The organism is Micromonospora fiedleri, from assembly GCF_016774385.1.
Classification (GTDB): Bacteria; Actinomycetota; Actinomycetes; order Mycobacteriales; family Micromonosporaceae; genus Micromonospora; species Micromonospora gifhornensis.
Genome location: NZ_JAETXL010000009.1, coordinates 169,930 through 227,600, shown reverse-complemented (window position 1 = coordinate 227,600; position 57,671 = coordinate 169,930). Strand labels below are relative to the sequence as shown.

Below are 57,671 nucleotides of genomic sequence, written 5' to 3'. Positions count from 1 at the left end.
AGGGCAAGCCCTGCCCGATGGACTGGACTGAGGTCCCGGACGACGGCGAGGTCCACTGCTGGCTGAGGCGCGAGAGGGCAGCGGGCCCGCTTCCTTACGTACCGATCAGGAACATCGCACTTCCGGGCTTCAAGCTGGAAGCGCAGACGCAGACAATCGGCGCGGACACCGTCGTCGACGTGGTCACGTTCAACGATGGGAACCAGAACGCCGCCTCGACGTCCAGTTCGGACGTTCTTCACGTCCTGCCAGGAGAATCTCCGCCGAACCAGGCGGGACCGGGATGGACGCAGGTCGAGTTCAACGTGTTCGGCTTCGGAAACGGATCCACAGCCGTCTTCAACAAGGAGGCCGACTTCAACCTTCGCACGACGATAGTCGACGGCAGTCCGAAGGCACCCGTATGCAAACAAGTCGGCTTCAGCAAGGAGAGGAACAACCTCAACTTCGCCAAACCGAGTGCGACCCCCACATCGCCGGCGCCAGCCCTCATCATCAACCAGGCAGCCAAGAACCGAGAGCTGGCGGGCTGCAGGGCCGCCGTCGCCGTCGGCGACACTCACCAGTACACCTTCGACGGTACGTACTACGACTTTCAGGCTACGGGTGACTTCGTCGAGGCACGGGCCGGTACCACGTTCGAGGTGCAGACACGCAAGAAGTCTGGCGCCCCGACCCGGCCCAACGCATCGGTGAACCAGTCAGTCGGCGTGCGGATGGGCAACACCAGGCTGGCGGTGTGCGCCGGGACCCGTCTGGTCGTGAACGGAGTCGACACCAACCTGCCCTCCGGCGAATCACTGCTGCTTTCCACCGGAGTGGCGATCGACCGGGTGGGCGACGTCTACACGTTCAGGGACCCGTCCGGCAACCTCGTCCGCAGCACCGCCATCGCCGGCACCGTCCCGTACGTGAACCTGGGCATCAGCCTGGACTCCGAGACCCCGGCGGTGCGCGGCCTGCTGGGCAACCACAACGGTGACCCCCACTTCCTCGAAGCCAGCAACGGCGACCCCCTGCGCGTGCCGCTCTCCTTCGCCGACCTGTACGGGGTCTTCGGCAACAGCTGGCGGGTCAGCCACACCACATCACTGTTGCGCTTCTGCGACGCCGTCGACGTGGGCAACCCGGCAGAGCCGTTCTACTCCCACAACCTCCCCGCGAATGTTCTTCAGCCGGCGAAGGAGTACTGCGCCACGCTACGTCTCGAGCCGATGTGGAATGTCTCATGCGAGTTGGATGTCGCCGTACTTGGCCGGCAGGCTGCTGATGTCTTCGTCGGACTTCCCAAGGCCGCGGTGGACGGCAACCCCACGCCACCATCCCCGTCCCCCTCGCCTACCGGAGGCAACAGTGCCTGCCGGATCGCCTACACAGCCAACTCCAACGCGGCGTCCGCTGGCTTCACCGGCAACGTGACCATCACGAACACCGGCAACACGCCCGTGTACGGGTGGACGCTGACTTTCTCGTTCACGAACGGGCAGCGGATCACCAGCAGTTGGAACGCCAGCGTGACGCAGTCCAACGCGTTGGTGACGGCACGGAACCTCAGCCACAACGGCACGCTCGCACCCGGCGCCTCCACGTCGTTCGGCTTCCTGGGCAACAGCGGCATCTCCAACCCGCCACCGGTGGGGTGGACGCTGAACGGCTCCCCCTGCACCACCTGACCCACGGGGGTCGGTCATTCTCGACCACTCCCGTAACGCGAGATCCCCGGGTTGGGAGCCACCGGGCGGGCTTTCCGGGGATCTCGCTCAGGTGTGGATGCCGGCGTTGTCGAGGGCGGTGAGGCAGGCGCGGATCTGGTCGACCTCGGGCGTACCGAGGTCCGTGAAGATGGCGAGGGCGTGGTGGTAGTGAGCACGGACCTCGTCGGGATGGCCGAGGGCGCGGTGGGCATTGGCCAGCCCAGTGTGGGCGCGGGCTTGCTGGTCGCGGGCACCGATCTCGGCGGCGATCCGCTGCGCGGCGGTGTGATGGCGATGAGCGTCGGCGGGGTGGCCTGCGGCGAGCGCGGCCTCGCCGATGCCGTTGAGCGCGTATGCCTCGCCGTGCCGGTCGCCGGTCGCCCGCAGGATCGTCAGGGCCTGTTGGTGGTACTCGGCGGCCTTGGCGGGCTCGCCACGAGCAGCGTGGAGGGTGCCCAGCCCGTCCAGCGTCCAGGCTTCGCCGTTGCGATGGCCGGCATGACGAAACAGGACAAGCGCCTGGGCCAGGCTCTCGGCCGCCGCCTCATGCCGGCCCAACCGCGTGTCGACCTCCGCGAGGTTGACCAACGACACCGCCTCGCCGGCCCGGTCTCCGGTCTCTCGGAACAGGGCGAGCGCCTGCCGCAGGTGCGTGGCGGCCTCGCCGTACTGACCCGCCTTCTGTTCGATGTCGCCGAGGTTTGTCAGCGTGCGGGCCTGACCGACCTTGTTGCCGGCTCGCCGGTGCAGGATCTCGCCCTGCGCGAAGTGGGCGGCGGCCTCGCGGTAGCGGCCGAGCCGCTGTTCGGCGATGCCGAGGTTGGTCCGGGTCCGGGCCTGCCCGGGAGCGTCGCCGGTCTGTTCAAACAGGCGCAGAGCCTCGGTGAAGTGTTCGGCTGCGGCCTGATGCTGGCCGCCCCAGAGGTGGGCGACGCCAAGGTCGGCGAGGGCGTGGGCCTGTTCGGTGACGTCGCCGATGCGGCTGGCGGCACGGCGGGCATGACTGTGGACGGTGATGGCGTCGCTGTTGTGGCCACCGGCGAAGTACTGGACCAGGACGCGGGAGAGCCGGATGGCGTGGGCGGGCCAGCCGTGGGTGGCGGCGTGGGCCACGACGGTGACCAGGGCTGGCCGTTCGGTGTCGAGCCAGATGCGGGCGGTGTCCGGGTCGGTCAGCTCGGGGACGCAGGTACCGGACGGGGCGACGTGGGGTCGAAGATGCGCCTGGGCGGGGTGCAGAGCGTCCATCGCGGAGGCGGCCGTGGCGAGATAGTAGTCGAACAGGCGGGTCAGGGCGGCGCGACGGTCGCGTGGGCGGACCTCGTCGTGGGCTCGGGTGGTGGCGTACGTGCGGACGAGGTCGTGGAAGGTGTACCGGCCCGCGTTGGACTGGTGCAGCAGGTGGTCGCGGCACAGGCGGTCCAGATGGGCACGGGTGACCTCGATGTCGGCGCCGGTCAGGGCAGCCGCGGCGTAGGCGTCGCTGTCCTGCCCGGGGTGCAGCGCCAGCAACCGGAGCAGCTGGCGCTGGTCGGCGGGCAGGCGGTGGTAGGACAGGTCGAGGGCGAGCTCGACACCGGTTTCGAGGCGTCGCTGGTCGTGGCGTTCGTCGAGCCGGTCGGCGTGATCGGTGAGGGTCCAGTCGGGTGTGGCCCGCATGTGTCCGGCTGTCAGGTCCAGCGCCAGCGGCAGGTAGCCGCAGCGCCGTGCGATACGGGCGGCAGCGGTGCGATCGTCGCCCACCGGGACCTGGCCAGCGGCGTGGGCCAGGTATCGAACGGCCTCGTCCGCTGCGAACACGTCGATCACCAACTGCGTGGCCGAGGTCAGGTCGGACAGGCTTCGCCGGCTGGTGATCACGGTGAGACAGCCGGGCACCTCGGCGAGCAGCGGGCGGAGTTGGTCGAGGTCGGCGGCGTTGTCCAGCACGATCAGGGTGCGGGTACCGGCGAGCCGGTCACGGTAGGCCGCGGTGCGGGCCTCGAGAGCGTGGGGGATGCGCTGCGGCGGTACACCGAGCAGCCGCAGGAAGCCGTCCAGGACGGCGGCCGGGTCCGCTGGAGGTCGAGCGGGGTCGGGGTGAAATCCGCGCAGGTTGACGAAAAGCGCCCGGTCAAATTGACGTTCCCGGATGAGAATATGCCCGGCGTGAATGGCGAGCTGGGTCTTGCCGACGCCGGCCATCCCCTCTATCGCCGAGATCGCCACCGCGCCGTTGCGGCCGAGAGCGCGGCGGAGCTGATCGAGTTCGGCGGTACGACCGGTGAACCCGGCCAGGTCGGGTGGAAGCCTGTCCTGGACCTGCACCACCACGGCGGCCAGGGCCTCCCCGCCGACCACCCGCAGCGCCTGGCGCCACTGGTGCACGTACCCCTCGTCCGGGTGCAGTGCCTGCACGACTGCGGTCACGAGGTCGGTGTTCAGCCGTCGTCGACCGGGTTTGAAGCAGTCCACGACCGTGGGTCGCTTGGTCAACTCGCCGGTCGGGCGACCGGCGGCCCGCCACGCGTTGTTGACCTGGCCGGTGATCCATTCATAGGACGGGTTTCCCGCCCAGACCTTCAACGACCGCAGCCCTGCGACCAGCTCATCCAGCGTGCGGGCCCGACCCGGGTCGGGCATTGCGGCGGACGCATCCTCCGCTCGGGTAGCGGTCATCGACAGTCCCACATATATATTGACGCTCTAGAATGTTTAGCGCATTGTAGCCGCGCCGGCGCGGAGGGCGCGCCCCTACGAAAGGCGGACCCCGCTGCTGGTCACCTCCGCCCGGGGATCTTGGCCGGTTCGCCGGGCCGTGACCGGCGGATGTTCCCGACGAGCCGAAGCTCGTCCAGGACGTCGCGGATGCAATCGGCCTGTGTGTGTCGGTTGGCCCGTGCTGTGGTTCAGGGCTGGGACGGCACGGTGAGCTTTGCGATGTCTGGGGCATAGACGGTCATCCAGTGCGGATGCAGCCGGTAGTAGACCACGTCGTTGTCCCAGTCGAAGGGGTCGTCGCCGTAGAAGTCCTTCAAGTACGCGAGCACGTCCGGCCAGTCCCTGGCCTGTTCGCCGTTGCGGGGGTTGAGGATCTCCACCTTGCCGTGCGTGAAGACGCCGAGGTCCTCACCGCGCATATGTGCGGCGCTGACGGCGGGCCGCGCCGCGAGGTGGCGCGCCTTGGCGGCGTCGGGCGCCGTGCCGAAGTACCACTTGCCTCGCAGGAAGTGCCCGTCGACACCGCTGATCCGCGGCTCACCCTTCGCCGTCACGGTGGACAGAGCGAGGGTGCACATGCCGGTGAGGACCTGGGTGAGCTGCTCCGCGTTCAGTGTGCGCGCGGTGTTGATGATCGAGCGAAGGTGAGACGTGGAGCGGGCGAGGGAGGCGTCAAGCAGGGCTTGGAGCTCTTCGAGATCTTGTGGGGTTTCGCGCATGGAGGCCTTGTCTCTCCGTATCTGTCTGCGCCGTGGTCCGCGCCTCTCACCGGCGCCGACCGATGAACCCATGCTCCACCCAAAACCTGACACCTTGCGTCATATTTCTTCAACTCGCTTGCGGACGCCAGCGGCAGCCGGCCTGACAGACCGGCGGCGCGACGTGACGGCTCCCGACCGGCCTGGATGGTTTACTCGGGCAGTCGGTCCCGACTCGGGTCAGCCTGCCCGCTACCGTCTGCGTATCGCGGCGGCCACGCTTCCAGACCCGCCGCGAACAGCCCAGTCCTGAACAGCACGAGGAGACACCGATGACCGACGCCACCAGCGACGCCGATCCCACCGCTGACGCCGAAACGGAAACCGAGGAGCAGCCACAGCCCTTCGAGAACCGGGCGGCACGCCGGTCCAAGGGCAAGGCCACCACCAACCACACCGGGGGTACCCCGAGCCGCGTCCACGGCCGCTCCGGCACGGTGCAGAGTCCTCGCCAGTACGGCAACCGTCGAAGCGGCTGACTTCGGACCTCCTGGTAACGGCCGCGTCCAGTAGCTGTGGCCGCTACCAGCGTCTAGCCGCAGCCGCAGGTTCGTTTGCAGGACGGTGAAGGCGAGCCACCTTTGTCGGCCTCCAAACAAGCCGTGACCCGTCGGGTAGCGCGCGACTCCCGGCAGATCCGGACGACCACGCCGCGGCGGATCCGTTAGCCTGACTGCGGTGGTCCGCCACCGACTGCGCTTCCACGTGACAGACCACGTGAATCATCGCGGAGAGACCTGAGCAGCTCAGGACATGTCCGGGTGGGGTGCGGCGCACTGTTGCGCCGACTTCATACCGCCGGTGCCCGACATCGGCAGACGAAAGGACATGACATGTCGTCGAAGGACGAAAAGAACCTGACGCAGGTTATCAACAGGATCTCGAAGATGGACGAGCCGACCCGTTCGACGATGCAGCGGGTGCACGACATCATCATGGCCGCGGCCCCAACCCTGAAACCGCGCATCTGGTACGGCATGCCCGCCTACGCGAAGTCGGCGAGCACACCCGCGCTCGTCACGCTGCGCATGGACGAACGATTGAACCTCGCGATCACCGAGAAGGCCACCTTCCGCGCGGCAGGCGGCGCGGAAGGTGGGCTGATGCCGGCCGCGTGGTACTTCGAGACGGTGGATGCCGTCACTGAGAGGCGAATCGCCGAGATCGTCCGCTCCGTGGTCAACTGATCGTCTGCACCCCTGTCCCGGGATGAGGGTGGACCGCACCTCGGCACGACCGGGCGTCGGCGTGACCCTTCAGTCGGTGGCGGCGTCACAGCCAGCGGCTGGGGTCGACGACGCATGTCCTGGCCGAGCGAGCGTCTCCGTCAGGCCCGGCAGACGATCTCGCCGTGCAGGACGGCGAACCAGGCATCCGCTGCTTCGGCCCACTCCCGCCAGCCGTCCGAGATGTTGCGTAGGTCCTGCGCCGTGGCGACGCCTGCGGCCAGCACCTGTCGGGCCAGGTCCGAATTCAGGATCCGCTCGGCCCACATCCCGCCCCACCATTGCCGGTCCTCCGGCGTGGCGAAGCACCAGGTGCTCGCCCATGCCGGCACCGATGCCGCCGAGGCCAACTCGGTGAGATGCACCGTCGGCCGCAGCGGCAAGGACCCTCATGACGCCACCGTCCGGTGGATCTGTCCGTCGGGCTCGTGGTTGTCACGGGACGCTGGGGTGGGTGCCGCGACGGGCCACCGCCGGTGGGGAGGTACCCCGTCGGCCTCCGCCAGCAGACGGCGTCCGGCCTGCTCCGGCCGTACGTTCGGGCTGTCACCCGGGTGGGCCTGCGGACGTCGGCCGGCGGCGGCGATCACCCGCTCGTCGACGTGGATGCCGAGCCCCGGCGAGTCGCCGAGGACGAAGGCGCCGTCCTCGACGTGCAGGTCGACGGTGAGGCCGACCGGTGGACGCAGATCCTGCAGCTCGCTGGTCAGGTGGTTCGGCACCGAGGTCGCCGCGTGCAGCAGCCCGACCGGGCTGTTGCCGATCGGGCTGATCGGCAGGTCGTGCGCGTGGGCCAGGGCCGAGGCCCGCAGGAAGTGCGTGACACCCCAGACGGCGGCCGTCTGGACGATGTCGACCGCGCCGGCGGCGATCAACGGGCGGTACTGTTCGAGCCCGGTGAGGTTCTCGCCGGTGGCGACCGAGGCGCGGATGCCCCGGCCGACCGTGGCGAGACCTTCGGCGTCCCAGCGTCGGACGGGTTCCTCGATCCAGATCAGGTCCAGCACGCGTTCGATCTCGCTGACGTGTCGGACCGCCTGTTTGCGGGTCCACGCCTCGTTGACGTCGAGCATGAGACCCGGCCTGCCGCCCCGACCGGCCTCGGTCAGCACGTCCCTGATCAGGCACAGCCGGCGCCGGTCACGCTCGATGTCCAAGCCGCCCTTGAGTTTGGCGGCCCGTAGGCCGTACTGGGCGTACTCCTGGTATGTCACGACCAGTTCGTCGTCGGTGAGGCCGATGTCCAGACCGGAGGCGTAGGCCGGGACCCGGCGGTCACGGCCGCCGAGCAGCCGCCACAGCGGCTCACCGGCGGCCTGCGCCTTGATGTCCCACAGGGCGGTGTCGAGCGCGCCGATGGTGCCGAAGACCGGGCCCGCGTGCCCGGCCTTGAAGGTGTGCCGCAGCATCCGGTCGTAGAGCGTGGTGACGGCGCGGGGATCCTCGCCGTCGATCGCCGCGAAGATCCGTTCGATCTCCACGGACGGGCCGATGCCCACTCCGCGGATGCCCTCGTCGGTGTCGACGACGACGATCGGCACCGGGACGACCCCGTCGGCGAAAACGCCGTTGGCGTCGCCGACGGGGCGCCCCCATTCCTGCACGGTGGTGAGCGTCCGATATCCGGTGATCCGCATGTCAACCCTTCGTGGAGCCGGCGGCGACGCCGTCGGCGATCTGGCGCTGGAGGAAGAGGTAGACCACCAGGACGGGGATGGCGGCGATCAGCACACCGGACGCGAAGGTGGGGATGTCGTCGGAGTACTGCCCCCGCAGCGAGGTCACCCCCACCATGAGCGTGCGGTGTTCGGCCGACGGCATCATCACCAGCGACATGAGTACGTCGTTCCAGCAGAACAGCGCGTTGAGGATGCCGACGGACAGCAGCGCCGGTGTGCCCAGGGGCAGCATGATCCGGCGGTACACGCCGTAGATGCTGTTGCCGTCGATCCGGGCCGCGTCGATGATCTCCGGTGGCACGCCCCGGTAGTAGCTCGTCATCAGAAAGACTGTGAAGGGCAGGAACTGCGCCACGTAGACGAGAACCAGCCCCGGGTACGTGTCGATGAGGGCGGTGTCGGCCATGATCCGGGCCAGCGGCACCATGATCACCTGGAACGGCACGAACAGGCCCGCGAGGCAGCCCAGGAACAGCGCCGACGAGCCGCGGAAGCGCAGTTGGCTCAGGGCGAAGCCGGCCATCGAGCCGAGCAGCAGCAGCAGGATCACCGACGAGGTCACCACGACCAGCGAGTTGACGAAGTAGCGGCCCATCCCGACGCTGGTCCACGCGGTAATGATGTTGTCCCAGCGCAGGGCGTCGGTGAGGGCGAACCGGTCGAGGATGTAGTCGCGTCGGGTCTTCATCGCCACGTTGGCGGTGAACAGCAGGGGGTAGATCGTCGCCAGGGCGAGCAACGACATCGGAAGGGCGATCAGCCATCGCCCGCGTCGCAGGTGGGACATCAACTCTCCTTCCCCGCCCGCCTGAGCAGCTGGATCTGCAACAGCCCGACGACGAGCATGATCACGAAGAGCACGGTCGAGGCTGCCGAGGCGAGGGCGGGGCGGTTCATCTGGCCCTGCTGGATCCAGATGTAGTACTCCGGCAGGTAGGTCGAGCCCTCGGGGCCACCGCTGGTCATCACGTAGAGCAGGCCGAACATCGAGGTCAGCATCCCGATCATCGTGGTCACGAAGACGAACTGGATGGTTCGGGACAGCCCGGGAATGATCACGTGCCGGATCACCTGTGGCAGCGACGCCCCGTCCACCCGGGCCGCGTCCAGCAGGGCGCTGTCCAGCGTCGCGAAGCCGGCCAGGAAGACCACCAGGGACATGCCGAACGTGGCCCAGACGTGCACCCCGACCACCACGAACATGGCGATGTCCGGATTGCCGAGCCAGTCGATCGGTGGAACGCCGACCGCGCCCAGGACGGCGTTGAACGGGCCGTCGAAGGCAAGCAGCAGGTTGAAGATCGCACCCACGATGACCGGGGAGAGCACCGCGGGGAAGAAGTAGACGCTGCGGTAGACGCGGTGGCCGGGCACCCGGAGGTAGATGAAGGTGGCCAGCAGCCCGGGGATCGCCACCGCCACCGGCAGCAGCAGCACCAGCCACCCGACGTTGCCCAGCGCGGTACGGAACAGCGGGTCCGTCAGCAGCTCGCGGTAGTTGTCGATGCCCACCGCCGTCCCGTTGCGTGCGCCGTCGCCGGTGAAGGAGAAGTTGACTCCGAGCAGCAACGGATAGAGCCGCAGCAGCACGATGATCAGTACTGCCGGTGCGACCAGGATGTAGGGGGCGAGGCGCTCGGCCCGCAGGCCGCCGCCGCTGCCGGCGCGGCGTGCAGGGCGGCGGCGGGCGGAGGTGTCACCCGCGGGACCGTCGGTCCGACCGGACAGAGCCGGACGGACCGACGGCTGCGTGTTTCCGATCGGCACGCGCTCAGCCCGCCTGGTCGGAAGCGGCCAACTGCTTCACCACCTCGTCGACGGTGATCGAGCCGCTGAGCAGCTGCTGGGAGAGCCGCCCCATCAGGTCGATCGTCTTGGAGGAGAGCGCCACGTGCAGGGCCGGCTTGCCGCCCTTGAGCTCGGAGACGATGCCGGCGACGGCCGCACCGCCCTGGGAGACATCGATGGTGGTGTCGGCGGCGACCGCGCCGGCGTCGGCGTAGAACGCCTTCAGCGCGTCCGTCGAGGTCAGGGAGCGCACCAGGTCGGCGGCGACCTTGGGGTCCTTCGTCCACTTGGCGACCGCGTACCCGATGCCGCCGTCGTAGGCCAGGCTGGGCGTGGTGCCTTCGGTGACCACCGGCGCGCTCATCACACCGAGGTTCTCGGGGGTGAGGAACTCGTTGAAGTCCTTCCAGTGCCCCACGTCGGACATCAGACCGATGATGTGGGCCGCCTTGCCGGACTGAAAGATGGCGAAGGAGTCGTTGAACATGGCGGTCGAGTTGGCCCCGTCGTTGTTGAGGCCCGCCTCGCCGGCCTCCTTCCAGAGCGCGAAGACCCGCTTGACGTTCGGCGAGTTCCAGTCACGCTTGCCGGCGATCCAGTCGTCGTACTCCCCGGCGGTGAGGATGCCCGAGCCCAGGGCGGAGAGCCAGAACTGGATGCCCACGCCTTCCTTGTTGCCCAGGGCGAAGCACTTGGCGCCGGCCCGGGTGATGGCGGTGCAGTCGGCGAGGAACTTGCTCCAGGTGGTGGCGGGCGTCGCCGGGTCGAGCCCGGCCTTGGCGTAGAGCGCCTTGTTGTAGTAGATGGGGTGGCCCTGCAACGTCACCGGGCCGGCATAGGTCTTGCCATCGGAGGTGAAGGCGTCCCAGCCGGCGAGTCGCTGCTTGTCCTCGCCGACGTACTCGTCCAGCGGCACCAGGGCGTCCACCCGGTCGCGGATCTGGCCGCCGCCGTTGAAGAGCATGACGTCCGGGCCCTTGCCGGCCTGGATCGCGGCGCCGAGCAGGGTGTAGTACTGGTCGAACGGCTGCGCGACGAACTCGACCGTCACGTCGGGGTGCTTCTTGGCGAAGTCGGCCTTCGCCTTGTCGAGGTACTGTGCGGCGGAAGCCTCGCCCGACTTCCAGTCCCACACCACCAGCTTGTCTGCGGAGCCGCCGGAGGAGTTGCCCGATCCGGTGGCACTTCCGCAGCCCGCCATCGTCACCAGTCCGACAACAAGGGCGGCTGACCATAACGCGCGCTGTTTCATCGTTGTTCACCTCTGAACGGGGTTGGCTGACGGCCCGGCCGCCACGCCGACAATCGATCGATGGAACGTAACTCGTATGACGTCTGATGGTCAACAGGCGGGACGTACACTGATCTCTTGGACGTCGTGCCACGGCAAGCAAATCGGAGGGGACATGACGCCACCGGAGACGACCCTCGAAGGCCTCGTGACCCCGGCCTGGGTCCGGCGACCCACAAACCTCGCCAGAGCGGTCACCGCCGAACTGGTGCAGCGAATCGTCCGTGGGGTGCACCCCTCCGGCACGGCCCTGCCACCGGAACCGGTCCTCTGCGAGACCTTCTCGGTGAGCCGCACCGTGGTACGGGAAGCGGTCAAGGTGCTCCAGGAGAAGGGCCTGGTGCAGGTCCGCCAGGGCGCCGGCACGATGGTCACCCCGCAGTCGATGTGGGACATGCTCGACGAACTGGTCCTCGCGGCCACCATCGCCGAGGACGACAGCCTCGCCATCCTCGACGACCTCGTGGTCACCCGGCGGCTGCTGGAATCGGACATGGCCCACGTCGCCGCCCGGCTGGCCGACCAGGAGACCCTCGACCGGCTCCGCGCCCTGGTGGACCGGATGGACGAGCTCGTCGACGACCAGGTCGCCTACCACGACCACGACCGGGCCTTCCACGATGTGGTGATGCAGGCGTCCGGCAACCGCATCGCCCGTGGCGTCGTACGGTCGCTGGAGAGCCAGGTCGTCAACACCGCGCGCTACATGGGCCGGACCCAGCGTTCGCTGTGCGTGGCGTCCAACCGCGGGCATCGCCGCATCTACGAACGGATCGCCGCCCGGGATCCGGAGGGTGCCGCCGAGGCGATGTTCACCCACATCACCGAGGCGTGGCTGGTCCGCCGCAAGGGCTCCGGCAAGGTGCCCCGGCTGCAACGGTGATCAACCGCCGGGCCGCCGCCACCCGTCGTCGAACGGGTGACGGCGGCCGACCGGCGCAGGTCAGGAGAACTGGGCGAAGAACCGCCAGATCTCACCCTTGGTCCAGGTGGTGACGCCGCTCTCGGCGTACGTGCCGTCCACCGGCCCGGGCATGTGCCCGTTGTCGAAGGCGGCCCACTGCACCGGGTAGCCGGCCCGGCAACCGGAGTACGCGGTGGTGATGTGGGTACGGCTGCCCGCCCCCGGCTCCGGCGGGTTCTGCGCGGTGCATCCGTTGTTGCGGACGAACGTGTCGCGCAGCGACCGCCCCTGGCCGATGCTCAGCACGTTGTCCGAGATGCCGTGCAACCCGAAGTACGCGATCGGCTGCGAACCACCGGAACAGCCGCTGATCTGCGCACCGGCGATCACCGCGACGGCCCGGAACACGTCGGCCCGGGCACAGGCGAGGGCGTAGCTCATGCCGCCACCCCAGCTGAAGCCGAGCGCGAAGCGCTGCCGCGGGTTGACGCAGAGGGCGCTCTCGATGTGCCTGATCATGTCGTCGACGAAGACGACGTCCTCACCGCCGGCGTTGCCCCAGCCGTTGCCGAGCCCCTGCGGGGCGACCAGGATGGCCGAGTTGTTCGACTGTTCCTGCTGACCGTAGTAGGACCAGGCGGCGCCGCTGGTCCCGCCCGAGGAGACGTCCTGCATGGTGCCGCCCCGCCAGTGGAAGCCGAAGATCAACCGGTAGGGGTTGTTCTGGTTGTAGTTGGCGGGCACCCGCAGGATGAACGACCGGCTCTTGCCGCCGCTGGAGATCGTGTGCGTGCCGCTGTTCAGGGCGGGCGCCTTTCCGCAGCCCGTGCCACCCGTGGGCGGTGGCGGGGTGGTGCCCCCGCCGTCGACGCGGACGAGCTGCCACTGCTGGTTGGCGCCGTTCCAGTCGGCGTACTGCACGATGTTGCCGCCGTCGGCGGTGGACGCGCCCTGCACCTCCACGACCTTGTTGCTGTGCCGGCTGATCAGCCGGACGTGACCGCCGTCGGAGTCGGCCAACCGGAACTGCTGGTTGGTCCCGTTGTGATCGGTCCACTGCACGATCGCCGCGCCGTCGGCGGTCGAGAAGTTGTAGACGTCGAGGACCTTGCCGGAATGCCGGGACTTGAGTCGGTAGAAGCCGCCTCCGGAGTCCACGAACTGCCACTGCTGGTTGGCGCCGTTGTTGCGGGTCCACTGGCTGATCCGCGCGCCGTCGGCGGTCGACGAGGCGTACAGGTCCAGCGCCTTGCCGCTGTTGCGGTTCACCAGGACGTACCAGGCGTTGGTGTCAGGCGTGGCTGCGGCGGCCGGGGCGGCGTGCACCGCGACGAGGGCGCCGGCGGTCAGGACGGCGGCAGCGACCGCCGCCAGTCCCGACCGCCATCTGCGGCGTGGTGGAGAGGCGGGACGGGCCTCACCGATGACGTTCATGGCCGACTCCTTCGATCGGGGTCTCACCCGGGGCGTGCGCCCGAGCGTGCCCGGCCGGGCCGGCATGGTGGTGGCGCCGGCCAGGCAACCCAGCCATCGAAAGCTAACTATGAAAACGTCATACGTCAAACGACAGAGGTCTGTCCGGCGGAGTGGGCGTGCCGGGCCGCCCGCTCGGCCAGCCACAGCCAGCGTCGCTGCACCTCGCCGCTGGTGGCGGCGACCATCGCCAGGGCGTCGCCACGCACCTTGCCCAGCGCGTCGGCGTCGGCCGTCGGGGCGTCCAGCAGGGCCGCGCCGTCGCGGAACGCCTCCGCCTCGGCCGAACCGCCGAACCGGGGGGCCACCTCGTCGCGCCAGAAATCGGCCCAGGCCAGCTCCGGGTTCCAGGAGAACCGGGCGTACGCCAGGTAGCTGACCTCGTTGGTCGGGTGGTACGCGGACGCCTCGGCGAAGATGGTCAGCCCGCGCATGCCGGCGGCGGCGGTCCGGGTCGCCATGTCGGTGTACATCTCCGGCACCCAGGAGTGACGCTGCCGGTTCCACTGCGACCCGGCGTGGGTGCGAAGCACGTTCGTGGTGTGCGGCAGCGCCGCCACGTGCTCGGCGGTCAGCCGGTCCCGGTTGTCGTACCAGAAGCCCCGGTTGACGCAGTACTGGTAGGCCACGTCGTCGGGCAGGTCGGCCAGGGGGCGCTGCGCCTCCAGGTCGAAGATGTTGTCCCAGTACACCTCGACCAGGTGCCGCAGCGGCACCCCGGCCGGGCCGGTACGCCGGGCCGTGTCCAGCAGGGTCGGGTACACCGACCGCATCGCCTCGTACGACCAGGAGGTGCGCTCGCCACCGGTGTGCGCGGTGCACCGCGCGCAGGCGCAACTGCCGTAGTCACCGGTCTCGAAGTTGATCCCACCGACCGGCAGGGTGTCCAGCAGCCAGTCGATGGCGTCACGGTTCCAGGCCAGGTTCTCCGGCTGCGACGGGCAGGCGGCCATCATGTACTCGCTGGCCGGGAAGTGCAGGTCGCCGAACTCGTCGATGTCGAAGCCGACCTTCTTCGGCAGCTCGGCCGCCAGGTCGGGGCGCTGACGCAGCCAGGTGGCGAGGTTGTACCGGTGCCGGCCGTCGAAGTAGACGCCGCCGTAGGCGTTGATGCCCACCCCGGCGATGATCCGTACGCCCCGGGCGTTGGCGTACTCGCACAGTTCGCGGGCCGCCTCGACGCCGCCGTGGGCGTCGCGCAGCAGCCCGTACACCACGATCCCGCCGATGCGTTCGGCGCTGCAGAAGTCCACCAGCCGCCGGTAGTCGGCCCCGAAGGCGTCGGCGCCCTTGGCGTACGGGTTCAGCGCGCCGATCTCCTGCAGGCCCAGTTGACGCAGGTCCCAGTTGGTGGAGTGGTCCCAGGTCCACAAGGTACGCAGCGGCAGCCCGGGGGCGCTGTCGTAGGTCCCGACGGGCAGCCCGGCCGGGGTGGCCCGGGCCAGCAGGTCCCGCACGCCGTAGATCAGGCCGGCGAACGGGTCACCGACGATCCGGACCTCCCCGCTGGCCGGCACCTCGACCCGGAAGCCGCCCTCCGGCAACGCCGGGTCGGGCGTGAGCCGTACCGGCTGGGTGCCCTGCCCCAGCGCCTCGACCAGCAGCGTGGCCGCGAACGGCGCGTGTTCGGCGCCGAGCACCTGGACGCCGGAGAACGGACGGTACGACATCATGACCTCCCGAGGGACTCAAGGGGTGGCGGCGAGGTAGTCGACGACGTCAATGGCCGTCCACACCCCGTTGCGCCAGTAGGGATCGTGTTCGACGAGGGCGCGGGCCGCCGCCGCGTCGGCCGCCCGCAGCACGAGCACGGAGGCGCGCAGGTCGGCGTGGGCTCCGGCGATCAGGGCGGTGCCGTCGGCCAGCAGGTGCCGCACGTACGCCAGGTGGGCCGCCCGGTGCGGCTCGCGGCGCACGGCGGCGTCGGCGGTGAAGGTGGCGGTGACCAGCCAGGTCTGTTCGAATTTCACGCGTCCGCCCCGATCGCCCCGACCAGGCGTTGCAGGGCCACCCGGTAGACGGTCTGCGGCCGGCCCGCGCCGGTGCTGACGTGCACCCCGACCTCCTCGGCGAACCCGGCGGCGCGCAGCGCCTTGAGCAGCCGGCGCGCCGATCGGGCCTCCACCCCGTACGCGTCGGCCAGTCCTCGGGCGGTGACCTGGTTCGGGTCCATCTGGTGCAGCGCCTCCAGCAGCCGCCGGGTGGACAGCGGGCCGAGGCGCAGCTGCTCGGAGACGCGCAGCACGCCAGGGGCGGTCTCGCGCAGTCGTTGCTTGACCGCGCTGCCCCGGGTGGAGTAGATCTCGCCGTCCGGGAAGACCACGTGCGTGTCGCCGCTGCCCCGGCCGAGGGCGAGCGCCTGGCGGGCGTTGGCCTCGGCGGCGGCGATGGTGGTGCCGGCGCCGAAGCCGACGGTGTGTTCCCCGTCCACTCCGCGCAGGGTGAGCAGGGAGGCGTGACCGGCCCGGTGGCGGGCGATGGCGCTCTCCACGGTGCCCCGGGTGGTGGTGATGACCAGGGTGCGGTCGTCGATGGTGTTGAGCCGCCCGCGCATCCGCTCGGCGTGCTCCAGCAGCGCCTCGCGCAGCCGCAGCCGCTGCCGTTCCGCCTGGTACGGGTCCTGCGGCCGGGTGGCCGACTCGGACACCTCGATCATCATCACCGCGATCTGGGTGGCCCGGGACTGGCGTACCTCGGCGGCCAGCCAGGCCCGGCGCAGCGCGTCGCGCACCGACGCGCGGGTGTGCTCGACACGCCACACCGGCACCCCGCGTTCGCGCAGCTCCCGGTGCACCGCGCCGAGGCAGGTCAGGCACGCCTCGACCGCCCCGGATTCGTACCGCTCGCGGTGGTAGGCGGTGACCTCGGCCAGGGAGGACAGCAGCAGACCCGACGAGTCGGCGATGGGCAGGATGTCGGTGGGCGGGGCCAGGTCGATGTCGTGGTACGTCTCCCGGACGGTGTCCGCCTCGATGGTGTCCACACTGACCCGGGGCAGCTGACCGGCACCGGCCAGCAGCATCCGGGACAGGGTGCGGTACAGGTCGATCCCGGCGTGCCGGATGTAGTCGATCTCGGCGCGCAGCCCACCGGCCGCGGCGGCGAAGGAGTACGGAATACGCCCGGTGAACAGCAGCACCTGACACAGGTCGTCCAGCTCGCGAGCCAGCTCGGGAGCCTGCTCCGGGTCGGTGTACGTGCGGACGCTCACCTCCTCCGCGCGGCCGTCCCCGGCTGCCACCTCCTGCACGAGCCGGATCGAGTCCTCCGGGCCGATGATCCCGATCACGCTGCCGCCTCCACGTCGTCGCCCTGTCTGCCGGTCGGGCTGCTCAGCCGGTGTAGACGGTGCCGGCGACGCCGGCGCTGGCCGTCGAGGCCAACAGCACCAGCACCGACGCCACGTCCTCGGGGCGGCCCAGGGCCGCCTCGATCCGGGCCACCTGGGCACCGTTGACGCCGTTGGCCCGCGCCTCGTCCAGCGACCGCCGCATCAGCGGGGTGTCGATGTCGCCGGGGCAGAGGGTGTGCACCCGGATCCCCTGTGGACCGAGGTGGCGGGCCAGCGTCAGGGCCAGGCCGTGCAGTCCTCCCTTACTCGCGCCGTAGGGTACCGACCCGGATCCGTTGAGCACGCCGGCCTTGGAGCCGACCAGCACGAGCACCCCGTCACCGCCGGCGAGGTGCCGCACGGCGTGCTTGGCGACGAGGAACGGCCCGGTGAGGTTGACCGCGATGACCTGCTGCCACAGGTCCAGTGGCAGGTCGGCCAGCTCCGTGCCCTGACCTCGCATGACGCCCGCGACGTGCAGCACCGCGTCGATTCCGCCCAGCTCGGCGGCGACCGCGTCGAGTGCCGCGGACACCTGCGCCTCGGCGGTCACGTCGACCGGATGGGCGCAGGCGGTCGCCCCGGCGGCCCGGGCCTGCTCGGCGGCGTGGGCCGCGCCGGCGGCGTCGGCGTCGAGCACGGCGACGGCCGCGCCGGCCGCGGCAGCGGCCCGCACGGTGGCCAGCCCGATGCCGGAGGCACCGCCGACGACGACCACCCGACGGCCGGTGAGCAGGCCGGCCGCCGGGGCGACGCCGGTCACCGGCGGACCGTCCGCCGGACCGCCTCGACCACGTGCGCCGCCTCGGGCACGACGGCCTTCTGCAACGCCGGTGCGGCCGGCATCGGCACGTCCGGCGCGGCCACCCGGGCGACCGGGGCGCGCAGGTCGGTGAAGCACTCCGACGCGGCCCGTGCGGCGATCTCCGCGCCGAACCCGCCGGTCAGATTCGCCTCGTGGGCGACGACCAGCCGGCCGGTACGGGAGATCGAGGCACCGACGGTCTCGAAGTCCAGCGGGTTGAGCCAGCGCAGGTCGATCACCTCGGTCTCGATGCCCTCGGCGGCGAGTTCGTCGGCGGCGGCCAGTGCCGCCGGGACCATCCGGGACCAGGCCACCACGGTGGCGTCCCGGCCGTCGCGGACCACCCGGGCCCCGCCGATCGGCTCGACCGGCGCGTCGGTGCGGACCGGACCGCGGGTCGGGTAGAGCATCCGGGCCTCCGCGACCACCACCGGGTCGTCGCTGACCACGGCGGTCCGCAACATCTGGTACGCGTCGTCCGGGGTGGACGGCAGCGCCACCCGCAGACCCGGGGTGTGCGCGAGGTACGCCTCGATCGACTGAGAGTGCTGGGCGCACGCCCCCGGCGAGTACCCCTGCTGCATCCGGATCACCAACGGCGCCTTCCACCGGCCGGCGCTGGAGTAGCGGATGTTGGCGATCTGGTTGACGATCTGGTCCATCGCCACGAAGGTGAAGTCGGCGTACATGATCTCGGCGATCGGCCGCAGGCCGGTCATGGCCGCGCCGAGCGCCATGCCGAGGAAGCCGGTCTCCGAGATCGGGGTGTCGAAGATCCGCTCGGAGCCGAACCGCTTGTGCAGCCCCTTGGTGGCGCCGAACGGTCCACCGGGCAGGGCGACGTCCTCACCGAAGTAGACGGTGTCGGACCGGCTGTCCAACGCCCAGGTGAGCGCGGCGTTGACGGCCTGGATGTACCGCAACGACTCAGACATAGACGTACTCCTTGACGGTCGCCGGGTCCGGGTACGGCACGGCGCGGGCGGCGGCGATGGCGGCGTCGACCTCGGCGGCCACCTCGGCGTCGATGACGTCGAGACGGGCGGCCAGGTCGGCGTCGGCGGCGGCACGGATGCGGGCCAGCGGCTCGCGTTCCCGGGCGGCGGCGACCTCGCCGGCCGGCCGGTAGTGCTGCACGTCGCCGCTGTAGTGGCCGACGAGACGTTCGGTCATCGCCTCCACGATGGACGGGCCGGAGCCCTCCCGGGCGCGGGTGACCGCCTCGCCGACGGCCTCGGCGACCGCGTCGGTGTCGTTGCCGTCGACGACCCGGCCGGGGATCCCGTACCCGGCGGCCCGCTCGGCGAGTTGACGGACGCGGACCATGTCCTCGATGCGGGACATCTCCGAGTAGACGTTGTTCTCCACCACCAGGACCAGCGGCAGGTCCAGCACGGCGGCCATGTTGAGCGCCTCGTGCACGTTGCCCTGGTTCATCGCGCCGTCGCCGATGCTGACCAGCGAGACCGCGCCGCTGCCGGTGCGCTGCGCGGTGAGCGCGGCGCCGGTGGCGATCGGCACTCCGGCGCCGACGATCGAGTTCTCCCCCACGAACCAGCGGCCCGGGTCGGACAGGTACGGCGACGCGGCCCGACCGCCGTTGACGGCCGAGTCGCGGCCCATCATCTCGGCGAACAGCCCGGCCATGTCCACACCGCGGGCCAACGCCCAGCCGTGCCCCCGGTAGGTCGCCGTCACGTAGTCACCGTCGCGCAGTGTGCGCGCGGCACCGACCGGGATGGCTTCCTGCCCGTTGCACAGGTGGATCGAACCCGGAATCTCACCGGCGTCCTTGAGGGCGGTCAGCCGCTCCTCGAACCGGCGGATCCGGGCCATCGCCCGGTAGTCGTCCGGCAGACCCATCACACCCCCTGAAGATTTAGAGCCCTATTCCGGCTCGTTCGGATTGGAGCCTAGACCAGGGGCATCATGCTATGGAAGAGTGCAGGAGCAAGTTTGTGGCCGTTATAGGTCTCTAATTTGGGGGCAGCATGGAGATCACCGCCGTCGAGTCGGTGGTGCGGGGCGACGCGCACTTTGTCGCGGTACACACGTCGTCCGGGCTGGTCGGCGTCGGACAGTCCGCCTGCTGGGGCTATCCGGGTGCCGTGCACGCGGTCGTGGAGACGTTCCGCCCGTACCTGCTCGGCGCCGACCCGAACCGGATCGAGCACCACTGGCACCACCTCTACCGGATGGGTCCGTTCCGGGGATCGGTGCTCACCGCCGCGGTCTCCGCGATCGACCTGGCGCTGTGGGACCTGCTCGGCAAGCGCCTGGAGGTGCCGGTCTGGCAGCTGCTCGGCGGCCGGGTACGCGACCGGATCCGGCTGCACCTGCTGCTGCCCGGCACCGGCGCGCAGGCCCTCGCCGAGCAGGCTGCCGCGGCGGTCGCCGACGGGTTCACCGCGGTGAAGTTCGATCCACTGCCGGCCAACTACGGTGACCTGTCGCTGGCCCGGCTGGTCGCCGAGACGGAGGCGACCACCGCCGCCGTCCGGGACACCGTCGGCCCCGACGTCGACCTGCTCATCGAACTGCACCGCAAGCTCACCCCGTTGCAGGCCGAGGCCGTGGTGCCGGCGGTCGGCCGGTTGCATCCGCTGCTGGTCGAGGACCCGATCCAGATCGACAGCGTGAGCAGCCAGGCCGAGGTGACCCGCCGGGCGCTCGGGGTGCCGATGGCCAACGGGGAACGGCTGCACACCATCTGGGAGTTCAAGGAACTGCTGGCCCAGGGCGGCGCCCAGTACGTGCGCCCCGACCTCGGTCTGGCCGGCGGAATCAGCCACGCCCGCAAGATCGCCGCGCTGGCCGAGTCGTACCACGCGGCCGTGGTCAGCCACAACTGCCTCGGGCCGCTGCTCACCATGGCCTCGGTGCAGCTGGACACCGCGATCCCCAACTTCGTGACCCAGGAGTACTCCCCCCTCGACGACACCCTCGCCGACGGCCCGGCCCGCGCCTGCGTGCGCCGCCAGGGCGGTTTCCTGCCGGTGCCCGAGGCACCCGGTCTGGGCGTCACCCTGGACCTCTCCGACGAGACCCCGCTGGACCTCACCGGACGTCCCCTGACCCGCATCCCCTACCGCGCCGACGGCTCCGTCGCGTACGCCGTGTAAGGACGCGGTGCAAGGAAGGGCCCCCTCCTAACGCCTGCGGCATAGGAGGGGGCCCTTCTTAACACCTAGCCAGGCGGGCAGCCGGGGTGGTGGAACACCGGGTACGCCCACAGTGGCTCACCGTCGGCGTCGGCGATCTCGGCGAACAGGTGGGCCAGCGATGCCGACCAGCGCGCCTGCACCGGCGAGGCACCGGTGACCCGGCGGGCGTGGTCGAAGCCCCACCGGGTACGCAGCACACAGATCAGCAGCAGGCCGTGCCGGTAGATGTGGTAGTCGTACATCCCCGCCTCGTCGAGCAGGGCCGCCATCTCCGGCCACAGCTCGGCGTGCCGGCGCTCGTACTCGGCCTCCGCCCCGGGCCGCAGGCGGTACAGGTAACACACCTGCGTGCCTGGCCCGCGGGCCGGTCCCGTCCCCGATGTGGTGCCGGAATCGGGGACGGGACCGGGGCCACCGGCACCCGGACTGCGCGGATAGTCCGGGTCGGGGCGATGCACCGGGTCGCTCACTTGCCGGAGCCGGCGAGCGCGCCGGAGATGAGTTGCCGCTGGAACACCAGGTAGATGATCAGCACCGGCAGCAGGGCCACGATCAGACCGGCGCTGACCAGCGGCACCGACACGTCGTACTGGCCGCTGAGCAGGGAGACGCCGACCATCAGGGTCTTGGAGTCCGAGCCGCCCATGATGACCAGTGGCAGCAGCAGGTCGTTCCACATCCAGACGAAGTTGAAGATGGCCAGTGCGGCCAGCGCCGGGGTGGCGATCGGGGCGAGCAACCGGAACAGGATGGTGAAGTGTCCGGCGCCGTCGACCCGGGCCGCCTCGATCAGCTCGTCGGGCACCTGCTGGAAGTAGCCGGCGAGCTGGTAGGTGCCCAACGGCAGGCCGAAGGCCGCGTACGCCAGGATCAGGCCCTGGTACTCCCCGGACATGCCCAGGTCCAGCACCGTCTGGTAGAGCGGGTAGATGATCGCCTGGCTGGGGATGGTCAGGGTGACGATGATGAACAGGAAGACCAGCTTGCCGCCGCGGAAGCGCAGCTTGGTCACGGTGTACGCGACGAGCATCGCGGCCAGCACCGACAGCACCAGCCCACCGACCGTGGTGACGATCGAGTTGAGCAGCAGCCGGGGCATGTTCATCCGCTTGAACGCCTCGACGTAGTTGTCGAAGGTGATCCCGGACGGCAGTCCGAGCGGATCGCGGGCGAACCCGGTCTGCGTCTTGAGCGAGCTGACCACGGTGAACAGCAGCGGGTAGAGCGCCGCCACCGCGACCACCACCAACGCGAAGACCAACAGGTAGCGCCCGATCTGGGCGGAGTATCGCCGGTTCATCGCGGCTTCCGGGTCCCCTCTTTGAACATGTGCCGCACGCTGAAGACGGAGATCAGGGCGACGAAGACGAACAGGGCGATGCCGATGGCCGAGCCGTACCCGCGGTCGAGGAACTGGAAGGTGGTGAGGAAGACCAGGTACTCGGGGAGCATGGTGGCGTCACCGGGGCCGCCCTGGGTCAGCGCGTAGATCAGCGGGAAGAGCCAGATCAGCACGCCGGAGGCGCAGAGCACGCTCCAGTACGCCACGGTCGGACGCAGCATCGGCACGACCACGGAGAACAGCCGCCGCCAGAAGCCGGCGCCGTCGAGGTACGCGGCCTCCAGCACCTCGTCGGGAATGGTGGCCAGCCCGGCCAGGTAGGTCATCACACCCAGGCCGAAGAAGCTCCACAGCGCCACCGCGACGAGTGAGAACAGGGCGCTGTTGCGACCGTTGAGCCACTCGAGGGCGAGCGGTTCCAACCCGACCGTTCGCAGCAGGGCGTTGATCGGTCCGTCCGGCGCGAGGATCTGCCGGAACATGATGCCGACCACGATCGGCGCGATGGTGTACGGGATGAAGTAGACGGCCCGGAAGAACTTCCAGCCCGGTGCCCGCTGGTGGATCAGCACCGCCAGCACCAGCGGCACCACGATCCAGACCGGCAGGGTGGCCACCACCAGCAACGCGTTGCGGAAGCTGGCCAGCACCATCGGGTCGTCGAACATGCGGGTGTAGTTGTCGAATCCGGCGAAGGAACTGTCACCGAACCCGCTGGAGGATTCGAAGCTGGTGGTGACGCCCCGCACCAGCGGCACCAGCTTGAAGGTGAACGCCAGGGCCAACGCCGGCAGGACCAGCAGGGCGCCGAGCCACCACTCCCGGGCGTGCCGGAAACGCCGGGTACGGCGTACCGGCGCAGGTGGCGTCGTCGCGGCGGCCGGCTCGGCGGCCGGCGCGGTGGAGATGCTCATCGGGTTGTCCTCCCCCGGGAAGCTGGCGGGTGGGGTGGCGCTGGGCCACCCCACCCGATGCGACTAGTTGCCCTGCTTCTTCGTCGGGCTGCGCTCCAGCGCCTGCTGCATCTGGTCGGCCCACTTGTCGACGGTGAGCTGGCCGAGGGTGACCTGCTGCCAGCCGCGGGCCAGCGCGTCGGCCTCCGGGCCGGAGAGCATCACACCTGCGTGCAGGGTCGGCTCGGCGATCAGCTCCTGGATCTTCTTGAAGGCCGGCGACTCCGGCAGCAGCGCCGGGTCCACGTTCTTGTTCAGCGGCTGGCCCTTGGCGTACTTCACCCAGAGCTCGCCGTTCTCCTTGCCGGCCAGCCAGGTGATGAACTTCAGGCCGGCGTCCTTCTTCTCGCTCCACTTGGTCACGCCGTAGACGGCGCCCTCGATGCCGGAGAACTTGCCGGCCAGCGGCGCGGACGGGTTGATCGCCGGCCAGCGGGTGACGCCGAGCTTGTCGTCGCCGAGGGCCTTGCCGAACGCCTCCCAGTTCACCGCGTCGGAGATGATGGTGCCGGCGAAGGCGGCGTCACCGCGCTGGAAGATGTCGGCGCCGTCGGGCAGCATGGTGATCGACGGGGCGTTCTTGTTCGCCCAGCCCTTGGTGGTGATCTCGGCCAGCTTCTCCAGGACCTGGACCAGCTTCGGGTCCTTCCAGGACAGGGTGCCGTTGAGAATGCCGCGGATGTCGTCCTCGGTCAGGAAGTTGCGGGCGATCTCCGGGAAGTCCCAGTACGCCGGGAAGGTGCCGGACAGGCCCAGGGCCAGGCAGGTCTTGCCGGCCTTCTTGATCGCCTCGCAGGCCGCCCCGAACTCGTCCCAGGTGGCCGGCGGGTTCTCCGCGTCCAGCCCGGCGGCGGTCAGCACGTCCTTGTTGTAGTAGAGGACGTTGCCCTGGTAGGAGAAGGGCACGCCGTAGCAGGGCTTGCTGGTGTCGAACTCCTCGCAGGCGCCGCTGTAGGTGACCAGATCCTTGTTGATCTCGGCTGCCTTGTCGCCCAGCGGCGTGTACGCCCCCCGCCGGTCGAACAGCTCCAGGCCGGCGTTGTTGGCCATCACGTCCGGACCGGACTGCGAGGTGATGTACGGCCCCTGCACCTCGGGGTACTTGTCGAACGGGACCGACTGCAGCTCCAGCTTGATGTCCTGGTGGCTGGCCTCGAAGGTGCTCTTCACCTGCTGCCAGTACTCGGTGCCACCCGGCTCCCAGGTGAGCACCTTGAGGGTCACCGGCCCGTCGGCGGCGTCGTCGCCGCCACCACCGCAGGCGGCGAGCAACGCGGCGGTGGCCACACCGGCGGCGAGGACGCCGGTCAATCTACGTCGAAACATCGGCGCAAACTCCTGTCAGGAAAGGGGTTCGGGGGAGATCCGACGAGGCGCGCCACCGGCGGCGGCACTGTCGGCCATGGCCGTGGCGACCTGCACCACGTGCAATCCGTCGGCGAGCGGGACGACCGCCGCCGACTCGACGCCGGTCACCTGACCGACGAAGTGGCGCAGTTCGGCGGCGAGTGCACCGCCGCCGTCGACCGGCGACAGCAGCCAGTCCGGCGCCTCGGTCTGCTCGCCCTGGACGAGCAGCGTGGGGTGGCCGAGGTCGACGTGTGCGACCCCGTCGGTGCCGTACACCTCGACCAGGTCCGAGGTGTGGTTGGGAGTGTGTTCAGGCAGGAGGTAGCTGTTGCGGATCGACGACACGACGTCGTTGGCGTGCCGAAGCTCCGCCCACACCAGGACCGGCGTCGCCGATCCGGGTCGGGTCCGGGCCGCCGCGCGGACCTCGACCACCGGCGACTGGGCGTACCAGATGGCCAGGTCGATGTCGTGCACGGCGGTGAGTAGGGCGGGGTGCTCGTCGGGGAAGAGCCGGCTGAGGGTGCGCGGCCGGTCCCGGCGCGAGGAGATGGCCAGCACCTGACCGAGTCGGCCGGCGCGGACCGCGTCGTACAGCGCCCGGTGGGGTGCGCTGTGCCGCAGGATGTGTCCCGGCTGGCAGAGCACCCCGTGGGTGCGGGCCGCGGCGACGATGGCCTCGGCGTCGGCGACCGTCGCCGCGAGGGGCTTCTCCACCAGGACCGGCACGCCGGCGGCGAGCAGCGCGACCGCGACGTCGCGGTGCGCGGGACCGGGCACGCAGACCGACGCCGCCTGCGGCGTCCCGGCGGCGAGCAGCTCCTCGACCGTGCCGTAGGTGCGGGTCACGTCGTGCTCGGCGGCGACGTGCCGGCGTACGCCCGGGTTCGGGTCGACAAGCGCGGTCACCGGCACCCCCAGGGACCGGTACGCGGCGACGTGCCGCAGCCCGAAGGCTCCCGCGCCGATCACGGCGACCTCCGCCCGCTCGCTCATGCCGCCACCGCCGCGGTGTCGGTGTCGTCCCCGGCGGCGGCCGGGGTCGGCACGGAGGCGATGGTCGGGGCGGTGAGTCGGCCGTCCAGGACGGCCCGGGTGAGCCGCTCCAGCGCGTTGACGCCGTATTCGAGGCAGCGCTCGTCGACGTCGAAGGAACCGGAGTGCAGGGGCGCGCCGCCCCGCTCGCCGGTGACGCCGAGCTTGACGTACAGGCTGGGGCCGAGCGCGCCGAGCAGCGCGAAGTCGTCGGTGGTCAGCGGCGGCACCGCGAGGTCGACCACCTCCACCAGGTCGGGCAGTTCGGTGTGGGCCAGCGCGACGAGTTCGGCCGCGTTGCGTACCGGGGGCATCTCGTTGGCCCAGGTGAAGCGGACGCCGAGGTCGAGCGCGGCGGCCTGCTGGCGGGCGACCCGCTCGATGACCACCTTGAGCCGCTCGCGGGTGCCCTCGTCGAGGGTCCGCAGGGTGCCGGTCGCTTCGGCGTACGCGGCGACCTGGCTCTGGCTGGCGCCGCCGGAGATGGTGCCGATGTTGAAGGCCACCAGTTCGTCGGCGTTGCGGGACCGGGCGACCGCGGCGTGCAGCAGGTTCACGATGCCGCTGAGGCCGAGGATGGCGTCGCGGCCCAGCGCGGGGGTGGCGGCGTGCGCGGCCCGGCCGAGCACCTCGATGCGGAAGGCGTCCTTGGCCGCCATCGCCGTGTGCCGGTCCACGCCCAGCGTGCCGACCTGCAGGTCCGGCCAGCAGTGCAGGCCGAGTACGGCGTCGAAGCGGCGACCGCGCAGGGTCTCGTGCAGGAGCGCGGCGGCGGCACCGGAGGCCTCTCCGAAGGGGATCTCCTCGGCCGGCTGGAACAGCACGGCGACCGAGCCCCGGGCCGGTGGCGCGGCGGCGAGCCGGGCGGCCACTCCGTAGGCGACGGTCATGTGCACGTCGTGTCCGCAGGCGTGGCAGACCCCGGGGTTTGTCGACGCGTACGGCTCGGTCTTGGCGTCCTGGACCGGATAGGCATCCATATCGGCCCGAAGAAGGACCGTCGGTCCCGGAAGCGCGCCTTCGAGCTCCAGGAGCAGTCCGGTGCCGGCGATCCCGGTGTGCACCCGACCGAACGGCTGGAGCTTCTCGGCCAGCGTCACGGCTGTCTGATGCTCGGTAAACCGCAGCTCCGGGTGACGATGAAGCTGACGCCGCAGCCGTACCAGCTCCTCGACCCCGTCGTGTCCCAGCTCCACCCAGCCCACTCCTCGCTCGCGGCCTGCAATCCGGACCTAATTGAGACAAGAACCTAAAGCCGGGGGGCGGCCACGTCAATAACCAGGCCAGATTTGGGTTATCGTCCGTGACCATGGACCTCGCTGACGCCCACCTGCACCTGTTCGCCAACGGCTACCCGGGCCGCTACGGACGCTCCCCCGCCGGCACCGAGGAGCTGGCCGCATATCAGGACATCCGCCGCGTGCACGGCATCGATCGGGCGCTGGTGGTGGGCTACGAGGGCGAGGAACACTTCGCCGGCAACAACGACTACCTGGCCTCGCTCGTCGGCAGCCATCCCTGGATCGCCCCGGTCGCCTACGTCTCACCAGATGGGCCGGCAGAGGGCCAACTGGCCCGCTGGTGGGCGGCCGGATTCGTGGGCGTCTCCGCCTACCTCGCCGACACCGAGCAGGCCGACCGCTTCGCGGCCTGGCTGACCACGGCGGCCCCGCAGCTCACTGCCGCCCGGACGCTGCTCAGCCTCAACGCCACCCCGGCCGCCACCGCCCGGCTCGGCACCGCCCTGGCCGGGCTGGACGCCTGCCCGGTGCTGTTCAGCCACCTCGGACTGCCCGGCAGCCGTCCCACTCCCCCGACCGCGCAGCAGGCGGCCGAGGCGTTGGCACCGCTGCTCGACCTGGCCCTGCTGCCGCAGGTCGGGGTGAAGGTGTCCGGCCTCTACGCGGTCAGCGAGCCCACGCACGCCTGGCCGCACTCCGCCGCCCGGCCCTTCATCGACCTGTTGCTGGAGCGCTTCGGTAGCCGGCGGCTCTACTGGGGCTCGGACTTCCCGCCCAGCCTGGACCACGTCTCGTTCAGCCAGACCATGGAACCGGTCGGCCTGGAGCAGCTCTCCCGCACGGAGCGCGCTGACATCTTCGGCGCGAACCTACGGCGCGCCCTCGACGGCGTCCGGGCGGCGCGCTGATGGCGGCGATCCGGACGGTCCTGCTCGACCTGGAAGGCACCCGGTACAGGGTGGTCGGGCCGCCGGTCATCCGACCGTGCAGGTGCGCACCGGCAAGTACGCCGAGGGGCTGACCGGCAACGCCGACCACGAGGTGGACTCGGGGCCCGACCTACTCGCGCTGCTGCGCAGGCTGATCGCCGCATGACGTGTCGGGCGGGCTCGGCTGATTGCCGAGCCCGCCCGCCTTTCACGTCATCGGCGGGACGGTGTCACCTGGTCAGCGTTGCAGGGTGAGTACGCCCGGACGGTAGGGCAGCAGGCCGTAGTCGCCGCCGGAGTTCGGGGCACGGCCCTGGTAGAGCAGTTGCAGGTTGCAGGGGTCAACGGTCATCGTCTGGTCGGCGTTGGAGCGGATCAACTCGCCGTGGCTGATGTCGTTGGTCCAGGTCGCGTTGCTGTTGGCCTTACCCGCGAACGGGTTGCTCTCCGACGCGGCCTGCGGCGTCCACGTCCCACCCAGACTCGTCGCGGTGAACGACCGGAAGTAGCGGCCCTGCGACCCGATCGCCTCCACCAGCATCAGGTACCGGTTCTGACCCTGAAGCTTGTACACCTGCACACCCTCGAACAGGTTGTTCGTGGTGTCCGTCATGATCGTCGTGTAGTTCGACCCGAAGCTGCCCGGGAAGTTCCCGATCGGCATGCTCGCCCGGTAGATCCGACCGTTGTCACCGGCGAAGAACAGGTACATGTTCTGGTCATCACCGATCAACGCCTGATCGATCGGCCCGGTCCCCGAGTTCGAGATGCTGCCGGTGAACAGGGTCTGATGCGCCGACCAGCTGTTCACATTCGCCGGGTTCGTCGACGTCCGGTACGAGAACGCCGGCCCACCCCACTGGTAGGCGAGGACCCAGATGTTGCGCGGCGCGAAGTAGAACAACGACGGCGCCACAGCCGCGAACGGCATCTGGTTCTGACTCGCCGAACCCATCTGGTTCCAGTTCGAGAACAGACCGAAGTTCATCGAACCCCACGTCGTGCCCGTGTCGTGGGTGGTGGCGTAGACCAGGTGCTGACCGTTGTACGGGGCGTGCGTGAAGTCCTTCAGCGACACCCAACCGGCCCGGGGCTGCGCGAGCGCGCCGGTCGACGACCACCGGTACGACGACGGCAAGTTGCAGGTGCCCGTCGGCGGCGGAGTCGTCGGGGGCGGGGCGGTCGGCGGCGGAGTCGGCGGCGGCGGAGTGGTGCCGGGTGGCGGGGTGGTGGGGGTGGTGCCGCCGGTGCAGGTCACGCCGTTGAGGGCGAAGCTGGTCGGCACCGGGTTGCTGCCCGACCAGGACCCGTTGAAGCCGAACGAGGTCGACCCGTTGGTCGGGATGGTGCCGTTGTAGCTGACGTTGCGGGCGGTGACCGCCGACCCGCTCTGGGTCAGCGTGGTGTTCCAGAACTGCGTGACGGCCTGCCCGGCACCGAACGACCACGTCAACGTCCAGCTGGTCACCGGGTCGCCGAGGTTGGTGATCGTGACGTTGGCGCCGAAGCCGTCCTGCCACTGCGACGGCACCTCGTACTTCACCGCGCAGCCGGCAGCCGCCGCACTGGCCGGCAGGGCCACGATGGCCGCCGAGGACGCCAGCAGCGCGACCCCGACCGATGCCAGGTACATATTGGTTCGTCTGGATCTGTGCATGGCGCAACCTCCCGGCTGACATGACCGCATCGCATTGTCGAAGGTCGATGCAGGTTAACGTTAACAGCTGCGTCCGGTACATTACGGGAGCGCTCCCATCCCATCAACCATGGTCGATGTCGATCACCTCCCTGACCCACGATCGAAACGGGGCCCGGGGTCGAGCGCGGGGCGCAGGCCGGACCGACGCAGCGTGGCATCGGTCGGGCCGACAGGTGAACGTTCACTCACGAAGGGCACGGCAGCGATGAGACACGTCAAGGACAGATTCAGGGTCAACGCCGCTCGGGTGACGACCGGTGCCGTGCTCCTGGCATCGGCCGCCGTCGCCGTGGCGTTGCCGGCCGGCGCGGCCGCGGCCGGCTGCTCGGTCACCTACGCGGTGTCGTCACAGTGGCAGGGTGGCTTCGGCGCCAACGTGACGATCACCAACCTCGGTGACCCGGTCACCAGTTGGACGCTCAACTGGAACTACAGCGCCGGCCAGCGTGTCGCGGAGGCCTGGAACACCACGGTGAGTCAGAGCGGCGCGGCCGTCACCGCTCGCAACGTCAGCTACAACGGCACCATCCCGACCAACGGGTCGACGTCGTTCGGCTTCAACGGGTCCTGGTCGGGCAGCAATCCCGACCCGACCAGCTTCACGCTCAACGGCGTGACCTGCACCGGCAGCACGACTCCCACCACACCGCCACCCACCAGCCCGCCCCCGCCCACCACCCCACCGCCGCCGACCGGGCCGGCGGACATCACGGTCAACAGCAACACCCGCTACCAGACGGTGGACGGATTCGGTGCGGCCACCCCGATCTGGGGCGGCACCTGGTCGACCTCCGACACCCAGACCCTGGTCGGCCTGGGCGCCAACCAGCTCGGCCTGTCGATCGTGCGTACCGGCATCTCGCCGGTCTCCAGCGAATGGTCGAGCCAGGTCAACGCCCTGCGTACGGCGAAGTCCGCCGGATCGAACGTGAAGATCCTCGCCTCGCCGTGGACCGCACCGGCGGAGTGGAAGACGAACAACAGCCGGATCAACGGCGGCAAGCTGCGCACCGACCGCTACGCCGACTACGCCAACCACCTCAACAGCTACGTCCAGTACATGCGCAACCAGGGGGTGACCATCGACGTCACCTCGGTGCAGAACGAGCCGGACTGGCACCCCGACTACGACTCGATGGACTGGAGCGGCACCGAGCTGCGCAACTTCGTCCGCGACCACGGCACCCGGGTGCAGAACACCAGGCTGATGGTGGCCGAGGCGGTGAACCTGAACTACACGTACACCGACCCGACCCTCAACGACGCCACCGCCCGCAACAACATCGGCTACATCGGCGGCCACCTGTATGGCACCGAGGCCTCCGGCCGGCTGCGCTCGTACCCCCTGGCCGACCAGCACAACAAGCCGGTGTGGATGACCGAGTGGAACCTGCACGCGGCCGACGGCAACGGCTCCAACATCTGGGGCAACCCCGCCAACCTGGCCGTCTGGAACGAGACCCTGGACGACATCATGCGTACGGTGCACCGCTCGATGGAGTCGAACTGGACCGCCTACATCTGGTGGTACGGCAAGCGGTACTACTCGTTCATCGGTGACGGCGAGGCCGCCTTCGGCACCACGGCGGGAGCACCCCTCAAGCGCGGGTACGCCTTCTCGCAGTACTCCAAGTACGTCCGCCCCGGCTACCAGCGGGTCGCCCTGACCAAGAGCACCAAGGCCAATCCGCTGGAGGTGACCGCCTACACCGGCGGCGGCAAGACCACGCTGGTGATCCTGAACCGCTCGACCAGCGCGGTCAACAACGCGATCATCCAGGTGCCGCAGAGCGTCACCCGGGCCGAGCACTACCTGACCTCGCAGAACGCCAACGCGGCCAGTCAGTCGGTCGGCGTGAACGGCGGCCAGGTGAGCGTCAACGTCGGCGCCCGCAGCATCTCCACCGTCGTCCTCACCCACTGAGCGACCACCCTCCACCGGTTACCCCGGCAGTCGGGAGCGGTGGCAGTTCAGCTGTCCCGTGTGCAGCACATCGGACAGCCCAACTGCCACCGCTCGCCAGGCGAGCGATCCCGGCCGTGGGCAGAAGGTAGGACGTTGTGAGGTATCGCCGCTGTGTCAGTGCCCGGCACAGCTCCACCAGCACTCCTCGACGCCGCCTCTGCCGCCCGCTGGCAGCCTTCCCGTGACAGTTCCGCCGGCCCGGGTGCGCCGGATCGGCGGCCGTCTTCGAACTGAGGAGCGCGCGGTGGCCGAGAAGCATCCGTCGACAGTCGCCCGTGCCGCGGTGCCGGCCAACCGCCGCCGGGGCGGCGACATCCGGGTCCTGCTGAGCCCACGAACGGTGGGGGCGACGGCGGGGTTCATGGGCAGTCTGACCTTGGCGCCGGGCGAGTACATCAGCGAGCACTACCACCCGTACTCGGAGGAGTACCTCTACGTCGTCGCCGGCGTCCTGACGATGACGATCGACGGGCACACCGTCGAAGTCGGGCCGGATCACGCCGTGCTGGTGCCGATCGGTGCCCGGCACCGGGCGGAGAACCGGGGCGGGGCGCTCGTACGGGCCGTCTATCACCTCGGCCCGCTGGCGCCCCGACCGGACCTGGGGCACGTCGACACCGAGGAACCGCCACACCGGGCGGAAAGCCAGATCGTGGTGGGTGATCAGGCGTGAGCCGCCGCCGTATCGTGATCACCGGCATCGGCGTGGTCGCGCCGGGCGGGATCGGACGCAAGGCATTCTGGGACCTGATCTCTGCCGGGCGTACGGCCACCCGGCAGATCTCCCTGTTCGACGCGACCGGCTTCCGATCCCGGATCGCCGCCGAGTGCGACTTCGATCCGCTGCTCGAGGGGCTCAGTCCGCAGGAGGTCCGCCGGATGGACCGTGCCGCGCAGATGGCAGTCGTCGGCGCGCGCGAGGCGGTGACCGACAGCGGGCTCACGTTCGAGGCGCTGCCGCCGGACCGCACCACGGTGAGCGTAGGCAGCGCCGTCGGCTGCACGACCGGCCTGGAAGAGGAGTACGTCGTGCTCAGCGACGGCGGTCGTCAGTGGCTCGTCGACCACACGTACGGCGTGCCGCACCTCTACGGCTACATGGTCCCGAGCACCATCGTCAGCGAGGTGGCCTGGACTGTGGGTGCGGAGGGGCCGGTCGCGCTGATCTCCACCGGCTGCACCTCCGGTCTGGACGCGGTCGGCCACGCGGTGGAGGTGATCAGGGAGGGGACGGCGGACGTCGCCCTGGCCGGTGCGACCGACGCACCGATCTCACCGATTACTGTCGCCTGCTTCGACGCCATCAAGGCGACGTCGGCGAGGAACGACGAGCCGGATAGCGCGTCCCGCCCGTTCGACCGCTACCGGGACGGCTTCGTGCTCGGCGAGGGCGCGGCGATGTTCGTGCTGGAGGAGTACGAACACGCCCGCCGCCGGGGTGCGGAGCCCTATGCCGAGGTGGCCGGGTTCGCCAGCCGGAGCAATGCCTTCCACATGACCGGGCTGCGGCCCGACGGCCGAGAGATGGCCGAGGCCATCGACGCGGCACTGCGGCAGGCCGGCCGGGTGCCCGGCGATGTGGACCACATCAACGCACACGGCTCCGGGACCAAGCAGAACGACCGGCACGAGACAGCCGCGTTCAAGCGCAGCCTGGGCGGTCGGGCGTACGAGGTGCCGGTCAGTTCCATCAAGTCGATGGTCGGGCATTCACTGGGCGCTATCGGCTCGATCGAGATCGCGGCGTGTGCGCTCGCGCTGCGCCACCAGGTCGTGCCCCCGACGGCCAACCTCCACCACGCCGATCCCGAGTGCGACCTGGACTACACCCCGCTGGTGGCCCGCGAGGCGCGGCTACGGACTGTACTCAGCGTGGGCAGTGGTTTCGGCGGCTTCCAGACCGCGATGGTGCTGACCGCGGAGCGGTCATGAGTACCGCCGTGATCACAGGGCTGGGTGTTCTAGCGCCGACCGGCCGCACGGTGGCCGCCCACTGGTCGTCGGTGCTGGCCGGACGTTCGGCACTGGCCGGAATCACCCACTTCGACGCGTCCGCCTACCCGACACGAGTTGCTGGCACCGTGGCCGGGTTCGCGGCGCACGAGCACGTGCCTGGCCGGCTCGTGCCGCAGACCGACCGGTGGACCCACTTCGGGCTGGCTGCGGCGGCGCAGGCGCTCGACGACGCCGCGCTCGACCCGGCTGCCCTGCCGGAGTACGAGATGGGTGTCGTCACCGCCAGCTCCTCCGGCGGCACGGAGTTCGGCCAGCGGGAAATCGAGGCGCTGTGGCGGGACGGTCCGGGGCACGTCGGGGCGTACCAGTCAATCGCCTGGTTCTACGCGGCGACGACCGGGCAGATCTCCATCCGGCACGGGATGCGCGGTCCCTGCGGCGTGCTGGTCACCGAACAGGCCGGCGGGCTGGACGCGATCGGCCAGGCCCGCCGGCTGGTCCGCGGCGGTCTGCGCACGGTGGTAACCGGCGGCACGGATGCGTCGCTCTGCCCGTACGGGCTGGTGGCCCAGCTCAGCTCCCGCCGGCTAAGCCCCGGCACCGACCCGGCCCGGGCGTACGTGCCGTTCGACGCGGACGCCGCGGGACATGTGCCTGGCGAGGGCGGTGGCATGCTGATCGTCGAGGAGGCCGGTGCGGCGGCCGAGCGCGGCGCGCGCCGGTACGGCGTCGTCGCGGGTTACGCCGCCACGTTCGACCCGCCGCCCGGTTCGGCCCGGCCGTCGGCGCTCGGGCGGGCGATCACCGCCGCGCTGGTCGACGCCGGGTTACGGCCGGGGCGAATCGGGGCGGTATTCGCCGACGCCGCCGCGGTCCCCGAGTTGGACCGGCAGGAGGCGGCCGCGATCGCCGGGGTCTTCGGCCCGTACGGGGTGCCGGTCACCGCACCGAAGACGATGACCGGCCGGCTCTACGCCGGCGGTGCGGCACTCGACCTGGTGACCGCGTTGTTGGCGCTGCGCGACGGCGTGATCCCGCCGACGACCGGCGTCCGGCACCCGCTCGACGAGCTGCGGCTCGACCTGGTGTGCGACCGGCCGCGGCAGGCCGATCTGGAGCACGTGCTGATGCTCGGCCGCGGAATCGGTGGATTCAACGCCGCGGTGGTCCTGTCCCGATGAGTTCCGACGAACGAGGAGTGAGCATGCCCGAACTGACCTTGGCGGATCTGACGCGAATCCTGCGTGCGGCCGGCGGTGAGGACGATCCCGAGACGCTCCAGGGTGACATCCTCGACGTGCCCTTCACCGACCTTGGCTACGACTCGCTGGCAATGTTGGAGACGGTGAGCCGGATCGAACGTGAGTTCGACCTCTCCCTGCCGGACGATCTGGTACCGGAGATGCCCACACCCCGCATCGCACTGGACACCATCAATTCCCGGCTGCGCGCGACGGCCTGATCGCCCAGCCGGCCGGGGAGTACCCGGCCGGCCACGACGGGAGGGAGGCAACCGCATGACATCGGCCGGAGTGACCGCCGAAACCGCGAGGGGATTCGCGCGCTGTCCGGCGTGTGGTCTGATCACGTACACCCGCCGGCTGGTTCGGACGGGCCGGGTGTGCCCGGAGTGCGGGGCGCACGGTCGGCTGTCCGCGCCGGAGCGGCTCGCGCAGTTACTGGACGAGGGCAGCGCGACCGTGCTTCCCGCGGACGATCCCGTGCGCGACCCGCTGGCGTTCACGGACTCCCGAGCGTACCCGGACCGGCTCGCGCTCGCCCGCCGCGCCACCGGGCTGACCGAGGCCGTGGTGTGCGCGCGCGGCACGATCAGCGGCCAGCCCGTGACGGTGGCGGTGATGGACTTCGGCTTCCTGGGCGGCAGCCTCGGCACAGTGGTTGGTGACCGGATCACCCGCGCGGCCGAGGCCGCCCTCGCGGAACGGACGCCACTGATCATCGTCACCGCGTCCGGCGGTGCGCGCATGCAGGAGGGGGTGTTCTCGTTGATGCAGATGGCGAAGGTCAGCCATGCCGTCGCGGCCTTGGACGACGCCGGCCTGCTCACCGTCTCGATCATCACCGAGCCCACCTTCGGTGGGGTCGCGGCGTCGTTCGCGACCTGCACTGACGTGCTGATCGCCGAGCCCGGTGCCCGGATGGGTTTCGCCGGTCCACGGGTGATCGAGCAGACGGTCCGGGAACGCCTACCGGAGGGTTTCCAGACTGCCGGCTTCCTGCTCGAGCACGGCATGATCGACATGGTGGTGCCCCGGGGGGAACTGCGCCCCGTGCTGTGCCGTCTGCTCGCGGTGACCCGGCCGGCGATGTTCGCCGAGGTTGCTGACATGGTGATCCGCGACCCTGCCACGCTGCCGGAGGTGGACGCGTGGGACGTCGTACGGGCAGCCCGCGACCCGGCCAGACCGACCACGCTGGACTACGCCACCGCTTTGCTCGACGGCTTCGTCGAGCTGCACGGCGACCGGCTCGCGGGTGACTGCCCGGCGATCGTCGGCGGAGTGGGTGTCCTGCGTGGACGGCCGGTACTTCTGCTCGGTCACCAGAAGGGACACGACACTCGCGAACTGGTCAGGCGCCGGTTCGGCATGGCCTCCCCGGAGGGGTACCGCAAGTCGTCGCGGCTTCTGCGGCTGGCCGCCAAGCTCGAGCTACCGGTCGTGACGCTGGTTGACACGCCGGGCGCCTACCCGGGCATCGCGGCTGAGCAACGCGGTCAGGCGCTCGCCATCGCCGAGATCATCAAGCAGCTGTGCTCACTGCCCGTACCCGTCGTCTCGGTGGTGACCGGCGAGGGCGGCAGCGGTGGAGCGCTCGCGCTCGCGGTGGCCGACCGGGTGCTCTGCCGGGAGAGCGGCTTCTACTCGGTGATCAGCCCCGAGGGTTGCTCGGCGATCCTGTGGAAGGACGCCGCAGCCGCCCCGCAGGCCGCTCGCGCGTTGCGGCTCGGTGCCCGGCATCTGCTGGCCTCCTCGGTCGTCGACGGGGTCGTGCCGGAGCCGTCCGATCCGGCGGCAGCCATGGCGGCCGTGGGCGATGCTGTCGCGGTTACCCTCGCAGCGCTTGACCACACTGATCGCAGGGAACTCGTCGCAAACCGCCGGGCGCGATTCCGCCGGTTCTGACCGCCGGTGTCCGCCGGCTCACTGGCGCAGATGCGCCAGATCGTCGGGCGGCAGCGGCAGGTCGCCCTTGACCTCTGGCGCCGGGATCAACGCGGCGCTGATCGCCTTGTTGACCGCGTCGATGCGCGACACCGCGTTGAGCTTTTTGAACACGTGCCGCATATGCCGCTTGACGGTGCCTTCACTGATGTAGAGGCGCCGGGCGATCTGCGAGTTGCTCAGCGCCTCCGCCGCCAGTGACAGCACGTCGTGCTCCCGCTCTGAGAGCCGCACCGAGTGCGGTGCCGCACGGGAACCGCCGCGCTCCCGCGGGAACTCGCCGCCACCGGGCACCACCGGGCGGCGCCCGGCCGACAGGATCAGGTGCACCCGACCTTCTTCGCGGCTCACGCTGCGGATGGTGGCGAGCAGTTCGTCGCTGGTGACGCTCTTGGACAGGTACGCCCGGACGCCCAGTGCCAGCAGCTCCGGCACGATCCGCGGGTCGTCCCGCCCGCTCAACACGACGATCCTGCTCTCCGGCGCGTGCGTGCGCAATGCAGCGACCATGTCCAGGGTGGTGGGTCCGGCCAGCTCCCAGTCGACGAGCACGACGTGTGGACGGTGAAGAGAGGTCAGCACGACCGCGTCGGGCGTGCGTGGATCGGGCGCGTCGTGAATCACCGACAGGTCGGACTCGACGTCGATGATGCAGCGGACCCCGTCCCAGAACAACGTCGGGCCCCCCAGTGTCAACACTCGCAGCGGCTCGTCCGCCTGGGCTGCGGAAATATGCACCTGGTGAGGCGAAGCGGTGGTTCCTCGTGGCGGTGAAAAACCTCTCAACATGACTCCCCCGTGCCGCTTTTCAGCCACCACGAGAATACCGCCGTATCGTCGAGCCGCCGTCCAGACGGTGGCGCCGAAAAAACGATTCCGGAAAACCCGAAAACGCACCCGATGTCCAGCTTAGACTTATATGATCCATTTAGTCGGCCCGCGGCCTCGATCCACCGACGCCGTTGACGCCCGTCGTCAAATGATCATCTTTGGTGTCGGTGATTTGGCGGGCGGGCGGCACTCGCCGATCGCGTGACCGGCCTGCTCCGCCGAGTCCGCTCGCACCACGATCTCGCCCGTCACGCCGCACGATCGGGCACCTCGCTGATCATGCTGGCCCCACCCGGACCGAGCCGGCGTTACCCGACCGGCAGCCTCGTGGCGGCGATCACCGGCGCCGGCAGTGGATCGAGGCTGAGATCCGGTCAGTTCGGGCATTCCGGCGGCAGATCGGGTTACTCCGAAGGGGGTATGGTGTCCACCCCTTCCGGCCAAAATTGTTTCCCGCAATCGACGACATAGTCGTCGCTTAATATCCTCAACGTGCGGCACACACTATCCGGCGCACCGCTGATGTCGCAATTCACAATGTTCACAAATCGGGGGTGACAAGTGCTCCACTACCGCCTTCTCGGTCCGCTCGAGGTCGACGTCGACGGCACCAATCGCACGCCGACAGCGCCGAAGGTCCGGCAGGTTCTCGCACTGCTGCTGCTGAGTCCGGACCGAGTCGTCTCGATCGAGTCGTTCATCGAAGAGGTCTGGGACGCCGGACCGCCGGCGAGCGCGGTGACGACGACCCAGACGTACATGTACCAACTCCGCAAGATCCTGCACGGCGTCCGTCGCGAGCCCGTGCTGCTCACCCGCGCGCCCGGCTACCTGCTCCGGATGCAGAACGCGCAGACCGACCTGGACGCGTTCGATCGGTTCGCCGCGCAGGGCCGGGCGTTGTTCGCCGCGAACGAGTTGGAGCGGGCTGCGGAACGACTGCGCCAAGCCCTCGCACTCTGGCGTGGCCCGGTGGCGATGCCGGACGTCATGCGGGGCCCGCTGCTCCGGGCTCACCTCGCGGCGCTCGAGGAACGGCGAATCCGGGTCCTGCACGAGCGGATCCAGGTGGACCTGACGCTGGGTCGTTACGCCGACCTGGTCGTCGAACTGCGCCGGCTGGCGGCCGAGCGTCCGCTGGACGAGTGGTTGCACTGCAGGCTGATGGCCGCGCTCCACGGTTTGGGCCGCCGCGGCGAGGCCCTGAGCGCCTACCAACGGGCCCGCAATGTGCTGCAGGAGCAACTGGGGCTCGACCCCTCCGCCGAGCTGCGGCGGATGCAGCGGCTGGTGCTCGCCGGGCTGCCGCTCGACACCGCGTCGGCACCCTCACTGGCCTCCTGAACAACACGCTGCCCCGGGCGAGGGGTGCCCGGCGCGTGACGCGCGCCGGGCACCCCTCGCACGGGGGATCAGCCGGTCTCGACGGTGGTGACCGGGGACCGCTCGGAGACCGTCAGCGACGGGACCGGCAACCGCACCGCCGCCACGACGCCGACCACCAGCAGCAGGGCCGTCAGCCCGAACACCGTCTGCGCCGCGTCCAACGTCGACGTGCTCCCGCCGGCTGCCAACCGGCTGTGGAAGACCGCCGACAGCACGGCCAGCACCAGAGAGCCGCCGACCTGACGGCTCAGCGACTGCATGGCGAGCGCGGCACCCAGGTGTACTCGTGGGGCCTGTCGGAGCAAGGTCAGCGTGTAGACCTGGAACCCCAGACCGATGCCAACACCGATCGCCATCGTCGCCAACGCCCAGCCGGCCCAGCCGCCCGGTCCGAGGTCCGGGTGTGTGAACGCCAGCCATGCCGTGCCGGCCGCCAACAGCACCGTGCCGGTCACGCCGAACCACTGCGTACGGGCGGCGCGGGCCAGCAGGGGAGTCCCCGCCAGCGACACCACCAGCGTGCCGAAGGTCAGTGTCAAGAGGTACATTCCGGCGTCGGCGGCCGAGGCGCCGAGCGAGACGAACACGATGGGCAGGAACGTGACCACGACGAGCATGCCCGCACCGGTGTTCCAGCCCTGGACCGCCACCGATCGCACCACCCGGTTGCGCAGCAGCGCCGGTGGCAGGACGGGATCAGCCGCCCGGTGGGCGGACCGCCACCACAGGGCCAGCAGGACGGCGGCGGCCACCACCAGCGCGATCACCCCAGGTGACGCAAAGGCCCACTGGGTGCCGGCCGCGCCGGCCAGCAGCACCAGCGTCGTGAGCGCGGCACCCAACCACAGCATCCCGGCGTAGTCGACTCGCCCGCCGGCAGCGACGGGTGGCAACCGCAGCGTGGCGACGAGAAGCAGGGCCAGCACCGACGGGGGCACGGTGGCCAGGAACACCCAGCGCCAGCCGAAGCTGTCGGTCAGGACGCCGCCGGCCAACGGACCGAACGCGGTACCGATGTTGACCAGCGTCGCGGTGACGATCTGATAGCGCACCAGCCGGCGTGGGTCCAGCAGCTCGGCGTAGACCGCGTACGCGGAGATCATCAGGCCACCGGCCCCGGCACCCTGCACCGCACGGGCCGCGATCAGCTGGTTCATCGACTGCGCCAAGCCACACAGCAGCGAGCCGAGAGTGAGTACAGCCAGCGCGGCAACCAGCAACGCCCGCCGGCCGTACACGTCGCTGAGCTTGCCGTACAGCGGAGTGGTCACCGTCGACGCGAGCACGGCGGCGGTGACCACCCAGGCGAACCGGTCGGTGCCGCCCAGGTCCGCAGCGATCACCGGAAGCGCGGCCGCCGTCAGGTTGAGATCGACCATCGCGAGCAGCTGAGCCAGCACCACCCCGGACAGGGGCACCATGATCCGCCGGTCAGCCATGGCCGAGCCCGCCACGCTCGTCGACGGGGTCCGGACGGCCTGCGGCCGGCGGCAGCGGGCGGCACGGCGAGCGCGGCATCGGCGGGCCCATCGGATGGGTGAGGGCGCTGTACCAGCCGTACGCCGCCAGCACCCGCGCGACCGGGCGGCCGAGTCGCCGCCACAGCTCGCTCACCGCCGCTGCCCCACGGAGGTGGGCACGGCGTCGGCGCGGCCGCGAACCGCGCCCGCCGCGGTGGCGAGCGCCGCGTCGTCCGGTGCCGGCGCCCGCCAGGCGACGTAGCCGTCGGGGCGTAGCAGGATCGCCTCACCCGGTGCCGCCCGGAAACGCCGTTCCCAGCCACCGTCCGGGTCGGTGTCCCCGTCGAATGCGACCAGCGGCAGCTCGTTCCGTGCCGCAGCGGTGCGCCAGCCGTCGCCGTCCGGTCCCGCGAGCAGCACCGGACCGGCCGCCGGCAGATCCAGGGTGGAGATCCGACGCCCGAGGTGGCGCAGCCACACGTGCGGCAGCCGGGTACCTGGCCGGCCGGTCAGGTCTGCCGGTCCGTACACAGACACGTCTGGGTCGACGCCCTCGTCCAGGACGGCCCCGGAGCGATATCGCAATCCGAAGGTCAGCGTGAGGTCATCCAACATGCCCTCGCCGCGCTGCGGCGCCGCGAACCCGGTGCCGTTGGTCACCCGCCGGCGGCACTGATCGACGGTGAGGGCCGCCACCGCGAGCCGCTCCTGCTCGTAGCTGTCGAGCAGTCGAGCACCAGCCTCGCCGGACACCACCGCGGCCAGCTTCCACGCCAAATTCTGGGCGTCCTGGATACCGGTGCTGGCACCGAAGCCGCTGACGGGTGGCATCACGTGCGCGGCGTCGCCGGCCAGGAAGACCCGGCCGTCCCGGAAGCGGGCCGCCGTCACCGCCGACAGCTCCCAGGGCTGCGTGTCGCGGATCGACAGCGGCAGGTCGGGGTCGCCGATCGCCGCCCGCACCAGCTCGGCGCAGCGCTGCCGGGTGAAGGCATCCATCCCGCCCTCCGCGGACGGGTCGAAGCGGACGTAGAGCGTGCCCTGCCGCAGCGTGTCGTCGTGCACCAGCAGGCCATCGACGACGTCGTTCTGCACTTGGCAGATCGCGAACCGGCGCCCACGCAGCGGTGCCGCCAGGTCCGCGTCGAAGACGATGCTGAGCTGATGGTGCAAGCCCCAGCGGCCGTGCACCGGGATGCTGAGCCGCTCCCGCACCCTGCTGCGCGGCCCGTCCGCCGCGACGAGGTAGTGGGCCCGCACCTCGGCGACCCGGCCGGTCACCCGGTGCACGACCTGCGCCCGCACGCCGTCGTCCTCCTGCTCGAATGTGGTCAGCTCGGTGCCGAACCGGACATCCGCGCCGAGCTCCTCGGCCCGCGCCCGAATCAGCGGCTCCAGCCGGTCCTGGCTGAGCAACGCCCACCGGCACGGGGTGAGGCCACCCAGGTCGGCCCCGCCCGGCAGGTCGTGCCGGAGCAGTTCCTCGCCGGTCAGGCTCCGTACCCTGGCGCGCAGCGTATGTCCGTCGAAGCCCCGGCTGGCCTCGGCCACCGCGGCCTCCAGGCCCACCGCCCGGAGCACCTCGACGGCGCGGGGATTGAACCCGCGCGCCCGCGGGTGCGGCGAGGGTGCCGGACGTCGCTCGACCAGGACGGTGGGCACGCCCCGGCTGGCGAGGTACGCAGCCGTGGTCAGCCCGGTCACCCCGCCGCCGGCCACGAGTACGGATGTATGCACGTGCTGCACGGTCACTCCCCTCTGGCGTGCTCAAGCCGGCCGGACGCCGGAGAGCAGGGTGTTGTGCACGCCGATCGGCACCGCCGTGATGCCGGTGAAGCCCGCCTCGGTGAGCCAGTCGCGCGCCTCCGCAGCGGTGTACTCCGCACCGTGCGGAGTCACCATCAGCATGTTGAGGCTGGTCAGTAGTGCTCCCGCCGTACCCCGGCGGTCGTCGTCGATCATCGGGTCGATCACCATGAGCCGACCCCCCGGTGCCAACGCGTCGAACGCGCGGGACACCAGGGCCTGTCGCTCCTGAAGGGCCCAGTCGTGCAGCACGTGGCTCAGAATCAGCACGTCCGCGGCGGGCATCGGCACGGTGAAGAAGTCGCCCGCGTGGAAGGTCACCCGGTCGGCGATGCCGAGCTGCGTCATGTGCTCGGTGAAGACCGGCTCCACACCGGGCAGGTCGAAGACGCCCGCCTTGAGGTGCGGGTGGCGGCGCAGCAGCGCGGCCACCAGATTGCCGCGGGCCCCGCCGACGTCCACGACGCTATCCACCGACGTCCAGTCGAACGCCTCCGCCACCGGCGGTCCGATCATGCCGTTGAGGTAGTCCATGCCGGCGGTGAAGTTCCGCCAGGCGGCGGTCGTCCGGTACTGCTCCGTGAACATCTGCGGGCCGGCACCCCAACGGTTCTGCGGCTCGCCGGTACGCAGCGCGTCGGCCAGCCGGTCCCACCGCGCGTCGGCGGCGGAAAGGAACGCGCCGACGTACGAGGGCCGCTTCTCGTTCAGAAAGTGGTCGGACAGCGGCGTGTTGCGGTACCGGTCGCCGTCGCGCTCCAACATGCCCAGAGCGACAAGCGCGTCCAGGAAGTCGGGCACGCCACGCGGGTGCAGCTCCAGTCGTATGCGTAGCTGCTCGGCGGTCAGTGGACCATCGGCGAGGACGGTGAAGACACCGAGCTCGGCGGCGGTCAACGTCACCTTACGGCTGAAGTACGCCGTGCCGAGCCGCCACAGGGGCTCGGCGCTGACCGGCTGCGTGTCGAGGGATTCGGGCACGTCGGGACCTCCGCTCGATGAGTTGCTGCAAGCAGGCTGCGCGGCCGGCCTGGAGTGCGGGTCGTCCGGCGGTCCAGCCCTCCCCTTCGACCGGGCCTCGATCGCCGCCCGAGCGAGGTCCGGCAGGCTCCAAGCGGCCACCGACGGAGGGGACGAGCGGATGCGCTCCACCGACACCACCGACACCACCGACCTGCCGGCCTTCCCGATGCCGTCGCCGTTCCCCGGCGAGCCGCCGATCGCGTTTGCCCAGCTACGCGAGGAGAAGCCGGTCGCCCGGGTCAGGTTGCCCACCGGGGACGAGGCATGGTTGGTCACCGGCCACGCTGAGAACCGGATCGTGCTGACCGACGCCCGGTTCAGCCGAGCCGCCGCTGCTGCACCCGGTGCTCCCCGGCTGCAACCGATCCCGCCGGACCCGGGATCGATGCTCAACATGGACCCCCCTGAGCACACCCGACTACGCCGCCTGGTCGCGCCGGCGTTCACTCCACGCCGCATCGAGGACCTCCGGCCGGCGCTGCGTCGCGACGTGGACGCGCTGCTCGACGACTTGCTGGCGGCCGGGCCACCGGCCGACCTCGTCACCGGCTTCGCCCGCCGGCTGCCGGTCGCCGTGATCTGCGAGTTGCTCGGCGTGCCCGGTTCCGACCGCCGGCGGATCACGGAATGGGTCGACCTGCTGCTGAGCCTCACCACGCATCCGCCACAGCGGATCGCCGCCGCCCGGCGCGAGATGAAGGCGTACCTGGCGGGCCTAGTCGTGTCGGCCCGGGACCGGCCTGGCAACGGCCTGCTCAGTCAAGTGATCGAGGCATACGACGAAATCGGTGGCACCGACGACGAGGAGGTCGTGATGCTCGCCGCGACCATCCTCACCGGCGGTTTCCTGACCACCGCCGGGGAGATCGCGCTGTCGATCGTCACGCTGCTGCGCCATCCGGAGCAGCTGGCCGCCCTTCGTCGCGAGCCGGAGACCCTACCGAGGGCCGTCGAGGAGTTGCTGCGCTACAACGTGCTCACCACCGGCGGCGGCCTGCTCCGCGTGGCCACTGAGGACGTCGTGCTGGGCGGGGTGAGAATCCGCGCCGGTGAGGCCGTGCTACCGGCGATCAGCGCGGCGAACCGCGACCCACGCGTCTACACGGAGCCGGACGTGCTCGACTTCCGGCGGCCGGACAACCCGCACATCACCTTCGGTCTCGGCGTGCACTACTGCCTTGGCGCCAAGCTGGCCCGGATCGAACTGGAGGAGGCGCTGGCCGGCGTGCTGCGCCGGCTGCCGCCGACGCTGCGCCTGGCGAGCGACGTGACGGCGCTGGCCGTGTACCCCGGGCACCTGGTGCGCGGCCTGCCGGAGCTGCCGATCACCTGGTGACAGGACCCGCATCCCGCCAGCCGGGCTGCACCAGGCCCCATTCATAGGCCAGCACCACGACCTGCACACGGTCCCGGGCGCCCAGCTTCATCATCACGCGGCTCACGTGTGTCTTTGCGGTCGCGACACTGCAGCTCATCCGCTCGGCGAGTTCCTGGTTCGTCAGGCCACGGGCGATCAGCATCAGCACCTCACGTTCCCGCGCGGTGAGCTGGTCGAGGCCGGGCGAGGCCGGCGGCTCGTGGCTGCGCGCCGCGTACTCCGCGATGAGCCGGCGCGTCACCGACGGCGCGAGTAGTGCCTCACCGGCGGCGACCACGCGCACCGCCTGCAGCAGCGCGGCCGGCTCGATGTCCTTCACGAGGAAGCCGCTCGCCCCGGCGCGCAGGCTGCGGAAGATGTACTGGTCGTGCTCGAATGTGGTGAGAATGACGATGCGGATGTCGGACAGCTCGGGCCGAGCGGCGATCCGGCGGGTCGCCTCGATGCCGTCCATCCGGGGCATGCGGATGTCCATCAGCAGCACGTCCGGTCGCACCTGCGCCGCGACCCGTAGGGTCTGCTCGCCGTCGGCGGCCTCACCGACGAACTCGATGTCCGGCTCAGACTGCAGCAGCGCACGCAGACCAGCCCGTACCAGGGTCTGGTCGTCGGCCAGCATCACCCGGATCATCGGGCGTCGCTGCGCAGCGGCATCCGGGCGCTGACCACGAAACCGCCGTCGTCGGCACCGCGCGCCTCGAACGTCCCGTTCACCGCGGCCACCCGCTCCCGCATGCCGAGCAGGCCGTTACCCTGCGAGAACGGCTCGGGCGGCGCACCCCGACCGTCGTCGCGGACCTCGACCTCCACCTCGCCGCGCTCGTGGACGATCCGGACCCGGGCACGGACGGCACCGGAGTGCCGGATCACGTTGGTCAGCGACTCCTGCACGATGCGGTAGAGCGCGAGGTCGAGGCTGGCCGGCAGGACGGCCGGCACGTCGACCACGTCGAGCGCGACGTCGACCCCGTTGGCCTCCGCGTCCCGGACGAGACTGTCGAGGTCGGCCATGCCGGGCACCGGGTCGGTGGGCAGCTCGTCCTCGTCGACCCGGCGCAGCATGCCGAGCGTCGACCGCATCTCGACGAGCACACCGCGGCTGGTCTCCCGGATGGCCAGCAGCGCCTCACGCGCCTGGTCGACGTCGCGGTCGATCAGATGGGCCGCGACCCCAGCCTGGATCGTCACGGTCGAGATGCGGTGGGCCAGCACGTCGTGCAACTCGCGGGCGATCCGCATCCGTTCCTCCACCGCGCGGCGCCGGGCTTCTTCCTCGCGGGTGGCCTCGGCCAGGGCTGCCCGCTCCTGCACCTGGCGCAGCCGTTCCTGGTGGCTGCGGGCCGCCTCCCCCACCGCCATGATCAGCGAGAGCCAGGCGACCAGCCAGACCGCACCCTGCGTGTTGGGCTCACGGTCGTGCAGCGGTCCGAGCAGGAACACCCCGGCCAGGAAGGCGAGGGCGGTCAGCCCGGCCGCAAGCCGGTGCCGCGACACGACGGCGAAGTAGATCGCCACGGCGGGCGGGATGGTGAACGCACCGCCGGGAAAGTTCAGGCCGTGGTACGTGAGGGACAGCGCGAGCGTGCCGGCGAGCATCACCAACGGCCAGCGGCGGTGCAGCGCGATCAGGGCGGCATCGATGGTCAACAGCAGATAGCCGAACGGCAGCGGGGGGTGCGGCGAGCCGTCCTGCCAGCCGATGATGGCCGTGGCCGACAGGCTCACCGCAAGCACGACGAGCGCCGGCCCGATCTCCCCGGCAAGGCCGTGGCGCGCCGTCCGGCTCCAGCGGGCCACCGGACCCGGTGAGCCCGTCACGCCTGGGCCGGGGGAATCCCGGTGGGGCGGCAACCGGTCAGCGAACACCCACCCAGATTAGTCGCCCGGTCGCGGCCCGTCGCCCGACCGGCAGCGGACTCGTGTGTACATCCTGAGGCCAGCCATTGCCCGCGAACCTGGCCCCACGATGTAGCCGAAGCGTCGTCCGTCGCCCGACGCCCCTTCGAGCATGCTTCGGCAGACTCGTCGCCATGGACGCCGTCGAGATCAGCAGGCTGCAGTTCGCCGTCACGGGCTCGGTCCACTACCTCTTCGTGACACTCTCGCTGGGGCTGGTGCTCTTCGTCGTGGCGTTCCAGACGCTGTGGACCATCCGGAAGAATCCGGCCTACGAGCGGATGACCAAGTTCTGGGGCCGGCTCTACGTCATCAACTACGGTGCCGGCATCATCGGTGGCCTGGTGATGGAGTTTCAGTTCGGGCTCAACTGGTCCGGCCTCGCGCACGCCACCGGCAACGTCTTCGGCGGACTGATCGCGATCGAGACGCTGGTGGCCTTCTTCATCGAGGCGACGTTCCTCGGCATGTGGATCTTCGGCTGGGGTCGGATCCCCCGCGTGCTGCACCTAGGGCTGATCTGGGTGGTGGCCGCCACGGCGTACGTCTCGGCCTACTGGATCCTCGCGGCCAATGCGTTCCTGCAACACCCGGTCGGGTACGAGATGCGCGACGGGGTGGCCTTCCTGACCGACTTCAGTGCGCTGCTGCGCAATCCCAACCTGGTCGACGCGCTGTTGCACGTCGTATCCGCGGCGGTGGTCACCGGCGCGCTGTTCGTGGCCGGCGTAAGCGCATGGCAGTTCCTGCGCCGCACGCCCGATGTCGCCGAGTTCCGCCGGTCCCTGCGGTTCGCCGTCGTCGCCCTGCCGCTCGGTGTCTACCCGGCCATTCACTTCGGGTTCCTGCAGGAGGTCGTCATCGAGCAGAGCCAGCCCGCCAAGCTCGCGGCGATATACGCCGACCCGGAGCGCAGCCTGCGGGTGCAGCGGGAGCTCGCGGCGCAGTTCGGCCCAGGCGACTGGATACCACCCGACTGGGTGTCGGTGCCCTACCAGATCATGATGCAGACGACGTTCGGCCTGGCCCTGGTGTCGATCACGCTGCTGGTGCTGCTGACCCGCGACTGGCTGGTGCGGTTGCGTGTGCCGCTGTACTTGCTGGTCGGGCTCATCCCGGTGCCGTTCGTGCTGGTGGTCTGCGGATGGCTGGTGCGCGAGGTCGGGCGCCAACCGTGGGCGGTCTACGGCCTGCTGTCGACAACGGACGCCGCCAGCCCGCTCTCCACCGGCGCCGCCGCGGCGTCGTTCGCGGGCTTCTCCGTGCTGCTGGGCGGGCTGGTGCTGCTCAACGTCACATTGCTCTGGCGGTTCGCCCGCCGTGGCATCGAGGACGATGCCCTGGGCATGCCGCTGGGCGCGGCGCTCGGCCCGTCGACCTCTGACGACGACTCCCTACTCGTGGGCAGGTGAGGGCCGTGGATCTGTTCTTCGCCCTGGTGCTGGGCCTGCTGTTCGGCGGCTACCTGGTGCTCGACGGCTTCGACATCGGCAGCGGCATGCTGGTGCGCCCGCTCGGCCGCACCGAGTGGGAACGCCGGGCGATGATCACCGCCTTCGGACCGTTCCTCCTCGCGAACGAGGTCTGGCTTGTCGCCACCGGCGGGGTGTTGTTCGGCGCCTTTCCCCTGCTCGAGAAGGAGATGCTCGGTGAACTGAGGGCTCTGGTCTGGCCGCTGCTGGTCGTCTGGATGGTTCGCGACGTGGCCGTGTGGTCGCGCAGCAGGTTACCGGGCGTTCGCTGGCGCCGCTGGTGGGACGTGGTTCTCGCCGTGTCCAGCACGGTCTTCGCGGCCGGCTGGGGGATGCTGATCGCCAACCTACTGGTCCGGTTCGGCGGAGGCGGTGCCGACTTCCCGGTGTACGGCTGGTTCTCGCTGCTCTGGGCCGTGACCATGGTGGCTGTCTTCGCGGGACACGGCGCCGTGTTCCTGACCACCCGGCTGCCTCAGGTGCTGGCCGCCGCGGTGGCGCTCACCGCGCGGCGGGTGCTGCCGGCCGGTGCGGGCCTGCTCACGGTCGCGACCGTGGTCACGGTGGTCGCCGGTGTGCTGCCGCAGCGGACGGGTGCGCTGGTGCCGGCGGCACTGGCCGGGCTCGTCGCGTCCGCCGCACCGCTGGCCGCACGGGCGCTGCTGGACAAGGGACGATCCGGCCCGGCGTTGGCCATGACCGCCGGTGCTGTCGTGGGCCCGTTGCTGGTGGTGACGACTACCGGGGCGGACAGCGTCCGGACGGCAGCGGCCGACATGGCGTCGCTCTCCGCACTCGGCGGTATCACGGCCGTCGTGCTGCCGGTTGTCATGATCGGGCAGGTGTACCTGTGGTGGGTGTTCCGACACCGGGTCGACGACCGTTCGGTGGTGTTCTTCTGATGCGGCGCCCGGTCGTGCCCGCGCCGCGACCCCCGGTGCCGGGGCGGCCCTCGGCAACCAGGGCGGCCCCGGCCGACCGGGCGTGGTCAGGCCAGGCAGCGGCCGCCGACGAGGGTCTCCCCGTAGCTGAAGACGGTGCCGGTGCCCACCTCACGCGGCGCCAAGGACCCGAGGTCGGCGAACGCCGGGTCATCGGTCAGCCACAGGTCGGCTGGGCCGGAGCGCAGCCCGGTGAACGTCACGTCGGTCACCTGAGAGGCGACCAAGCCGGTGACCGGCTCTTCGCCCGGCACCCAGCCCGGGAAGAGGCGGCTGTGCACCAGCGGCAGCGCGAAGAGCGGCGGAGGGTCACCGTGCTCCGTCCGGGTGTGCACTGCGCCGCGCGCGATCCGCTGACCGAACACCGACGCCACCCCGTTGAACGTGCCGGCGCCGCTCATCGGCGGCCCGGCCCGGCCCGCCGGCACCGCCCGTGTCTGGTTGATCTCGCCGAACTGCTTCGGCATGCCCTGGATCCAACCCCGCACCAGGGACACGGCGCTGTCCACCCATGCATAGGGACAGCGCACCACCGGCACGCCCCGGTGCTGGCAGGCCAGCAGGATGAGGAACTCGGCGAACTGGCACCGTTCCGGTGCTTCCAACTCGTCGCCCGAGTCGGAGCACCACTGCCACTGCGCCCACACGGCGGCGGCTGCCCCGGCGTCGGGACCGGGTTCAAGCCCCGGTGGCAGGTGACGGGCGACTGCGTCCGGGTCGGCCCGGTACTCCACCATCACCACCTCACCGGAGAAGTGCCAGGGCGGCGGAGTGACCATGGCCGCCGCGCCGGTAGGCGACAACGGCAGTGAGTATCCGTACGGTTCCGTACGGGTGACGGGATCATCCATGCCGTACAGCGTAGGAACGGATGATCCGGTCGTTTTCGTGCACGGCTGGAGCATCCAGGCAGGGCGTCGACCGAGGAGGAGCGCGACGGAATGCGGGCGGACGAGACAACGGCGAGCAGTGCGGCCGTCACTACACAGGACCTGACGCGGGTGTACGGCAGCGGCGCCGGGGCGGTCCGCGCGTTGGACGGTGTGTCGGCGTCCTTCGCCCGGGGCCGTTTCACGGCGGTGATGGGCCCGTCCGGCTCGGGCAAGTCGACGTTCCTGCACTGCCTGGCCGGCCTCGACCAGCCGACGTCCGGTGCGGTGGTGGTCGCCGGTCAGCAGCTCGCCCGGTTGAACCGGACCGCGCTGGCCAAGCTCCGCCGGGAGCGGATGGGCTTCGTGTTCCAGGCGTTCAACCTGCTGCCGGTGCTCACGGCGGAGGAGAACATCACCATGATCGCTCATCTCGCCCGCCGCCGGGTCGACCGCGCCTGGATGGCCCAGTTGGTGGCCCGGCTCGGCCTCGCCGACCGGCTGGACCATCGGCCGGCCCAACTCTCCGGCGGTCAGCAGCAGCGGGTGGCGATCGCCCGAGCGTTGCTCACCCGGCCGGACGTGGTCTTCGCCGACGAGCCGACCGGCAACCTCGACTCCCGTTCCGGCACGGAGGTGCTGCGGTTCCTGCGCGAGGCGGTCGAGACGGAGAACGCGAGCATCGTGATGGTCACACATGATCCGACCGCCGCGGCCTACGCCGACGAGGTGCTGTTCCTCGCCGACGGCCGGATCGTCGACACACTCGCCGAGCCGACCGTCGACGAGGTTCTGGCGCGGCTGCGCCGGATCTCGGAGCCGAGCTGATGGCCGGCGTGCGGATCCTCTGGCTGATCACCCGCCGCACGGTGGCCGAGCGGTGGCCCCGGCTCGTCGGCACCATCGCGGCAGGTGCGCTCGCCACCGGTCTGCTCGCGGGGTCGTTGCAGTTCATCCTCCAGTTCGCAGCCGCGACGGACGACGTCGGCGGCAGCGAGTACGCCACCGTCTCGCTGGTCGCGCGGCCCGGTGACGCGCCCGTGCGGGGTCCGGAGAGCGGTTCCGGGGCTCGGGTGTCCGCGGCGACGGTCGAACAGGTCGCCGCGTTGCCGGGCGTCGTCGCGGCGGCCGGTGACGCCGCGGTGCCGGCCGACATCGTCGGTGCCGAAGGGCGGGTCGTCGCCCCACCGATCGGCGGCGGCAGCCACCTGCGGCCGTGGATCGCCGCCCCGCAGCTGTCGCCGTACGCGCTCGTGGCGGGCCGGGCGCCGGAGGCGGCCGACGAGGTCGTCATCGACCGGCAGACCGCGCGCGGCGGCGACCTTCGGCCGGGTGATGTCACCGTCCTGCTCCTGCCGGACGAGGCGATCCGGGTGACGGTCGTCGGCGTGGTGACGGTCGGCGACGGTGACGGGTCGGTGAGCGGCCTCACCGTGCTCACCGAGCCCGCCCGGGTACGGCGGACCGCCGGGCTCGGCGACGACTGGCAGGCGCTCTGGGTTGCCGCCGCACCCGGGATCGACCGGGCGGCGCTGGCGACACGCGTCCGGGACGTGGTCGCCGGCACCAACCCCGATGCGCAGGTGTGGGTGGGTACCGGCGCGGAGGTACAGGCGTCCCAACGGCGTACGCTCGCTGAGCTGGCCACCCAGATCACGACCAACCTCGGCATGCTGGCCCTGGTCGGTGCGTTCGTCGGGGTGTTCGTGCTGGCGGGCACGTTCGGCACGCTCGCCCGCCAGCGCTCGCGGGAGCTGGCGTTGCTGCTGACCGTCGGCATGACGCCGCGCCAGGTGCGGCTGCTGCTGCGCGCCGAGGCGGTCGTCGTCGGCCTCGCCGCGGGTCTGCTCGGCCTCCTCCTCGGTCTCGGCGTCGCGCGCCTGCTGGCCGCGTCGCTGGCCGGCACCGGCCTGGACACCGGTGGCGTCGGTCCACAGCTCGGCCTCGCCTATCTGCTGCCGCCGCTTGCCGCAGGTCTGCTGATTGCCTGGTCGGCGTCCGCCCGGCCGGCATGGCGGGCGTCGCTGGCGCCGCCGGTCGAGTCGCTCGCCGCGTCGTCGGCCGATCCGTCGGGCCGGTCCCGGCGGCGCCTGGTCGCTGCCCTGCCGGTGCTCGCCCTGGCCGGCATGTTCGTGGCCCTCAGCTTCCTCGCTCGGCGGGAGGATCCGACGCCCGAGGGCGTGACGTCAGCCGGCGCGGCCGCCATCCTGGCAGGCCTGCTGCTGCTCTCCGCGCTGGCCGTGCTCGGGCCGTACGTGGTGCCGCCGCTCGGCCGGCTGGTCGGCGCACTCGCCGTCACGCTGCGCCCGGACGTCGGCCGGATGGCGCGTGCCTTCATCGTGCGCAGCCCGCGCCGGGTGGCCGCAGCCGCATCCCTGTTGATGCTGACCGTGGCCCTGGCGACGGTGACCTGGTCGTTGGTCACCTCGATCACCGAAGGCCGGGCGGACCGGGGAACGGTCGCCGTCCGGGCCGACCTGGTGGTGAGCACCGACGGAGGGAGTGGGCTGCCCGCCTCGGTCGCGGCCGACGTTGCCGCGGTGGCCGGAGTGCGGGAGTCCGCCGACCTGGTGCGGGCACGTACCACGGTCACCGATCCGATCCCGCCGCCGCGGGTCCGTGGCCGGCCGACCGTCGTGCCGCCGCTCGCCGTCACCGGCGCGCGGGTGGCTGCGGTGGCCACGCTCGTCGACCTCGGGGCCGCGGGCCCGCCGGTGTCCCGACTCACCGACGGGCAGATCGCCGTCGCCGCGGAACTCGCCGAGGCGTACGACTGGCCGGTGGGTACCCGGTTGACCGTGCGGGACGCGGCGGGCGTACAGAGCCTGGAGGTTGTCGCGACGTACTCACCCGAAGCGCAGGTGATGCTCGGGGACGCGCTCGTCAGCCCGGCCACGATCCGGGCGATCGATCCGGTGGCGTTCGTCTCCGCGGTTCTGATCGCCGGGCCCAGCCCGGTCGCCGACGGGCTTCGGGAAGCGGTGGCCGACGTCCCCACCGCGCGGATCGACCCGCCCCGCGCCTACCTGACCGGGCCGGGCGGCGGGCTGGTCTTCGATCCCATGCTGCTCTACGTCTTCCTGGGCGTCGCCATCGTGACGGCGCTGTTCGGTGTCGCGACGACGCTGTCACTGTCGGTCGCCGAGCGCACCCGCGAGTTCGGCGTCCTCGGCGCGGTCGGCGCCGCGGAGCGGCAGATCCAGGCACTGGTCCGGTGGGAGGCGGCGACGGTCGTCGTGCTGGGCACGGGCCTCGGCGTGACGACCGCGCTGGGCGTGGTGCGCCTGGCGCAGGCCGTCACCGACAGCGATCTGATCGCGGCCCGGTTGCCCGGCTACGCGCTGCCGGTGATCGTCCTCGGCGCCGTCGCCGTGACCCTCCTGGCTTCGGTGCTGCCCGGTCGCCGGGCGGCGCGGGTCCCGGTGCTGCTCGCGGTGCACCGGGAGTAGGGCTCGAATCGTCCTCGACCGGTGGGCGATGCGCTCCTGTGACTCTTCGCGAGAACGGCGATCGTCGCGAGGAGGACGGCTGATGGGCGGTATCGCGGGCTGGCTCGATTTCGAGCGTGACCTGAGCACGTACCGAGGGGTGGTGCTCGCCCAGCTGGGCACGCTGGCCCCGCGAGGGCCGGACGACGAAGGCGTCTTCGTCGCACCACACCTCGTCGCCGGCCATCGGGCCCGGGCGGTCGTCGAGCGCGGCCGGGCGAAGCAGCCGGTGACCGCGCGGGGGCCCGGCGGCGAGCAGGTGACCCTGCTGCTCGACGGCCAGGTCTACAACTGGCGCGACCTGCGCGCGGAGCTGGCTGCGGCCGGCCACGAGTTCACCGGCGGCGACGCGGAAACGGCCGCGCACGCGTACCTGCGCTGGGGCTCGGCCTTCGCCGAGCGGCTGGACGGCATGTTCGCGATCGTCGTCTGGGATGCCGACCGGGAGCGTCTGCTGCTGGTACGCGACCGGCTGGGCGTGAAGCCGCTGTTCTACCAGCGGGTGGGCGGCGGCCTGACGTTCGGCTCCGAGCCGAAGGCGTTGCTCGCCCATCCGCTGGCCACCCGCGAGGTGGATGCCGAGGGCCTACGCGAGCTGCTCGCCTTCACCAGCACACCCGGCCGCGCGGTCTTCCGCCACATGCGGCGGGTGCTGCCGGGCGGCGCCGTGGAGGTGACCCGTGACGGCGTCACGGAGCACCGCTACTGGGAGCTGACCGCCGCGCCGCACCCCGACGACCGGGAAACGACCATCGCCCGGGTACGGGAGCTGCTCGACGCGTCGGTCGCCCGGCAGCTCGGCGCGGACACGCCGCCAGGCGTTCTGCTCTCCGGCGGCGTCGACTCGTCGACGGTCGCGGCACTCGCCGCCCGGGAGCTGGCCCGGCGCGGTGCGGGACCGCTACGCACCTACACCATCGGCTACCCGGGCGGTGCGGCACCGAGCACTCCCGGGCCGATGCGCAGCGCCGAGGACGCGCCCTTCGCGGCCGCAGTGGCCGCGCACATCGGTGCTGAGCACACCTATCTCGAGCTGGATCCGGCCGAGCTGCTCGACCCCGTGGCCCGCGGCTCGGCGGTGGCAGCGCAGCAGGACATGCCGGTGGCGGCGCCGCAGTTCCCGGCCTCACTGCGGCTGCTGTGCCGTCACATCGGTGCGCACAGCAACGTGGTCCTCGCCGGCGAGCAGGCGGACACCGTGTTCGCCTCGTTCATGGGCATGGACGACCCGGCGGTGATAGGCGCAAACACCTATCCGTGGATCGCCGCCACCCGCGACCGGCTGCCCCCGGCGGGTCTCGGCACCGGGCTGTTCGCCCCGGACCTGCTGGCCAAGCTCGACGTGCCCGGCTACCTCGCCGACGCGTACCACACCGACCTTGCCCGGGTGCCACGCCTCGACGGCGAGGACCCCACCGAGGCACGGATGCGGGAGATCTACTTCCTGCACCTGCAGGGGTGGCAGGAGTTCGGCTGCGCGTTGGACGACGGCGTGAGCGCGGCCGAGGGCGTCGAGCTGCGGTGGCCGTACTGCGACCACCGGCTCGTGCAGTACCTGTACAACGTCCCCTGGTCGATGAAGACCTCGGGCGGCCCCAAGGGGCTGTTGCGCGCCGCGGCGGCTGATTTGCTGCCAGCGTCCGTGCTGAATCGCGCCCCCAGCCAGTTCCCGACCGGACGGAGTCCAGCCTACGTCCAGGCACTGCGCCGCGAGGCCGCCGACGTGCTGTCCGATCCGCACGCGCCGGTGCGCCGGCTCGTGGACCTGCCGGCTGTCCAACGGGCGCTGCGCGCACCGTTCGAACCTGCTCGCGCGTGGCGGGATCTGACCGATCTGGAGCTGGTCCTGCAACTCAACCAGTGGCTGACGAGCACGGCCGCGCGGCTGTCGCTCTGAACCCCAAGCCACCACCGACACCTGGAGTGCCCACATGAGTCCCAGCACGCCCCTGCTGCGTGGGGTCAACCTGACGGAGATCGAGTCACTCGCGCTCAGCAGCCAACTCAACATGGCCGACGGTCACGCACGACAGGAACTCACCAAGTCGCAGCGCAGCATCGTTGACGAGCTTCCCGACCTGTTCGCCAAGGCCGCCGCACAGCCGGTTGACGACCTCGAACGCGAGGCGCACCGCGCGTACCTGCACCTGTTGCACCAGCACAGCTACCCCACCCGACCGGGTGGGGTGCTGACCTGCTACTCGTCGTCGGTCGCCATGGAGATCCTGGCCCGGTCGCTGGTGCCGGCCGGCGGCGGCCCCGTCGCGCTGGTGCACCCGACCTTCGACAATATCCCCGACCTGCTGCGCGGCAATGGCCTCCGGCTGCTGCCGGTCGAGGAGGACGTGCTGCACGAGGGATCGGTGAGTGCGGCGGTACCCGAGGGGGTCCGTTGTCTCTTCATCACCACCCCGAACAACCCGACGGGCCGGGTACTGGCCGAGCAGCGGCTGGCGGCGATCGCCGCCGAGTGCGCCGCCCGGGACGTGGTGCTCGCATTGGACACGTCGTTTCGTGGCTTCGACACCCGGAGCCACTACGACCACTACACCGTCCTGCGGGACAGTGGCTGTCGCTGGGTGGTCATCGAGGACACCGGCAAGCTCTGGGCCACCCTGGACCTCAAGGTCGGGCTGCTGGCCTCCAGCGACCACGTCGGGCTGCCACTCGCCAAGATTCACTCTGACATCCTGCTCGGCGTGTCACCCTTCGTCCTGGTGCTGGTCACCCGGTTCGCCGAGGACGCCGCCGCGGGTGGCCTGGCCGACCTGCACCGCTTCATCGCGGACAACCGGGCACTGGTCCGCGCGACGCTGGCCGACGTGCCGGACCTGGCGTTCCCTGACGGCGACGCCCGGGTCAGCGTCGAGCGGGTCGACCTCGGCGAGCGCCGCTGCCTGGACGTCTGGACCAGGCTCCGGCAGAGCGGCATCTACGTTCTGCCGTGCAGCCAGTTCCACTGGGCCGACCCGGCACGTGGCGACCACTCGCTGCGGATCGCGCTCGCCCGGGTGCCCGGAGCCCTGGAGGCCGCCGTCCGCGCGCTGCGGGCCGTGCTGCTCAGCCCGTGACCGGCGGGAGGTACTGGCGGGCGGGCGTCGTACAGTCCGTCCCGCCGACCGGCACGACCGATCTCGGGCCGGGCTACCTGGATCCGGCACTGCTGCCGGTGCGGCTGTTGGCGCAGGCGTACGCGCAGGCGCTGGACGAGTTCGGTCCGGCGGCCCTGACGTACGGCGAGAACCGCGGTCCCGCACCTCTGCGCGAGGCGATCGCCGCCCGGGCCGGAACCGGGCCGGAGCACGTGCTGGTCACCGCCGGAACCTCACAGGGACTGCACCTGGTGGCCGGGCTGCTCGGCCGCCCGGATGACGTGGTGCTGGCCGAACCGCTCAGCTACGACTACGGCCTCCGCATTCTCACGGACCGCAGGCTGCGGATCGAGGTGATCGAATCCGACATGGACGGCCCGGTGCCCGGGGCGCTGACGGCCGCCGTCCGCCGCGTCCGCAGGACCGGGCGGCGAGTGGGTTTCGCCTACCTGATCCCGACGCACCGGAACCCGACCGGCGTGACCGTTCCGGACGAGCGCCGTCGCGCGCTGGTGACGGAGGCGGCGGACGTCGGGGTGCCGATCGTCGAGGACGACGCGTACGCCGGCCTGCGCTACGACGGCCCGCCCGAACCGCCGTCGCTGCACGCTCTCGCCGGCAGGCGGGGCGTCGTACGGCTCGGCACGTTCGCCAAGACGCTCGCGCCCGGCCTGCGTCTGGGCTGGTTGGAGGCCGATCCGCGGCTGGTCGACCGGTGCGCCGCCACCGGTTGGGCGGACAGCGGGGGCGGTTTCAACCACCTGGCCGCGCTGGCGGTGGCCGGGCTGCTGTCCGGTGGGGACTACGACCGCCACGTCGCGTGGTTGCGCGAGGAACTGCGCGCCCGGCGGGACGCGCTCGTCGACGCTCTCGGCGTCGTACCCCCCTACGGCGGGTTCTTCGTCTGGTTGCCCGCGCCCACTGGCGACGGCCAAGCCCTGCGGGAGCGGGCGGCGGCGGCGCAGGTGTCCGTGGCCGACGGACGGCGCTTCGGGGCTGCGGGCGCGGGCGCTGTACGGGTGGCGTTCAGCTTCCAACCGCCGCCGGTCCTGTCCGCGGCCGGGCACCGGCTCGCCGCTGCCCGGGCGGCTTCAGCACGACTCGACGCGACGACCACTTCGGATTGACAGCATCACCGACAACGGAGGGGGCTGCGATGGCCGGACACACCGACAACAGCATCATCATCGACGCGCCGATGGATCTGGTCTGGCGCATGACCAACGACGTGGCGACCTGGCCGGAACTGTTCAGCGAGTACGCCAAGGCCGAGATCCTCCGCCGGGACGGCGACACGGTCCGGTTCCGGCTCACCATGCACCCGGACGAGCAGGGTAACGAGTGGTGCTGGGTCAGCGAGCGGACGCCGGACGCCGGACGGCGCACGGTCCGCGCCCAGCGGGTGGAGCCGGGCTGGTTCAAGTACATGAGCCTGTTCTGGGAGTACCGCGAGGTGGCCGGCGGCGTCGAGATGCGCTGGGTGCAGGACTTCGAGATGCGTCCGGACGCGCCGGCCGACGACGCGCAGATGACCAATCGGCTGAACCGGAACACGGTCGT

At 70.8% G+C, this 57,671-nt stretch carries 50 protein-coding genes and 1 pseudogene (2 of these 51 only partly in view); 22 read left to right on the top strand and 29 right to left on the bottom strand.

Annotated features, from left to right (window positions below; genetic code table 11):
* Positions 1–1,673, top strand: partial view of a cellulose binding domain-containing protein gene (locus JMF97_RS24500; RefSeq protein WP_203223643.1) — the 3' portion only. 628 nt of this gene lie to the left of the window's left edge; the window shows 1,673 of its 2,301 coding nt (coding positions 629–2,301); its start codon lies beyond the left edge, outside the window; its stop codon occupies positions 1,671–1,673.
* 87 nt (positions 1,674–1,760) lie between these two features.
* On the opposite strand, the gene JMF97_RS24495 is transcribed toward JMF97_RS24500, so the two are convergent.
* Together JMF97_RS24495 and JMF97_RS24490 are read right to left on the bottom strand one after the other, a co-directional pair.
* A complete protein-coding gene (locus JMF97_RS24495; protein ID WP_203223642.1) occupies positions 1,761–4,352 on the bottom strand; it encodes a tetratricopeptide repeat protein in 2,592 nt (863 codons plus the stop codon).
* Positions 4,353–4,582: 230 nt separating this feature from the next.
* A complete protein-coding gene (locus JMF97_RS24490; RefSeq protein WP_203223641.1) occupies positions 4,583–5,113 on the bottom strand; it encodes a pyridoxamine 5'-phosphate oxidase family protein in 531 nt (176 codons plus the stop codon).
* 311 nt (positions 5,114–5,424) lie between these two features.
* Here JMF97_RS24490 and JMF97_RS24485 point away from each other — a divergent pair, with 311 nt between their 5' ends.
* Positions 5,425–5,631 (top strand): hypothetical protein, encoded by a 207-nt coding sequence (locus tag JMF97_RS24485; RefSeq protein WP_203223640.1) that lies wholly within the window; start codon positions 5,425–5,427, stop codon positions 5,629–5,631.
* A gap of 354 nt (positions 5,632–5,985) precedes the next feature.
* Positions 5,986–6,339: a DUF1801 domain-containing protein gene (locus JMF97_RS24480; RefSeq protein WP_203223639.1), complete on the top strand. Its 354-nt coding sequence runs from the start codon at positions 5,986–5,988 to the stop codon at positions 6,337–6,339.
* Positions 6,340–6,479: 140 nt separating this feature from the next.
* Here the strand turns inward: JMF97_RS24480 and JMF97_RS24475 are convergent.
* The 5 genes and pseudogenes from JMF97_RS24475 to JMF97_RS24455 all read right to left on the bottom strand — a co-directional run.
* Positions 6,480–6,710 (bottom strand): annotated as a pseudogene (locus JMF97_RS24475) (SAM-dependent methyltransferase); the annotation flags it as partial.
* Between the two features lie 57 nt (positions 6,711–6,767).
* Positions 6,768–8,015 carry a mandelate racemase/muconate lactonizing enzyme family protein gene (locus JMF97_RS24470; protein WP_203223638.1) on the bottom strand — a complete coding sequence of 416 codons (1,248 nt, stop codon included), beginning with the start codon at positions 8,013–8,015 and terminating at the stop codon, positions 6,768–6,770.
* Position 8,016: 1 nt separating this feature from the next.
* Positions 8,017–8,844 carry a carbohydrate ABC transporter permease gene (locus JMF97_RS24465; protein ID WP_203223637.1) on the bottom strand — a complete coding sequence of 276 codons (828 nt, stop codon included), beginning with the start codon at positions 8,842–8,844 and terminating at the stop codon, positions 8,017–8,019.
* Entirely contained in the window at positions 8,844–9,824 is a 981-nt protein-coding gene (locus tag JMF97_RS24460) for a carbohydrate ABC transporter permease (RefSeq protein WP_203223636.1), read from the bottom strand. The genes JMF97_RS24465 and JMF97_RS24460 overlap by 1 nt, the downstream gene beginning before the upstream one ends.
* A gap of 4 nt (positions 9,825–9,828) precedes the next feature.
* Entirely contained in the window at positions 9,829–11,097 is a 1,269-nt protein-coding gene (locus JMF97_RS24455; RefSeq protein ID WP_203223635.1) for an ABC transporter substrate-binding protein, read from the bottom strand.
* A 154-nt stretch (positions 11,098–11,251) separates the two neighbouring features.
* Between JMF97_RS24455 and JMF97_RS24450 the strand changes: the two genes are divergently transcribed.
* Positions 11,252–12,019, top strand: coding sequence for a FadR/GntR family transcriptional regulator (locus JMF97_RS24450; protein ID WP_203223634.1), 768 nt, complete (start codon positions 11,252–11,254; stop codon positions 12,017–12,019).
* Positions 12,020–12,079: 60 nt separating this feature from the next.
* Here JMF97_RS24450 and JMF97_RS24445 read toward each other — a convergent pair whose 3' ends face one another.
* The 7 genes from JMF97_RS24445 to JMF97_RS24415 form a co-directional block, all read right to left on the bottom strand.
* On the bottom strand, positions 12,080–13,474 hold the full coding sequence (locus JMF97_RS24445; protein WP_203223633.1) for an RICIN domain-containing protein: 1,395 nt from the start codon (positions 13,472–13,474) through the stop codon (positions 12,080–12,082).
* A gap of 125 nt (positions 13,475–13,599) precedes the next feature.
* Positions 13,600–15,183 (bottom strand): hypothetical protein, encoded by a 1,584-nt coding sequence (locus JMF97_RS24440; protein ID WP_203223632.1) that lies wholly within the window; start codon positions 15,181–15,183, stop codon positions 13,600–13,602.
* Between the two features lie 18 nt (positions 15,184–15,201).
* On the bottom strand, positions 15,202–15,483 hold the full coding sequence (locus JMF97_RS24435; RefSeq protein ID WP_203223631.1) for a YciI family protein: 282 nt from the start codon (positions 15,481–15,483) through the stop codon (positions 15,202–15,204).
* Positions 15,480–16,802: a helix-turn-helix domain-containing protein gene (locus JMF97_RS24430; protein ID WP_203223630.1), complete on the bottom strand. Its 1,323-nt coding sequence runs from the start codon at positions 16,800–16,802 to the stop codon at positions 15,480–15,482. The genes JMF97_RS24435 and JMF97_RS24430 overlap by 4 nt, the downstream gene beginning before the upstream one ends.
* Positions 16,803–16,845: 43 nt before the next feature.
* The gene (locus JMF97_RS24425; RefSeq protein WP_203223629.1) at positions 16,846–17,607 is read right to left on the bottom strand and encodes an SDR family NAD(P)-dependent oxidoreductase; all 762 of its coding nucleotides are present in this window, start codon (positions 17,605–17,607) and stop codon (positions 16,846–16,848) included.
* Positions 17,604–18,584 (bottom strand): alpha-ketoacid dehydrogenase subunit beta, encoded by a 981-nt coding sequence (locus JMF97_RS24420; RefSeq protein ID WP_203223628.1) that lies wholly within the window; start codon positions 18,582–18,584, stop codon positions 17,604–17,606. Before JMF97_RS24420 ends, JMF97_RS24425 begins: the two co-directional genes overlap by 4 nt.
* Positions 18,577–19,512, bottom strand: a complete 936-nt coding sequence (locus JMF97_RS24415) for a thiamine pyrophosphate-dependent dehydrogenase E1 component subunit alpha (RefSeq protein ID WP_203223627.1) — start codon at positions 19,510–19,512, stop codon at positions 18,577–18,579. The genes JMF97_RS24420 and JMF97_RS24415 overlap by 8 nt, the downstream gene beginning before the upstream one ends.
* Positions 19,513–19,640: 128 nt before the next feature.
* On the opposite strand from JMF97_RS24415, the gene JMF97_RS24410 reads away from it, so the two are divergent.
* Positions 19,641–20,771 (top strand): mandelate racemase/muconate lactonizing enzyme family protein, encoded by a 1,131-nt coding sequence (locus JMF97_RS24410; RefSeq protein ID WP_203223626.1) that lies wholly within the window; start codon positions 19,641–19,643, stop codon positions 20,769–20,771.
* Between the two features lie 65 nt (positions 20,772–20,836).
* On the opposite strand, the gene JMF97_RS24405 is transcribed toward JMF97_RS24410, so the two are convergent.
* The 6 genes from JMF97_RS24405 to JMF97_RS24380 all read right to left on the bottom strand — a co-directional run bounded on the left by JMF97_RS24405 (position 20,837) and on the right by JMF97_RS24380 (position 26,689).
* On the bottom strand, positions 20,837–21,283 hold the full coding sequence (locus JMF97_RS24405) for an L-rhamnose mutarotase (protein ID WP_203223625.1): 447 nt from the start codon (positions 21,281–21,283) through the stop codon (positions 20,837–20,839).
* Positions 21,280–22,113, bottom strand: a complete 834-nt coding sequence (locus JMF97_RS24400) for a carbohydrate ABC transporter permease (RefSeq protein WP_203223624.1) — start codon at positions 22,111–22,113, stop codon at positions 21,280–21,282. The genes JMF97_RS24405 and JMF97_RS24400 overlap by 4 nt, the downstream gene beginning before the upstream one ends.
* Positions 22,110–23,069 (bottom strand): carbohydrate ABC transporter permease, encoded by a 960-nt coding sequence (locus JMF97_RS24395; protein WP_013733401.1) that lies wholly within the window; start codon positions 23,067–23,069, stop codon positions 22,110–22,112. The genes JMF97_RS24400 and JMF97_RS24395 overlap by 4 nt, the downstream gene beginning before the upstream one ends.
* Before the next feature lie 63 nt (positions 23,070–23,132).
* The gene (locus tag JMF97_RS24390) at positions 23,133–24,434 is read right to left on the bottom strand and encodes an ABC transporter substrate-binding protein (RefSeq protein WP_238360029.1); all 1,302 of its coding nucleotides are present in this window, start codon (positions 24,432–24,434) and stop codon (positions 23,133–23,135) included.
* A gap of 15 nt (positions 24,435–24,449) precedes the next feature.
* Positions 24,450–25,454, bottom strand: coding sequence for a Gfo/Idh/MocA family protein (locus JMF97_RS24385; RefSeq protein ID WP_203223623.1), 1,005 nt, complete (start codon positions 25,452–25,454; stop codon positions 24,450–24,452).
* Positions 25,451–26,689: a M20 metallopeptidase family protein gene (locus JMF97_RS24380; protein ID WP_203223622.1), complete on the bottom strand. Its 1,239-nt coding sequence runs from the start codon at positions 26,687–26,689 to the stop codon at positions 25,451–25,453. Before JMF97_RS24380 ends, JMF97_RS24385 begins: the two co-directional genes overlap by 4 nt.
* A gap of 113 nt (positions 26,690–26,802) precedes the next feature.
* Here JMF97_RS24380 and JMF97_RS24375 point away from each other — a divergent pair, with 113 nt between their 5' ends.
* A complete protein-coding gene (locus JMF97_RS24375) occupies positions 26,803–27,642 on the top strand; it encodes an amidohydrolase family protein (RefSeq protein WP_203223621.1) in 840 nt (279 codons plus the stop codon).
* A gap of 259 nt (positions 27,643–27,901) precedes the next feature.
* Here the strand turns inward: JMF97_RS24375 and JMF97_RS24365 are convergent, their stop codons facing one another.
* Positions 27,902–29,320: a glycoside hydrolase family 62 protein gene (locus JMF97_RS24365; protein ID WP_203223620.1), complete on the bottom strand. Its 1,419-nt coding sequence runs from the start codon at positions 29,318–29,320 to the stop codon at positions 27,902–27,904.
* A gap of 247 nt (positions 29,321–29,567) precedes the next feature.
* Here JMF97_RS24365 and JMF97_RS24360 point away from each other — a divergent pair, with 247 nt between their 5' ends.
* From JMF97_RS24360 to accD, 6 genes are all read left to right on the top strand, one after another.
* Positions 29,568–31,286 carry a cellulose binding domain-containing protein gene (locus JMF97_RS24360; protein ID WP_203223619.1) on the top strand — a complete coding sequence of 573 codons (1,719 nt, stop codon included), beginning with the start codon at positions 29,568–29,570 and terminating at the stop codon, positions 31,284–31,286.
* A gap of 286 nt (positions 31,287–31,572) precedes the next feature.
* Positions 31,573–32,001, top strand: coding sequence for a cupin domain-containing protein (locus JMF97_RS24355; RefSeq protein ID WP_203223618.1), 429 nt, complete (start codon positions 31,573–31,575; stop codon positions 31,999–32,001).
* The gene (locus tag JMF97_RS24350; RefSeq protein WP_203223617.1) at positions 31,998–33,260 is read left to right on the top strand and encodes a beta-ketoacyl-[acyl-carrier-protein] synthase family protein; all 1,263 of its coding nucleotides are present in this window, start codon (positions 31,998–32,000) and stop codon (positions 33,258–33,260) included. The genes JMF97_RS24355 and JMF97_RS24350 overlap by 4 nt, the downstream gene beginning before the upstream one ends.
* On the top strand, positions 33,257–34,465 hold the full coding sequence (locus JMF97_RS24345; protein ID WP_203223616.1) for a ketosynthase chain-length factor: 1,209 nt from the start codon (positions 33,257–33,259) through the stop codon (positions 34,463–34,465). Before JMF97_RS24350 ends, JMF97_RS24345 begins: the two co-directional genes overlap by 4 nt.
* 23 nt (positions 34,466–34,488) lie before the next feature.
* Entirely contained in the window at positions 34,489–34,746 is a 258-nt protein-coding gene (locus tag JMF97_RS24340; RefSeq protein WP_203223615.1) for an acyl carrier protein, read from the top strand.
* 55 nt (positions 34,747–34,801) lie between these two features.
* Entirely contained in the window at positions 34,802–36,430 is a 1,629-nt protein-coding gene (accD, locus tag JMF97_RS24335) for an acetyl-CoA carboxylase, carboxyltransferase subunit beta (protein WP_203223614.1), read from the top strand.
* An 18-nt stretch (positions 36,431–36,448) separates the two neighbouring features.
* On the opposite strand, the gene JMF97_RS24330 is transcribed toward accD, so the two are convergent.
* Positions 36,449–37,207 (bottom strand): LuxR C-terminal-related transcriptional regulator, encoded by a 759-nt coding sequence (locus tag JMF97_RS24330; RefSeq protein WP_203223613.1) that lies wholly within the window; start codon positions 37,205–37,207, stop codon positions 36,449–36,451.
* A gap of 654 nt (positions 37,208–37,861) precedes the next feature.
* Between JMF97_RS24330 and JMF97_RS32085 the strand changes: the two genes are divergently transcribed.
* On the top strand, positions 37,862–38,644 hold the full coding sequence (locus JMF97_RS32085) for an AfsR/SARP family transcriptional regulator (protein WP_203223612.1): 783 nt from the start codon (positions 37,862–37,864) through the stop codon (positions 38,642–38,644).
* A 68-nt stretch (positions 38,645–38,712) separates the two neighbouring features.
* On the opposite strand, the gene JMF97_RS24320 is transcribed toward JMF97_RS32085, so the two are convergent.
* Genes JMF97_RS24320 through JMF97_RS24305 form a run of 4 tightly spaced genes read right to left on the bottom strand, consistent with a single transcriptional unit; the run spans position 38,713 to position 42,933 of the window.
* Entirely contained in the window at positions 38,713–40,125 is a 1,413-nt protein-coding gene (locus JMF97_RS24320) for an MFS transporter (protein WP_238360028.1), read from the bottom strand.
* Positions 40,118–40,300, bottom strand: a complete 183-nt coding sequence (locus JMF97_RS24315; protein ID WP_158632553.1) for a hypothetical protein — start codon at positions 40,298–40,300, stop codon at positions 40,118–40,120. The genes JMF97_RS24320 and JMF97_RS24315 overlap by 8 nt, the downstream gene beginning before the upstream one ends.
* Entirely contained in the window at positions 40,297–41,892 is a 1,596-nt protein-coding gene (locus JMF97_RS24310) for an FAD-dependent monooxygenase (protein ID WP_203223610.1), read from the bottom strand. Before JMF97_RS24310 ends, JMF97_RS24315 begins: the two co-directional genes overlap by 4 nt.
* Positions 41,893–41,913: 21 nt before the next feature.
* Positions 41,914–42,933, bottom strand: a complete 1,020-nt coding sequence (locus JMF97_RS24305; RefSeq protein WP_203223609.1) for a methyltransferase — start codon at positions 42,931–42,933, stop codon at positions 41,914–41,916.
* 160 nt (positions 42,934–43,093) lie between these two features.
* On the opposite strand from JMF97_RS24305, the gene JMF97_RS24300 reads away from it, so the two are divergent.
* Complete coding sequence (locus JMF97_RS24300; protein WP_203223608.1) at positions 43,094–44,311, top strand: cytochrome P450; 1,218 nt, start codon at positions 43,094–43,096, stop codon at positions 44,309–44,311.
* Here the strand turns inward: JMF97_RS24300 and JMF97_RS24295 are convergent.
* Together JMF97_RS24295 and JMF97_RS24290 are read right to left on the bottom strand one after the other, a co-directional pair.
* Complete coding sequence (locus JMF97_RS24295) at positions 44,301–44,984, bottom strand: response regulator (protein ID WP_013733381.1); 684 nt, start codon at positions 44,982–44,984, stop codon at positions 44,301–44,303. The genes JMF97_RS24300 and JMF97_RS24295 overlap by 11 nt on opposite strands.
* Positions 44,981–46,219 carry a sensor histidine kinase gene (locus JMF97_RS24290; RefSeq protein WP_233579660.1) on the bottom strand — a complete coding sequence of 413 codons (1,239 nt, stop codon included), beginning with the start codon at positions 46,217–46,219 and terminating at the stop codon, positions 44,981–44,983. The genes JMF97_RS24295 and JMF97_RS24290 overlap by 4 nt, the downstream gene beginning before the upstream one ends.
* Positions 46,220–46,383: 164 nt before the next feature.
* Here JMF97_RS24290 and JMF97_RS24285 point away from each other — a divergent pair, with 164 nt between their 5' ends.
* Positions 46,384–47,661 carry a cytochrome ubiquinol oxidase subunit I gene (locus JMF97_RS24285; protein ID WP_203223607.1) on the top strand — a complete coding sequence of 426 codons (1,278 nt, stop codon included), beginning with the start codon at positions 46,384–46,386 and terminating at the stop codon, positions 47,659–47,661.
* A gap of 5 nt (positions 47,662–47,666) precedes the next feature.
* Positions 47,667–48,623, top strand: coding sequence for a cytochrome d ubiquinol oxidase subunit II (locus tag JMF97_RS24280; protein ID WP_203223606.1), 957 nt, complete (start codon positions 47,667–47,669; stop codon positions 48,621–48,623).
* An 86-nt stretch (positions 48,624–48,709) separates the two neighbouring features.
* On the opposite strand, the gene mppR is transcribed toward JMF97_RS24280, so the two are convergent.
* Positions 48,710–49,513, bottom strand: coding sequence for an enduracididine biosynthesis enzyme MppR (gene mppR, locus JMF97_RS24275; RefSeq protein WP_203223605.1), 804 nt, complete (start codon positions 49,511–49,513; stop codon positions 48,710–48,712).
* A 90-nt stretch (positions 49,514–49,603) separates the two neighbouring features.
* Here mppR and JMF97_RS24270 point away from each other — a divergent pair, with 90 nt between their 5' ends.
* From JMF97_RS24270 to JMF97_RS24245, 6 genes are all read left to right on the top strand, one after another.
* Complete coding sequence (locus JMF97_RS24270) at positions 49,604–50,359, top strand: ABC transporter ATP-binding protein (protein ID WP_203223604.1); 756 nt, start codon at positions 49,604–49,606, stop codon at positions 50,357–50,359.
* Positions 50,359–52,980: an ABC transporter permease gene (locus tag JMF97_RS24265; protein ID WP_203223603.1), complete on the top strand. Its 2,622-nt coding sequence runs from the start codon at positions 50,359–50,361 to the stop codon at positions 52,978–52,980. Before JMF97_RS24270 ends, JMF97_RS24265 begins: the two co-directional genes overlap by 1 nt.
* 82 nt (positions 52,981–53,062) lie before the next feature.
* Positions 53,063–54,916, top strand: a complete 1,854-nt coding sequence (asnB, locus tag JMF97_RS24260) for an asparagine synthase (glutamine-hydrolyzing) (protein WP_203223602.1) — start codon at positions 53,063–53,065, stop codon at positions 54,914–54,916.
* A 34-nt stretch (positions 54,917–54,950) separates the two neighbouring features.
* Complete coding sequence (gene mppP, locus JMF97_RS24255; protein ID WP_203223601.1) at positions 54,951–56,090, top strand: enduracididine biosynthesis enzyme MppP; 1,140 nt, start codon at positions 54,951–54,953, stop codon at positions 56,088–56,090.
* Positions 56,087–57,238 (top strand): enduracididine biosynthesis enzyme MppQ, encoded by a 1,152-nt coding sequence (gene mppQ, locus JMF97_RS24250; RefSeq protein WP_203223600.1) that lies wholly within the window; start codon positions 56,087–56,089, stop codon positions 57,236–57,238. The genes mppP and mppQ overlap by 4 nt, the downstream gene beginning before the upstream one ends.
* A gap of 29 nt (positions 57,239–57,267) precedes the next feature.
* Positions 57,268–57,671: the 5' portion of an SRPBCC family protein gene (locus JMF97_RS24245; RefSeq protein ID WP_203223599.1), read on the top strand. The gene runs 52 nt beyond the window's last position; only the first 404 of its 456 coding nucleotides appear in the window; its start codon is at positions 57,268–57,270; its stop codon lies off the right edge, out of view.

Bases quoted from the DNA above. Each gene is read 5' to 3' on its own strand.
- JMF97_RS24495 (WP_203223642.1), bottom strand. From the start codon at position 4,352: ATGACCGCTACCCGAGCGGAGGATGCGTCCGCCGCAATGCCCGACCCG.
- JMF97_RS24490 (WP_203223641.1), bottom strand. From the start codon at position 5,113: ATGCGCGAAACCCCACAAGATCTCGAAGAGCTCCAAGCCCTGCTTGAC.
- JMF97_RS24485 (WP_203223640.1), top strand. From the start codon at position 5,425: ATGACCGACGCCACCAGCGACGCCGATCCCACCGCTGACGCCGAAACG.
- JMF97_RS24480 (WP_203223639.1), top strand. From the start codon at position 5,986: ATGTCGTCGAAGGACGAAAAGAACCTGACGCAGGTTATCAACAGGATC.
- JMF97_RS24470 (WP_203223638.1), bottom strand. From the start codon at position 8,015: ATGCGGATCACCGGATATCGGACGCTCACCACCGTGCAGGAATGGGGG.
- JMF97_RS24465 (WP_203223637.1), bottom strand. From the start codon at position 8,844: ATGTCCCACCTGCGACGCGGGCGATGGCTGATCGCCCTTCCGATGTCG.
- JMF97_RS24455 (WP_203223635.1), bottom strand. From the start codon at position 11,097: ATGAAACAGCGCGCGTTATGGTCAGCCGCCCTTGTTGTCGGACTGGTG.
- JMF97_RS24450 (WP_203223634.1), top strand. From the start codon at position 11,252: ATGACGCCACCGGAGACGACCCTCGAAGGCCTCGTGACCCCGGCCTGG.
- JMF97_RS24445 (WP_203223633.1), bottom strand. From the start codon at position 13,474: ATGAACGTCATCGGTGAGGCCCGTCCCGCCTCTCCACCACGCCGCAGA.
- JMF97_RS24440 (WP_203223632.1), bottom strand. From the start codon at position 15,183: ATGTCGTACCGTCCGTTCTCCGGCGTCCAGGTGCTCGGCGCCGAACAC.
- JMF97_RS24420 (WP_203223628.1), bottom strand. From the start codon at position 18,584: ATGTCTGAGTCGTTGCGGTACATCCAGGCCGTCAACGCCGCGCTCACC.
- JMF97_RS24415 (WP_203223627.1), bottom strand. From the start codon at position 19,512: ATGGGTCTGCCGGACGACTACCGGGCGATGGCCCGGATCCGCCGGTTC.
- JMF97_RS24410 (WP_203223626.1), top strand. From the start codon at position 19,641: ATGGAGATCACCGCCGTCGAGTCGGTGGTGCGGGGCGACGCGCACTTT.
- JMF97_RS24400 (WP_203223624.1), bottom strand. From the start codon at position 22,113: ATGAACCGGCGATACTCCGCCCAGATCGGGCGCTACCTGTTGGTCTTC.
- JMF97_RS24395 (WP_013733401.1), bottom strand. From the start codon at position 23,069: ATGAGCATCTCCACCGCGCCGGCCGCCGAGCCGGCCGCCGCGACGACG.
- JMF97_RS24390 (WP_238360029.1), bottom strand. From the start codon at position 24,434: ATGTTTCGACGTAGATTGACCGGCGTCCTCGCCGCCGGTGTGGCCACC.
- JMF97_RS24385 (WP_203223623.1), bottom strand. From the start codon at position 25,454: ATGAGCGAGCGGGCGGAGGTCGCCGTGATCGGCGCGGGAGCCTTCGGG.
- JMF97_RS24375 (WP_203223621.1), top strand. From the start codon at position 26,803: ATGGACCTCGCTGACGCCCACCTGCACCTGTTCGCCAACGGCTACCCG.
- JMF97_RS24365 (WP_203223620.1), bottom strand. From the start codon at position 29,320: ATGCACAGATCCAGACGAACCAATATGTACCTGGCATCGGTCGGGGTC.
- JMF97_RS24360 (WP_203223619.1), top strand. From the start codon at position 29,568: ATGAGACACGTCAAGGACAGATTCAGGGTCAACGCCGCTCGGGTGACG.
- JMF97_RS24345 (WP_203223616.1), top strand. From the start codon at position 33,257: ATGAGTACCGCCGTGATCACAGGGCTGGGTGTTCTAGCGCCGACCGGC.
- JMF97_RS24340 (WP_203223615.1), top strand. From the start codon at position 34,489: ATGCCCGAACTGACCTTGGCGGATCTGACGCGAATCCTGCGTGCGGCC.
- accD (WP_203223614.1), top strand. From the start codon at position 34,802: ATGACATCGGCCGGAGTGACCGCCGAAACCGCGAGGGGATTCGCGCGC.
- JMF97_RS24320 (WP_238360028.1), bottom strand. From the start codon at position 40,125: ATGGCTGACCGGCGGATCATGGTGCCCCTGTCCGGGGTGGTGCTGGCT.
- JMF97_RS24300 (WP_203223608.1), top strand. From the start codon at position 43,094: ATGCGCTCCACCGACACCACCGACACCACCGACCTGCCGGCCTTCCCG.
- JMF97_RS24295 (WP_013733381.1), bottom strand. From the start codon at position 44,984: ATGATCCGGGTGATGCTGGCCGACGACCAGACCCTGGTACGGGCTGGT.
- JMF97_RS24285 (WP_203223607.1), top strand. From the start codon at position 46,384: ATGGACGCCGTCGAGATCAGCAGGCTGCAGTTCGCCGTCACGGGCTCG.
- mppR (WP_203223605.1), bottom strand. From the start codon at position 49,513: ATGGATGATCCCGTCACCCGTACGGAACCGTACGGATACTCACTGCCG.
- JMF97_RS24270 (WP_203223604.1), top strand. From the start codon at position 49,604: ATGCGGGCGGACGAGACAACGGCGAGCAGTGCGGCCGTCACTACACAG.
- JMF97_RS24265 (WP_203223603.1), top strand. From the start codon at position 50,359: ATGGCCGGCGTGCGGATCCTCTGGCTGATCACCCGCCGCACGGTGGCC.
- asnB (WP_203223602.1), top strand. From the start codon at position 53,063: ATGGGCGGTATCGCGGGCTGGCTCGATTTCGAGCGTGACCTGAGCACG.
- mppP (WP_203223601.1), top strand. From the start codon at position 54,951: ATGAGTCCCAGCACGCCCCTGCTGCGTGGGGTCAACCTGACGGAGATC.